This is a genomic window from Streptomyces hokutonensis (assembly GCF_000376565.1).
In the GTDB taxonomy this organism is placed as follows: domain Bacteria; phylum Actinomycetota; class Actinomycetes; order Streptomycetales; family Streptomycetaceae; genus Streptomyces; species Streptomyces hokutonensis.
In genome coordinates this window covers 56,338-112,968 of the sequence record NZ_BARG01000022.1, presented here as the reverse complement: position 1 = coordinate 112,968, position 56,631 = coordinate 56,338, and the positions used below count along the sequence as shown (strand labels likewise).

At 71.0% G+C, this 56,631-nt stretch carries 56 protein-coding genes and 1 riboswitch (2 of these 57 cut by a window edge); of the genes, 36 read left to right on the top strand and 20 right to left on the bottom strand.

Features of this window, described 5'->3' with window-relative positions; translation table 11 throughout:
* Positions 1-8 carry the 5' portion of an AMP-dependent synthetase/ligase gene (locus SSP08S_RS11820; RefSeq protein WP_019067804.1) on the bottom strand. The gene continues 1,789 nt to the left of window position 1, outside the view, so the window shows 8 of its 1,797 coding nt (coding positions 1-8); the start codon lies at positions 6-8; its stop codon lies off the left edge, out of view.
* Positions 9-346: 338 nt separating this feature from the next.
* Here SSP08S_RS11820 and SSP08S_RS11815 point away from each other — a divergent pair, with 338 nt between their 5' ends.
* The 6 genes from SSP08S_RS11815 to SSP08S_RS11790 all read left to right on the top strand — a co-directional run bounded on the left by SSP08S_RS11815 (position 347) and on the right by SSP08S_RS11790 (position 5,519).
* Positions 347-1,102, top strand: a complete 756-nt coding sequence (locus SSP08S_RS11815) for a metallophosphoesterase family protein (RefSeq protein WP_019067803.1) — start codon at positions 347-349, stop codon at positions 1,100-1,102.
* Positions 1,103-1,226: 124 nt separating this feature from the next.
* Complete coding sequence (locus tag SSP08S_RS11810; RefSeq protein ID WP_019067802.1) at positions 1,227-1,670, top strand: SRPBCC family protein; 444 nt, start codon at positions 1,227-1,229, stop codon at positions 1,668-1,670.
* A 166-nt stretch (positions 1,671-1,836) separates the two neighbouring features.
* The gene (locus SSP08S_RS11805; protein ID WP_019067801.1) at positions 1,837-3,006 is read left to right on the top strand and encodes an ArsA family ATPase; all 1,170 of its coding nucleotides are present in this window, start codon (positions 1,837-1,839) and stop codon (positions 3,004-3,006) included.
* Positions 3,007-3,087: 81 nt separating this feature from the next.
* Positions 3,088-3,573, top strand: coding sequence for a DUF5304 domain-containing protein (locus SSP08S_RS11800; protein ID WP_019067800.1), 486 nt, complete (start codon positions 3,088-3,090; stop codon positions 3,571-3,573).
* A gap of 138 nt (positions 3,574-3,711) precedes the next feature.
* Positions 3,712-4,665: an ROK family glucokinase gene (locus SSP08S_RS11795; RefSeq protein WP_019067799.1), complete on the top strand. Its 954-nt coding sequence runs from the start codon at positions 3,712-3,714 to the stop codon at positions 4,663-4,665.
* Between the two features lie 104 nt (positions 4,666-4,769).
* Positions 4,770-5,519: an endonuclease/exonuclease/phosphatase family protein gene (locus SSP08S_RS11790; protein ID WP_019067798.1), complete on the top strand. Its 750-nt coding sequence runs from the start codon at positions 4,770-4,772 to the stop codon at positions 5,517-5,519.
* Positions 5,520-5,521: 2 nt separating this feature from the next.
* On the opposite strand, the gene SSP08S_RS11785 is transcribed toward SSP08S_RS11790, so the two are convergent.
* Both SSP08S_RS11785 and SSP08S_RS11780 read right to left on the bottom strand, forming a co-directional pair.
* Positions 5,522-6,127, bottom strand: a complete 606-nt coding sequence (locus SSP08S_RS11785; RefSeq protein WP_019067797.1) for a hypothetical protein — start codon at positions 6,125-6,127, stop codon at positions 5,522-5,524.
* Positions 6,120-6,932, bottom strand: coding sequence for an alpha/beta hydrolase (locus SSP08S_RS11780; protein ID WP_019067796.1), 813 nt, complete (start codon positions 6,930-6,932; stop codon positions 6,120-6,122). The genes SSP08S_RS11785 and SSP08S_RS11780 overlap by 8 nt, the downstream gene beginning before the upstream one ends.
* 199 nt (positions 6,933-7,131) lie before the next feature.
* Here SSP08S_RS11780 and SSP08S_RS11775 point away from each other — a divergent pair, with 199 nt between their 5' ends.
* The 5 genes from SSP08S_RS11775 (at position 7,132) to SSP08S_RS11755 (ending at position 12,030) form a co-directional block, all read left to right on the top strand.
* Positions 7,132-7,878 carry a lysophospholipid acyltransferase family protein gene (locus SSP08S_RS11775; RefSeq protein ID WP_043259396.1) on the top strand — a complete coding sequence of 249 codons (747 nt, stop codon included), beginning with the start codon at positions 7,132-7,134 and terminating at the stop codon, positions 7,876-7,878.
* A gap of 28 nt (positions 7,879-7,906) precedes the next feature.
* On the top strand, positions 7,907-9,127 hold the full coding sequence (gene macS, locus SSP08S_RS11770) for a MacS family sensor histidine kinase (RefSeq protein ID WP_026178407.1): 1,221 nt from the start codon (positions 7,907-7,909) through the stop codon (positions 9,125-9,127).
* Complete coding sequence (locus SSP08S_RS11765; RefSeq protein ID WP_019067793.1) at positions 9,124-9,801, top strand: response regulator; 678 nt, start codon at positions 9,124-9,126, stop codon at positions 9,799-9,801. The genes macS and SSP08S_RS11765 overlap by 4 nt, the downstream gene beginning before the upstream one ends.
* A gap of 133 nt (positions 9,802-9,934) precedes the next feature.
* Positions 9,935-10,963, top strand: a complete 1,029-nt coding sequence (locus SSP08S_RS11760; RefSeq protein ID WP_019067792.1) for a 6-phosphofructokinase — start codon at positions 9,935-9,937, stop codon at positions 10,961-10,963.
* Between the two features lie 71 nt (positions 10,964-11,034).
* Positions 11,035-12,030 carry a 2-hydroxyacid dehydrogenase gene (locus SSP08S_RS11755; RefSeq protein ID WP_019067791.1) on the top strand — a complete coding sequence of 332 codons (996 nt, stop codon included), beginning with the start codon at positions 11,035-11,037 and terminating at the stop codon, positions 12,028-12,030.
* Here SSP08S_RS11755 and SSP08S_RS11750 read toward each other — a convergent pair.
* Complete coding sequence (locus SSP08S_RS11750) at positions 11,982-13,862, bottom strand: phenazine-specific anthranilate synthase component I (RefSeq protein WP_019067790.1); 1,881 nt, start codon at positions 13,860-13,862, stop codon at positions 11,982-11,984. The two genes, SSP08S_RS11755 and SSP08S_RS11750, sit on opposite strands and share 49 nt — an antisense overlap.
* Positions 13,863-13,955: 93 nt before the next feature.
* The gene (locus tag SSP08S_RS64490) at positions 13,956-14,024 is read right to left on the bottom strand and encodes a trp operon leader peptide (RefSeq protein WP_369407086.1); all 69 of its coding nucleotides are present in this window, start codon (positions 14,022-14,024) and stop codon (positions 13,956-13,958) included.
* Between the two features lie 96 nt (positions 14,025-14,120).
* Here SSP08S_RS64490 and SSP08S_RS11745 point away from each other — a divergent pair, with 96 nt between their 5' ends.
* Positions 14,121-15,473 (top strand): class II 3-deoxy-7-phosphoheptulonate synthase, encoded by a 1,353-nt coding sequence (locus tag SSP08S_RS11745; RefSeq protein WP_019067789.1) that lies wholly within the window; start codon positions 14,121-14,123, stop codon positions 15,471-15,473.
* A 152-nt stretch (positions 15,474-15,625) separates the two neighbouring features.
* On the top strand, positions 15,626-15,868 hold the full coding sequence (locus SSP08S_RS11740) for a (2Fe-2S)-binding protein (protein ID WP_043259391.1): 243 nt from the start codon (positions 15,626-15,628) through the stop codon (positions 15,866-15,868).
* A 13-nt stretch (positions 15,869-15,881) separates the two neighbouring features.
* Here SSP08S_RS11740 and bfr read toward each other — a convergent pair whose 3' ends face one another.
* Positions 15,882-16,358: a bacterioferritin gene (gene bfr, locus SSP08S_RS11735; RefSeq protein ID WP_019067787.1), complete on the bottom strand. Its 477-nt coding sequence runs from the start codon at positions 16,356-16,358 to the stop codon at positions 15,882-15,884.
* Between the two features lie 158 nt (positions 16,359-16,516).
* Here bfr and SSP08S_RS11730 point away from each other — a divergent pair, with 158 nt between their 5' ends.
* Entirely contained in the window at positions 16,517-17,131 is a 615-nt protein-coding gene (locus tag SSP08S_RS11730) for a sulfite oxidase-like oxidoreductase (protein ID WP_019067786.1), read from the top strand.
* A 12-nt stretch (positions 17,132-17,143) separates the two neighbouring features.
* Here SSP08S_RS11730 and SSP08S_RS11725 read toward each other — a convergent pair whose 3' ends face one another.
* The 5 genes from SSP08S_RS11725 to thiO all read right to left on the bottom strand — a co-directional run bounded on the left by SSP08S_RS11725 (position 17,144) and on the right by thiO (position 22,365).
* Positions 17,144-18,034, bottom strand: coding sequence for a deoxyribonuclease IV (locus tag SSP08S_RS11725; RefSeq protein WP_019067785.1), 891 nt, complete (start codon positions 18,032-18,034; stop codon positions 17,144-17,146).
* A gap of 34 nt (positions 18,035-18,068) precedes the next feature.
* The gene (gene pknB, locus SSP08S_RS11720; protein ID WP_026178406.1) at positions 18,069-20,003 is read right to left on the bottom strand and encodes a Stk1 family PASTA domain-containing Ser/Thr kinase; all 1,935 of its coding nucleotides are present in this window, start codon (positions 20,001-20,003) and stop codon (positions 18,069-18,071) included.
* 212 nt (positions 20,004-20,215) lie between these two features.
* Positions 20,216-21,010 (bottom strand): thiazole synthase, encoded by a 795-nt coding sequence (locus tag SSP08S_RS11715; RefSeq protein ID WP_019067783.1) that lies wholly within the window; start codon positions 21,008-21,010, stop codon positions 20,216-20,218.
* Between the two features lie 3 nt (positions 21,011-21,013).
* A complete protein-coding gene (gene thiS / locus SSP08S_RS11710) occupies positions 21,014-21,214 on the bottom strand; it encodes a sulfur carrier protein ThiS (protein WP_019067782.1) in 201 nt (66 codons plus the stop codon).
* Positions 21,211-22,365: a glycine oxidase ThiO gene (thiO, locus tag SSP08S_RS11705; RefSeq protein WP_019067781.1), complete on the bottom strand. Its 1,155-nt coding sequence runs from the start codon at positions 22,363-22,365 to the stop codon at positions 21,211-21,213. The genes thiS and thiO overlap by 4 nt, the downstream gene beginning before the upstream one ends.
* A riboswitch (TPP riboswitch) is annotated at positions 22,363-22,474 on the bottom strand. Its footprint overlaps the gene before it by 3 nt.
* A gap of 52 nt (positions 22,475-22,526) precedes the next feature.
* Here thiO and SSP08S_RS11700 point away from each other — a divergent pair.
* From SSP08S_RS11700 to SSP08S_RS11675, 6 genes are all read left to right on the top strand, one after another.
* Positions 22,527-22,877: an avidin-fold protein gene (locus SSP08S_RS11700; RefSeq protein WP_019067780.1), complete on the top strand. Its 351-nt coding sequence runs from the start codon at positions 22,527-22,529 to the stop codon at positions 22,875-22,877.
* Between the two features lie 32 nt (positions 22,878-22,909).
* Positions 22,910-24,139, top strand: a complete 1,230-nt coding sequence (locus SSP08S_RS11695) for an NAD(P)/FAD-dependent oxidoreductase (RefSeq protein WP_026178405.1) — start codon at positions 22,910-22,912, stop codon at positions 24,137-24,139.
* Between the two features lie 64 nt (positions 24,140-24,203).
* Positions 24,204-24,575 carry an Rv2175c family DNA-binding protein gene (locus tag SSP08S_RS11690; protein WP_019067778.1) on the top strand — a complete coding sequence of 124 codons (372 nt, stop codon included), beginning with the start codon at positions 24,204-24,206 and terminating at the stop codon, positions 24,573-24,575.
* A gap of 117 nt (positions 24,576-24,692) precedes the next feature.
* The gene (thiE, locus tag SSP08S_RS11685; protein WP_019067777.1) at positions 24,693-25,349 is read left to right on the top strand and encodes a thiamine phosphate synthase; all 657 of its coding nucleotides are present in this window, start codon (positions 24,693-24,695) and stop codon (positions 25,347-25,349) included.
* A 110-nt stretch (positions 25,350-25,459) separates the two neighbouring features.
* Positions 25,460-26,383 (top strand): methylenetetrahydrofolate reductase [NAD(P)H], encoded by a 924-nt coding sequence (gene metF / locus SSP08S_RS11680; RefSeq protein ID WP_026178404.1) that lies wholly within the window; start codon positions 25,460-25,462, stop codon positions 26,381-26,383.
* 56 nt (positions 26,384-26,439) lie between these two features.
* Entirely contained in the window at positions 26,440-27,444 is a 1,005-nt protein-coding gene (locus SSP08S_RS11675) for an SCO2102 family sporulation regulator (RefSeq protein ID WP_019067775.1), read from the top strand.
* A gap of 3 nt (positions 27,445-27,447) precedes the next feature.
* Here SSP08S_RS11675 and SSP08S_RS11670 read toward each other — a convergent pair whose 3' ends face one another.
* The 5 genes from SSP08S_RS11670 to SSP08S_RS11650 all read right to left on the bottom strand — a co-directional run bounded on the left by SSP08S_RS11670 (position 27,448) and on the right by SSP08S_RS11650 (position 33,438).
* Complete coding sequence (locus SSP08S_RS11670) at positions 27,448-28,959, bottom strand: phytoene desaturase family protein (RefSeq protein WP_174479380.1); 1,512 nt, start codon at positions 28,957-28,959, stop codon at positions 27,448-27,450.
* 45 nt (positions 28,960-29,004) lie between these two features.
* Positions 29,005-29,631 carry a DUF4126 domain-containing protein gene (locus SSP08S_RS11665; protein WP_019067773.1) on the bottom strand — a complete coding sequence of 209 codons (627 nt, stop codon included), beginning with the start codon at positions 29,629-29,631 and terminating at the stop codon, positions 29,005-29,007.
* 366 nt (positions 29,632-29,997) lie between these two features.
* Positions 29,998-30,627, bottom strand: a complete 630-nt coding sequence (locus tag SSP08S_RS11660; protein ID WP_019067772.1) for a TetR/AcrR family transcriptional regulator — start codon at positions 30,625-30,627, stop codon at positions 29,998-30,000.
* Positions 30,628-30,689: 62 nt separating this feature from the next.
* A complete protein-coding gene (locus SSP08S_RS11655) occupies positions 30,690-32,774 on the bottom strand; it encodes a YhgE/Pip family protein (protein ID WP_019067771.1) in 2,085 nt (694 codons plus the stop codon).
* A complete protein-coding gene (locus SSP08S_RS11650; RefSeq protein ID WP_019067770.1) occupies positions 32,746-33,438 on the bottom strand; it encodes an ATP-binding cassette domain-containing protein in 693 nt (230 codons plus the stop codon). Before SSP08S_RS11650 ends, SSP08S_RS11655 begins: the two co-directional genes overlap by 29 nt.
* Before the next feature lie 170 nt (positions 33,439-33,608).
* Here SSP08S_RS11650 and SSP08S_RS11645 point away from each other — a divergent pair, with 170 nt between their 5' ends.
* The 3 genes from SSP08S_RS11645 (at position 33,609) to SSP08S_RS11635 (ending at position 35,752) form a co-directional block, all read left to right on the top strand.
* Positions 33,609-34,148 (top strand): SAV_6107 family HEPN domain-containing protein, encoded by a 540-nt coding sequence (locus SSP08S_RS11645; RefSeq protein WP_019067769.1) that lies wholly within the window; start codon positions 33,609-33,611, stop codon positions 34,146-34,148.
* A 160-nt stretch (positions 34,149-34,308) separates the two neighbouring features.
* Positions 34,309-35,079: a methyltransferase gene (locus SSP08S_RS11640; protein ID WP_019067768.1), complete on the top strand. Its 771-nt coding sequence runs from the start codon at positions 34,309-34,311 to the stop codon at positions 35,077-35,079.
* Between the two features lie 277 nt (positions 35,080-35,356).
* Positions 35,357-35,752, top strand: a complete 396-nt coding sequence (locus tag SSP08S_RS11635) for an SCO2097 family morphological protein (protein ID WP_019067767.1) — start codon at positions 35,357-35,359, stop codon at positions 35,750-35,752.
* Positions 35,753-35,866: 114 nt separating this feature from the next.
* On the opposite strand, the gene SSP08S_RS11630 is transcribed toward SSP08S_RS11635, so the two are convergent.
* From SSP08S_RS11630 to SSP08S_RS11615, 4 genes are all read right to left on the bottom strand, one after another.
* Positions 35,867-38,248: a transglutaminase TgpA family protein gene (locus SSP08S_RS11630; protein WP_019067766.1), complete on the bottom strand. Its 2,382-nt coding sequence runs from the start codon at positions 38,246-38,248 to the stop codon at positions 35,867-35,869.
* Positions 38,245-39,609: a DUF58 domain-containing protein gene (locus SSP08S_RS11625; protein WP_019067765.1), complete on the bottom strand. Its 1,365-nt coding sequence runs from the start codon at positions 39,607-39,609 to the stop codon at positions 38,245-38,247. Before SSP08S_RS11625 ends, SSP08S_RS11630 begins: the two co-directional genes overlap by 4 nt.
* The gene (locus SSP08S_RS11620; RefSeq protein ID WP_026178403.1) at positions 39,609-40,646 is read right to left on the bottom strand and encodes an AAA family ATPase; all 1,038 of its coding nucleotides are present in this window, start codon (positions 40,644-40,646) and stop codon (positions 39,609-39,611) included. Before SSP08S_RS11620 ends, SSP08S_RS11625 begins: the two co-directional genes overlap by 1 nt.
* Before the next feature lie 236 nt (positions 40,647-40,882).
* Positions 40,883-41,431, bottom strand: a complete 549-nt coding sequence (locus tag SSP08S_RS11615; RefSeq protein ID WP_019067763.1) for a beta-class carbonic anhydrase — start codon at positions 41,429-41,431, stop codon at positions 40,883-40,885.
* A gap of 416 nt (positions 41,432-41,847) precedes the next feature.
* On the opposite strand from SSP08S_RS11615, the gene rsmH reads away from it, so the two are divergent.
* The 13 genes from rsmH to SSP08S_RS11550 form a co-directional block, all read left to right on the top strand.
* Positions 41,848-42,804 carry a 16S rRNA (cytosine(1402)-N(4))-methyltransferase RsmH gene (gene rsmH, locus SSP08S_RS11610; RefSeq protein WP_078532411.1) on the top strand — a complete coding sequence of 319 codons (957 nt, stop codon included), beginning with the start codon at positions 41,848-41,850 and terminating at the stop codon, positions 42,802-42,804.
* A gap of 30 nt (positions 42,805-42,834) precedes the next feature.
* Complete coding sequence (gene ftsL / locus SSP08S_RS11605; RefSeq protein WP_026178402.1) at positions 42,835-43,383, top strand: cell division protein FtsL; 549 nt, start codon at positions 42,835-42,837, stop codon at positions 43,381-43,383.
* 5 nt (positions 43,384-43,388) lie between these two features.
* Complete coding sequence (locus SSP08S_RS11600) at positions 43,389-45,359, top strand: peptidoglycan D,D-transpeptidase FtsI family protein (protein WP_281176142.1); 1,971 nt, start codon at positions 43,389-43,391, stop codon at positions 45,357-45,359.
* A gap of 161 nt (positions 45,360-45,520) precedes the next feature.
* Positions 45,521-47,041, top strand: a complete 1,521-nt coding sequence (locus SSP08S_RS11595) for a UDP-N-acetylmuramoyl-L-alanyl-D-glutamate--2,6-diaminopimelate ligase (protein WP_026178400.1) — start codon at positions 45,521-45,523, stop codon at positions 47,039-47,041.
* Between the two features lie 4 nt (positions 47,042-47,045).
* Positions 47,046-48,461 (top strand): UDP-N-acetylmuramoyl-tripeptide--D-alanyl-D-alanine ligase, encoded by a 1,416-nt coding sequence (locus SSP08S_RS11590; RefSeq protein ID WP_019067758.1) that lies wholly within the window; start codon positions 47,046-47,048, stop codon positions 48,459-48,461.
* Positions 48,458-49,531: a phospho-N-acetylmuramoyl-pentapeptide-transferase gene (gene mraY, locus SSP08S_RS11585; protein WP_019067757.1), complete on the top strand. Its 1,074-nt coding sequence runs from the start codon at positions 48,458-48,460 to the stop codon at positions 49,529-49,531. The genes SSP08S_RS11590 and mraY overlap by 4 nt, the downstream gene beginning before the upstream one ends.
* Positions 49,513-50,946 carry a UDP-N-acetylmuramoyl-L-alanine--D-glutamate ligase gene (gene murD, locus SSP08S_RS11580; protein WP_051105892.1) on the top strand — a complete coding sequence of 478 codons (1,434 nt, stop codon included), beginning with the start codon at positions 49,513-49,515 and terminating at the stop codon, positions 50,944-50,946. Before mraY ends, murD begins: the two co-directional genes overlap by 19 nt.
* Positions 50,947-50,967: 21 nt before the next feature.
* Positions 50,968-52,335 carry a putative lipid II flippase FtsW gene (gene ftsW, locus SSP08S_RS11575; protein ID WP_019067755.1) on the top strand — a complete coding sequence of 456 codons (1,368 nt, stop codon included), beginning with the start codon at positions 50,968-50,970 and terminating at the stop codon, positions 52,333-52,335.
* Positions 52,336-52,341: 6 nt separating this feature from the next.
* Positions 52,342-53,433: an undecaprenyldiphospho-muramoylpentapeptide beta-N-acetylglucosaminyltransferase gene (murG, locus tag SSP08S_RS11570; RefSeq protein ID WP_019067754.1), complete on the top strand. Its 1,092-nt coding sequence runs from the start codon at positions 52,342-52,344 to the stop codon at positions 53,431-53,433.
* A gap of 25 nt (positions 53,434-53,458) precedes the next feature.
* On the top strand, positions 53,459-54,253 hold the full coding sequence (locus SSP08S_RS11565; protein WP_019067753.1) for a cell division protein FtsQ/DivIB: 795 nt from the start codon (positions 53,459-53,461) through the stop codon (positions 54,251-54,253).
* A 277-nt stretch (positions 54,254-54,530) separates the two neighbouring features.
* Complete coding sequence (gene ftsZ / locus SSP08S_RS11560) at positions 54,531-55,721, top strand: cell division protein FtsZ (protein WP_019067752.1); 1,191 nt, start codon at positions 54,531-54,533, stop codon at positions 55,719-55,721.
* Positions 55,718-56,446, top strand: a complete 729-nt coding sequence (gene pgeF, locus SSP08S_RS11555; protein WP_019067751.1) for a peptidoglycan editing factor PgeF — start codon at positions 55,718-55,720, stop codon at positions 56,444-56,446. The genes ftsZ and pgeF overlap by 4 nt, the downstream gene beginning before the upstream one ends.
* Before the next feature lie 6 nt (positions 56,447-56,452).
* On the top strand, positions 56,453-56,631 hold the 5' portion of the coding sequence (locus SSP08S_RS11550) for a YggS family pyridoxal phosphate-dependent enzyme (RefSeq protein ID WP_026178398.1). The gene runs 541 nt beyond the window's last position; the window shows 179 of its 720 coding nt (coding positions 1-179); its start codon is at positions 56,453-56,455; the stop codon falls past the right edge of the window.

Here is a 56,631-nt window from a genome sequence, read left to right as displayed (position 1 = left end):
TCGCGCAAGACTGCTGCTCCTCATAGGGCGCCGGCGCCACGACGTTGTGTGATGCGACGGTCCGGTCCAAGGCTCGGGCAGGTGCGTCAGGACCGGATGATTGAAATCCTGAGCACGACTGGACTGCCCGGACGTTACCCGCCGGTATGGCTCCTACGACAGGGGGGTCCGGCGAGATGTTCGCTGCGTCACACAGATTGGTGTTTCCTCGCGCACAGTAGTCCACCCCTTTCTTGACTGGCCAGTAACGGCAAGCGAGGCCGCCACTGTTCACGTTTGCCGCACACGCCTACGCTTGATCGTCATGGCACCCACACCATCCGGTAACTCCCGCACGCGCGTCCATGTGGTCAGCGACGTGCACGGCAACGCCCGTGACCTGGCCGGAGCCGGCGAGGGTGCCGACGCCCTGATCTGCCTGGGCGACCTGGTCCTCTTCCTCGACTACGCCGACCATGCGCGCGGAATCTTCCCCGAACTGTTCGGCGAGGCGAACGCCGACCGCCTGGTCGAGCTGCGCACCGCCCGCCGCTTCGAGGAGGCCCGCGAACTCGGCGCCCGCCTCTGGAGCACCGTCGGCGGCGACCGCGCCGCCCTCATCGAGAAGGCGGTCCGCAAGCAGTACGCGGAGATGTTCGCCGCCTTCCCCACCCCGACGTACGCCACCTACGGCAATGTCGACATGCCGACCCTGTGGCCCGAGTACGCCGAACCCGGAACCACCGTGCTCGACGGCGAACGCGTCGAGATCGGCGGCTGGACCTTCGGCTTCGTCGGCGGCGGCCTGCGCACCCCCATGCGCACCCCGTACGAGATCAGCGACGAGGAGTACGCCGCCAAGATCGAGGCCGTGGGCGAGGTCGACGTCCTGTGCACCCACATCCCGCCCGAGGTCCCCGAGCTGGTCTACGACACCGTCGCGCGCCGTTTCGAGCGCGGCAGCCGGGCCCTCCTGGACGCGATCCGCCGCACCCGGCCCCGCTATTCACTGTTCGGCCACGTCCACCAGCCGCTCGTGCGCAGGATGCGGATCGGCGCGACGGAGTGCGTGAACGTCGGCCACTTCGCGGGCAGCGGGAAGCCGTGGGCACTGGAATGGTGACCGCTCGCCGATGCCGCAGGTAGGGGGTGCGGTAAGGGGGTTGGCGGGGAGGTAGCCTTCACGCTGCACGCACAAGCGCACGACGACGACGCCCTGCCGGTCCGCATCTGGAGGAGCCACAGCGATGGCGGAACACACCAGTTCGAGCATCACGATCGAGGCGGCACCGGCCGACGTCATGGAGGTGATCGCCGACTTCGCCCGCTACCCGGACTGGACCGGCGAGGTGAAGGAGGCGGACGTCCTCAAGACCGACGAGCGGGGCCGCGCCGAACAGGTCCGACTCGTCATGGACGCCGGCGCGATCAAGGACGACCAGGTCCTCGCGTACACCTGGACCGGCGACAATGAGGTCTCCTGGACCCTCGTCAAGTCCCAGATGCTGCGCTCCCTGGACGGCTCCTACCTCCTCAAGCCCACGGCCGCAGGCGCCACGGAGGTCACGTACCTCCTCACCGTGGACGTCAAGATCCCCATGCTGGGCATGATCAAGCGCAAGGCGGAGAAGGTCATCATCGACCGGGCGCTGGCGGGATTGAAGAAGCGGGTGGAGTCGGGGGAGAAGTAGGCGGGGTTTCTGCCAGCTCGCTCGGCGCCCACCTTTCAGCGCGGGCCGGCACAATCCAGCCCGTCCGGCGTTTGAGGACGAGGCCCCTTCAGGGCCGACGGGGGCCCGGGGGCGGAGCCCCCGGCAACGGCGCCCAACCCCCACCGACCGACTACCGTTCACAGACATGCGCACCCTCCTGATCACCGGCCCAGGCGGCAGCGGCCGCAGCACCATCGCCGCAGCCACCGCACAAGCCGCCGCAGGCACCGGCACCCGCACCCTGCTCCTAGGGGCAGACCGAGGCGACACCCTCGGCGCGGCCCTCGCCGTGCCGACAGGAGCGGCCCCCGTACACGTCACCGAACACCTCACCGCCTGGCGCCCCGACGCCACGGAGTCGTTCCGCACGGACCTCACCGCCTTCCAGACCCGGGCCTCCTCCGCCCTCGAACTCCTGGGCGCGGCACGCCTGGACGCGGAGGAACTCACCCCCCTCCCCGGCGCCGAGGAACTGAACCTGCTCCGCGCCCTGCGCGACGCGGCCCTGTCGGAGGCCTACGACCTGCTCGTGGTCGACCTCCCGCCCACCCCCCAGGCCCTGGCCCTCCTCGCCCTCCCCGAGGAACTCCGCCGCTACCTCCGCCGCCTCCTCCCCGCGGAGCGCCAGGCGGCCCGCGCCCTGCGCCCGGTCCTCGGCCGCCTCGCCGGCGTCCCGATGCCCTCGGAGTGGCTCTACGACACCGCGGGCCGGTGGGACGTAGAACTGGCCGCGGTCGAGGCGGTCCTCGCCGACCGCAACACGTCCGTACGCCTGGTCGCGGACCCCGGACCGGCAGGCGCCGACGCGGTCCGTGCCGCCGGTCTGGCCCTCGCCCTGCGCGGCCTGCGCCCGGATGCGCTGATCGCCAACCGAGTACTTCCGGAGTCCGTCGAGGACACCTGGCTCGCCGCCCTCAACGCCCAGCAGCGCAAGACCCTGGACGAGTGGCAGGGCGCGTACGACTGCCATCCCGTCCGCCACCTCGGCCACGACCCGCGCGGCACCGACGACCTCGCCGCGCTCGCCGTGCCCGGTGTCAACGCGACCGGCTCCACGGTCGAGTGGCCCGTGACCGACCAGCTCGCCGAGGACGGCGTCCTGGTCTGGCACATTCCGCTGCCCGGCGCGATACGGGACGAGCTGGACCTCGTCCGCCGCGGCGACGAACTCGTCGTCACCGTCGGCCGGTTCCGCCGTATCGTCCCCCTGCCGTCGGCCCTGCGCCGCTGCACCGTGGCCGGCGCCGCGCTGCGGGAGGGCGAGCTGCGCATCCGCTTCACGCCCGACCCGGGACTGTGGCCGCAGGGAAGGTGAGCATTGGTGCGTGCGGAGACGTGAAGCACGTACGCCCATTCGGGTAACGTCGTAGAGACGAACCGTAGTCAGGAGTCCGTCATGAGCGAAGAGCTCCCCCCGTACGAGGCCGGCAAGGAAGAGGCGCTCGACGAGGTGCGGGCGACCGACGCCGACGCCTGGGCGACGGCGGCCGCCGAAGACCTCGCGGCGGAGAAGGCCCGCCGCCGCACCCAGTACGGCCCGCCCCCGGGCTCGGCCGCCGAGGAACTGCGCAAGCTCGTCGACACCGTCACGGACAAGCTGTCCGGCCTCCAGTCCCCGCTGCTCGGCCAGGTCGCCGGACCGGCCGCCCAGCAGGTGGTCAAGCAGGTCGTCCAGCAGGCCAAGGCCGCCGTCGAGCCCGTCATCGAACGCAACCCGGACGTCTTCGACCACCTCGCGGCGGCCGGCAGCGAACTCCTCGCCGCGTACCGCTCCGCCGTCCAGGCCCAGGAACAGCGCTGGACCGCCCGCGACACCGAACTGAAGAAGCTGCGCGACCCCGGCGACGACTCCGGCCCGGGGGAGCGCATCGACCTCGACTAGCCAGTCCCGAGGGTCCGCCGCCGCCGTCCCGTCCGCACGGTGGTGACGGTCCCGTCCTACGGACCGACGTCGCTGATCCGACGTCGGCCCCTCGGGTACGGTGGGCCGTAGCGGGGCTCGACCGAAACTGAGGGATTCATGGGACTCACCATCGGCGTCGACATCGGCGGCACCAAGATCGCGGCCGGCGTGGTCGATGAGGAAGGCAACATCCTGTCGACCCACCAGGTGCCCACCCCGGGCACGCCCGAGGGCATCGTCGACGCCATCGCCGCCGCCGTCGAGGGTGCGCGCGCCGGGCACGAGATCGTGGGCGTGGGCATCGGCGCGGCAGGGTACGTCAACCGCCAGCGCTCCACGGTCTACTTCGCGCCGAACATCGACTGGCGCCAGGAGCCGCTGAAGGAGAAGGTCGAGGCTCGCGTGGGCCTCCCCGTCGTCGTGGAGAACGACGCGAACGCCGCGGCCTGGGGCGAGTACAAGTTCGGCGCCGGCAAGGGCCACCGCAACGTCATCTGCATCACCCTCGGCACCGGCCTCGGCGGCGGCATCATCATCGGCAACAAGCTGCGCCGCGGGCACTTCGGCGTGGCCGCCGAGTTCGGCCACATCCGCATGGTCCCGGACGGCCTGCTGTGCGGCTGCGGCAGCCAGGGCTGCTGGGAGCAGTACGCCTCCGGCCGCGCCCTCGTCCGTTACGCCAAGCAGCGCGCCAACGCGACCCCCGAGGCCGCGGACGTCCTGCTCTCCCTCGGCGACGGCACCCCCGAGGGCATCGAGGGCAAGCACATCTCCATGGCCGCCCGGCAGGGAGACCCGGTCGCCGTCGACTCCTACCGCGAACTGGCCCGCTGGGCCGGCGCGGGCCTCGCCGACCTCGCCTCCCTCTTCGACCCCTCCGCGTTCATCGTCGGCGGCGGCCTCTCGGACGAGGGCGAACTGGTCCTCGACCCGATCCGCAAGTCCTACAAACGCTGGCTGGTCGGCGGCAACTGGCGCCCGGTCGCCGACGTGATCGCGGCCCAGCTGGGCAACAAGGCGGGCATGGTCGGAGCGGCGGACCTGGCGAGGGAGCCGGACCCGATCATGTGAGTTGTTTTTCAGGGGCGCGGGGAACTGCGCGACCAGCCACGAACGACCGGCAGTCGCCCACGTACCCCGCGCCCCGAGCTGTCAGGCGGCGTAAATTGATCCACATGGCGCCGCTCCCCAACTCCCGCACCGAACCCGACGGTTCCGCGATCATCCGCGTCCTGAGCTACAACATCCGCTCGATGCGCGACGACACAGCCGCACTGGCCCGGGTGATCAGGGCCTGCGCCCCGGACCTCGTCCTCGTCCAGGAAGCCCCCCGCTTCTTCCGCTGGCGCAAGAAGCTCGCCCGCCTGGCCTCCGCGTCCGACCTGGTCGTCCTCTCCGGCGGAGGCACCGCAGCGGGGCCCGCCCTGCTCTGTTCCCTCCGCGCCACGGTCGAGCGCACCGAGGACGTGCTCCTCCCCCTCACCCCCGGCGAACACCGCCGCGGTTTCGCGACCGCGGTCGTCCGCTTCGGCGGCGCCCGGCTCGGCGTCCTCAGCTGCCATCTCAGCCTCCGCGACGACGAGCGCTACGACCAGGGCGGCATGCTGCTCGACCGGCTGGCCGGCATGGGCGTGGACCACGCGATCGCGGGCGGCGACCTCAACGACCGCCCCGGCGGCCGCACCTTCACCCGGCTGGCCAAGGACCTCCAGGACTGCTGGGCCACCTCACCCTGGGGCGACGAGTACACCTGGACCCCCGGCAACCCCTTCCAGCGCATCGACGCGATCTTCGCGACACCGGGCGTCGAGGTGCTGGGCTGCGGGGTGCCGTCGGAGCAGCCGGGAGTGACGGAGACGGACTTGAGGGCGGCCACGGACCACTTCCCGGTCCTGGCCGCCCTCAGAATTCCCGCCGTTCCATAACGTCAGACGACGGCCCCGCGCCCGGGGTCGTCCCCCTCCTCGTCGTCCGTCCGCATCCGCATCACCAGCGTGCCGAAGCCGCCGAGGAAGCCGCCGATGCCGACGGTCGCCAGCCACCAGGTCATGTCCCAGCCGAGCAGCACCGCCAGCAGCAGCAGGATCGGGCCGCCGATCACCCCGAGCCAGGCGAACTTGGCCGTCGTGTCGGCGGCCGGCAGCGGAGGCGGCTCCGGCGGCACGAAGTGGCCCTCGTCGTCCTCGTCGAAGTCGTCCTCGGAGGAGTCCGGCGCGGTGTAGTCACGGGGACCGCCGACGCCGGGCGCGAAGGAGACGGAGCTGCCCAGCGGCTTGGCGGGAGGCGGCTCCTCCGCGCCTTTGTCCTTGTCCTTGCCGTTGGAGGACTGCTCCTTGGCCTTGGGCTGCTCGTCGTTCTTCTCGGGGTCGAGCAGCGCCAGGTCCTCGATCGACTTGAACGGCTTGGCGCCCGGCGGATCCTTGGGCTCGTCGCCGTATCCGGCGACGATCGCGGCCCACGCGGCCTCCTCGTCGAACGGGACGCCCTGCTCGTCCGGTTCGAGGCCCTCGCGGTCGGAGTCGTGCTCAGCCACCTGTGGCCGTCCCTTCCTGCTCGCTCACCCGGCCCGTGTCGGACGCCTGCTTGCCGACACTGGGTGCGAGCCGGCCGATGAACGTGAAGCTCTCCTCGAAAATCCGGTCCGCGTCGTGGTCCAACGTCGCGACGTGGTAGCTCTGTTCCAGCAGGATTTCCGTCACGTCGGCCGAGGAAACGCGACTGAGCACACGGGCCGAGTCGGCCGGCGGCACCACATGGTCCTGGGTGCTGTGCAGCAGCAGGAGCGGCTGGGTGACCTGCGGGAGCTCGCGGTCGACCAGCCGGAAGAAATTGCGCAGCGAGTGGGCGGAGTGCAGCGGCACCTTGTCGTAGCCGACCTCGTCGCTGCCCTCCTTCGCGATGTCGCTGGCGATACCCGGCGCCGTACGCACCAGGTGGCGGGCGACCGGAAGGGCGTACGCGGCGATGCCGTGCACCTTGATGCCGGGGTTGACGACCACGACGCCGCTGATCTCGTCGCCGTGCCTGGCGGCCAGCCGCAGGGCCAGCGCGCCGCCCATGGACAGGCCCGCGACGAAGACCTGCGAGCAGCGCTCGCGCAGAGCGCGCAGCTCGCGGTCCACCTCCGCGTACCAGTCCTGCCAGCCGGTGAGCTGCATGTCCTCCCAGCGGGTGCCGTGCCCGGGCAGCAGCGGCAGCGACACGGTGAGGCCGCGCTCGGCCAGATACTCCGCCCAGGGGCGCAGCGACTGCGGGGAACCGGTGAAGCCGTGGCAGAGGAGAACTCCGACCTCCCCGCCCTCGTGGCGGTACGGCTCGGCTCCGGGGAGGACCGGCACCTTCGGTCTCCTGTTCATGAGAGGGGCGTGTTCATGTTCATGAAGAAGGGTGTGCGTCAGTGAGGCGTGAACGAGTCCAGGTGCGGTTAACCGTACGCGACCGCACTGACACCGACCAGGGCCGTCGGGTCCTTTGACGGTGCTCCGGGTTAAGGTCTGATCGACGAGCACAGGAGGCACTCGGTTGTTGTACGGCACGATGAAGGTCGCCATCGGTGGGCCGCTGAAGGTCGCCTTCCGGCCGTGGGTGGAGGGCCTCGAGAACATTCCGGCGGAGGGCGCCGCCATCCTGGCGAGCAATCACCTCTCCTTCTCGGACTCGTTCTTCCTGCCCGCGGTCCTCGACCGCAAGGTGACCTTCATCGCGAAGGCCGAGTACTTCACGACGCCCGGGGTGAAGGGCAAACTGACGGCCGCGTTCTTCAAGGGCGCCGGCCAGCTCCCGGTGGACCGCTCGGGTGCGCGCGGGGCGGGCGAGGCCGCGATCAAGGCCGGGCTCGACGTCCTGGAGCGCGGCGAACTGTTCGGTATCTATCCGGAGGGCACGCGCTCCCCGGACGGCCGCCTGTACCGCGGCAAGCCCGGCGGCCTCGCGCGCGTGGCGCTCGCCAGCGGCGCCCCGGTGATCCCGGTCGCCATGATCGACACGGAGAAGATCCAGCCGCCCGGCAAGGTCGTACCGAAGCTGATGCGCCCGGGCATCCGGATCGGCAAACCGCTCGACTTCAGCCGGTACAACGGCATGGAGCACGACCGTTTCGTGCTGCGCGCCGTGACCGACGAGGTCATGTACGAAATCATGAAGCTCTCCGGCCAGGAGTACGTGGACATCTACGCGACGGCCGCCAAGCGGCAGATCGCGGAGGCGGCGAAGGCCGAGAAGGAAGCGGACAAGGCCACCAAGGCCGCGCTCGCACAAGCGGAGAAGGAACAGACCAGCCCCTAGGCGGGGTGGTCTGTTGGGGGTGGGGGAGTTGGCCAGGCGCGAGCGTGTGATCCGGATGTCCGTCGAGCAGCCGTTGTGGCGTGCCCTGAGCGGCTACCGGGTGCTGACCATGTTCTACGCGGTCGGGCTGTTCGCCACCGCCTACGACGAGTTCGACCGTCCGGGCATCGCGATCGCCTTCTACGTCGTCCTGTTCGTCTGGACGTTCGCCACCCTGCCCCGCGTGCAGAGCGCGGTCGCCTGCACCAAGCGCTTCCTCGCCGTCGACCTCTCGATCGCGCTGACCGGCATCGTCCTCACGCCGCTGGCGGCCAACGACCACCACATAGACAGCGGCGGCCCCACCCTGCCGTCGATATGGACCGCCGGTTCGGTCCTCGCCTTCGCCATCAAGGGCGGCTGGCGCTGGGCCGCGTTCGCCTCCACCCCGGTCGCCGTCGCCAACCTGATCGAGCGCGGCTCCCCGGCCCGCGACACCGTCCACAACGTGGTCCTCGTCTGGGTCGCCTCCATCGCCATCGGCTACGTCGTGGAGGTCGCCCGCGCCTCCGAGCGCACCCTCGCCCGCGCCCTGGAGATCGAGGCCACCACCCGGGAACGGGAGCGGCTGGCCCGGGACATCCACGACGGTGTCCTCCAGGTGCTGGCCATGGTGCAGCGGCGCGGTGCCGTGCTCGGCGGCGAGGCGGGCGAGCTGGGCCGGATGGCGGGCGAACAGGAGATCGCCCTGCGCACCCTGGTCTCCGGCGGCCTCGTACCCGTCTCCCGGGTGTCGCTGGACGCGGCGGAGGGCGCGGTCGTGAGGGCCGTGGAGGAAGAATCCGAAGAAGACGACGACGGCCCGGTGGACCTGCGCACGCTGCTCGCTCCGTACGCCGCCGCGAAGGTGAGTTTCGCCGAGCCCGGTGCCCCGGTGCCGCTGCCCGCGCCCGCCGCCAAGGAGCTGGCCGCCGCTGTCGGTGCCGCCCTGGACAATGTGCGCAGGCATGCCGGTGCGGACGCCCGTGCCTGGATCCTGGTCGAGGACGAACCCGGGGAGGTCGTGGTGACCGTACGGGACGACGGGCCCGGTATCCCGGAGGGGCGGCTGGCGCAGGCCGAGGGGGAGGGGCGGCTCGGGGTCGCCCTGTCGATCCGGGGGCGGCTGCGGGACCTGGGCGGGAGTGCCGAGCTGGTCTCGATTCCCGGGCAGGGTACGGAAGTTGAGCTGAAGGTACCGAAGGCGCGGGGGAAGGCGGGGACACGATGAGTGAGCAGCGGGGCCCGATCAGGGTCATGGTGGTCGACGACCACCCGATGTGGCGCGACGCGGTCGCCCGCGACCTGGCCGAGTCCGGCTTCGAGGTGGTAGCCACCGCCGGGGACGGCGAGCAGGCGGTACGCCGGGCCCGGGCGGCCGCCCCGGACGTCCTGGTCCTCGACCTGAACCTGCCGGTACTGCCGGGCGTCCAGGTCTGCAAGGAACTGGTGGGCGCCAACCCGGCGTTGCGCGTCCTGGTCCTTTCCGCGAGCGGTGAGCACGCCGACGTACTGGAGGCGGTGAAGTCGGGCGCGACCGGCTATCTGCTCAAGTCGGCCTCCACGGAAGAGCTGTTGGACGCGGTGCGCCGGACGGCGGTCGGCGACCCGGTGTTCACCCCCGGGCTGGCCGGACTGGTCCTCGGCGAGTACCGCCGCCTGGCCTCGGACCCGGCACCGGCCGCCGACAGCGACGAGCCGAAGGCGCCCCAACTCACCGACCGCGAGACCGAAGTACTGCGCCTGGTCGCCAAGGGCCTGAGCTACAAGCAGATCGCCGAGCGCCTGGTCATCTCGCACCGCACGGTCCAGAACCACGTCCAGAACACCCTGGGCAAGCTCCAGTTGCACAACCGGGTGGAGCTGGTGCGGTACGCGATAGAGCGCGGACTCGACGACGCGTAGACCGACCCGGTAGATCAACTACCCGACAATTCAACGGAATTGATCTCGGAATTGACCTTCCCGCCCATCCCTCTGTGACCTGGATCACCATTAGCGTGGCTGTCACAGGAAACTGCGGCGAAGGGAATTTTCCATGCGCGTCGGAGTACTGACCGGAGGCGGCGACTGCCCCGGACTCAACGCCGTCATCCGGGGCATCGTCCGCAAGGGCGTCCAGGAGTTCGGCTACGACTTCGTCGGCTACCGGGACGGCTGGCGAGGTCCGCTCGAAGGCGACACCGTCCGTCTCGACATCCCCGCCGTGCGCGGCATCCTGCCCCGCGGCGGCACCATCCTCGGCTCCTCCCGCACCAACCCGCTGAAGCTGGAGAACGGCATCGGCCGCATCAAGGCCAACCTCGCCGCCCAGGAGGTCGACGCGCTCGTCGTGATCGGCGGCGAGGACACCCTCGGCGTGGCCGCGCGGCTCTCGGACGAGTACGGCGTGCCGTGTGTCGGCGTACCGAAGACCATCGACAACGACCTGTCCGCCACCGACTACACCTTCGGCTTCGACACCGCCGTGGGCATCGCCACCGAGGCCATCGACCGGCTGCACACCACCGCCGAGTCGCACATGCGGGTCCTGGTCTGCGAGGTCATGGGCCGCCACGCCGGCTGGATCGCCATCCACTCCGGCCTGGCCGGCGGCGCCAACGTCATCCTCATCCCCGAGCAGCGCTTCGACGTCGACCAGGTGTGCGGCTGGATCACCTCCCGCTTCAAGGCGTCGTACGCCCCGATCGTGGTCGTGGCGGAAGGGGCCATGCCCAAGGACGGCGACGTGGTCCTCAAGGACGGCACCCTCGACTCCTTCGGGCACGTACGGCTGTCCGGGGTCGGTGAATGGCTGGCCAAGGAGATCGAGAAGCGGACCGGCAAGGAGGCCCGCACCACCGTCCTCGGCCACATCCAGCGCGGCGGCACCCCCAGCGCCTTCGACCGCTGGCTCGCCACCCGCTTCGGCCTCCACGCCATCGAGGCCGTCCGCGACGGCGACTTCGGCAAGATGGTCGCCCTGCGCGGCACGGACATCGTCCGCGTCCCCATCGCGGAGGCCACAGCCCAACTGAAGACGGTCGACCCGAAGCTGTACGAGGAGGTCGGGGTGTTCTTCGGCTGAGGCGGCTGAACCGGCGCTGGTGGGTTGTCGGCCGTATATTCGGCCCATAACCCACCAGAACGGGAGCGGTCGTGGAGATCCTTGCCTTCGGTGTCCAGGCCGACGAGCGGCCGCTGATCGAGAGCGCGTTCGCCGGCCACCACGAGGTCCGCTGTCTGAGCGTCTTCCTCGACGAGGACACCGCGCCCATCGCCGCCGGCCACGAGATCATCTCCACGAGCGTCAACGCCGACCTGAACCCCCGCGTACTCCAGACCCTCGCGGCCGGCGGCACCCAACTCATCGCCCAACGCTCCACCGGCTTCAACAACATCGACCTGGACGTGGCGGAACGCCTCGGCCTCACGGTCGCCCGCGTCTCGTACTACTCGCCGTACTCCGTCGCCGAGTTCGCCTGGACCCTCGCGATGGCCGTGAACCGCCGGATCGTCCGCGCGGCGACCCGCACCCGTGACTTCGACTTCCGGCTCGACGGCCTGATGGGCCGCGACCTGCGCGGCCGTACCGTCGGAGTGCTCGGCACCGGAAAGATCGGCGAGGCGTTCACCCGGATCGCCCACGGTTTCGGGATGCGGCTGCTCGGCTGGGACGTCGCCGAGAACCCGGCCTGTGTCGAACTCGGCATGACGTACGTCCCCAAGGAACAGCTCCTCGCCGAGTCCGACCTGGTCACCCTGCACGTCCCGCTGCTGCCGGAGACCCGGCGGCTCATCGACGCCGACGCGCTGAAGGCGATGAAGGACGACGCGATCCTCGTCAACTCCAGCCGCGGCGGCCTGATCGACACCGCGGCCCTCGTCGCCGAACTGCGCGAGGGCCGCTTCACGGGCGTGGGCCTGGACGTCTACGAGGCGGAGGCGGGCCTGTTCTTCCTCGACAGGTCCCTGGAGGCCGTCGACGACGACACCCTGGCCCGCCTGGTCACCTTCCCGAACGTCCTGGTCACCTCCCACCAGGCGTACTACACCGAGGACGCCGTCGGCCAGATCATCGACGCGACCGTGCGCAACGTCCTCGACTACACGGCCGGCCGCCGCTCCGAGAACGTGCTCGTGCCCCGCAGCTGACCCACCAACTCCCGTACGACAGCAGCCCCGTTGAGCGTCAGCACCGACTCCGGGTGGAACTGGACGCCGGCGAACCCCGGCCCCCGTAGCGCATGCACCTCACCACTCGCGCTACGGCTGACCTCCACACCGTGGGCCTCCAGCTCGGCGGCCGCCTCGTCGTCGCAGCGCGCCACGAAGCTGTTGTAGAAGCCGACGGTCTCCTCCCGGCCGAACAGGTCGACCGTCGTCTGCGCCCCCTGGTACGGAACCTCCTTGCGGACGATCTCCAACCCCAGCTCCGCCGCGATCAGTTCGTGCCCGAGACACACGCCGAGGACACCGTGCCGGTTCGCCCGGAGGACCTCGGCGGTCAGCGCCCTCAGGAAGCGCATCTTCGGGTCGGCCGTGTCGGAGGGGTCACCGGGGCCCGGCCCCAGCACCACCGGCCCCTCGTGCGCGAGCACCGCCTCCCGCAGCCCCTCCTCGTCGTACCGGCGCACGGTCACCTCCAGGCCGCTCGACCGCAGCACGTGCGCGAGCATCGCCGTGAAGGTGTCCTCCCCGTCGACGACCAGCGCGTGCCCGGTCAACTCCTCGGAGCGCTCCTGCATCCGCAGCCAGAAGGGCGCCAGGGAGGTGCGGCGACCGTCGAGGGCGGCGCGCACCCGAGGGTCGTCGGCCAGCCGGGGCCGCGTGCTCTCCTCGCGCGGCCGGGACGGTCGTACGCCGAGAGCCGCCAGGACTCCCGCCGCCTTCGCGTGGGTCTCCGCGACCTCGCCCGCCGGGTCGGAGCCGCGGACGAGGGTGGCGCCGACCGGGACCCGCAGCCGGCCGGCCGGGTCGATGTCGGCGGTGCGGATGAGGATGGGGGAGTCGAGGGTCTGGGCGCCGCCGGAGTCGTGGCCGACGAGGGCGAGGGCGCCGGCGTAGTAACCCCTTCCGCCCACCTCGTGCCGTTCGATGACCCGGCAGGCGTTCTGCACCGGCGACCCGGTGACGGTCGCCGCGAACATGGTCTCCTTCAGGACCTCCCGCGCATCCAGCGAGGACCGGCCGCGCAACTCGTACTCGGTGTGCGCGAGATGGGCCATCTCCTTCAGCCGCGGCCCGACCACGACCCCGCCCATGTCGCCGACCGTGCACATCATCTTCAGTTCCTCGTCGACGACCATCGACAGCTCCTCGATCTCCTTGCCGTCGGCGAGGAAATCCAGCAGGTGCTCGGGCGTGGGCCCCTCCGCCGGATAGCGGTACGTCCCGCTGATCGGGTTCATGACGACCGTCCCGCCGGACATCCGCACGTGCACCTCGGGACTCGCGCCCACCAGTGTGCGCTCACCCGTGTGCACGACGAACGTCCAGTACGCGCCCCGCTCACCCACCAGCAGCCGCCGGAACAGCGCCAGCGCGTCGGCCCTGCCGTACCCCGGGATCTCGCCCTCGTACGTCCGCCGGATGACGAAGTTGGCGCCCTCGCCGCGCCCGATCTCCTCCCGCAGCACCCGCCCGACGATCTCCCCGTACGCCTCGTCACCGACGTCGAAGCCGCCGCCCTCGACCCGCACGTCGTGCGCGGGCAGCTGGTCCAGTGCGTCGGCGAGCGGGATCTCGTACGACTCCTCGGGGGTGAGGAAGGCCAGGGGAGTGCCGTCGTCGCGGACGTCGAAGCCGCGTTCGCGGATCTGGCGGTAGGGGATCAGGGCCAGGCCCTCGGCGGGGAGGTCGGCGATGCGGTCGTGGGTGGAGACCGGGCCGAGGAAGACCTCCACCGTGTTCTCGTCGTGGCCCGGTGTGCGGCGGCGCAGCAGGGCGAACGGTCGGTCGTCGTTCAGCAGCTGTGTCAGGTCCATGGTTCCTCTGCCATCGATGGAGGAGGAACGACCCCGGAAACGCCGAAGGCCGCCCCTCGGGCGGCCTTCGCGGAGTACTGGGAGTACGCGCAGTCAGTGGGCCGCCGGATGAGCGGTCCACCACCAGTTCTGGTTCGTGTGCTGGGTCGAGTGCGCGAACATGCGAGGCACCCTACCCCACGCGCACCTGAGCATGCGGGTGTCTCACCTGTCGAGCCGTGCGAAAACGACTCGACACGACCCCGTAATGTTGAGGGCGTGACCGTGAACGCTAAGACCAGCGCCAGCGCTGGCAACACCTGGCGAGACCTGCCCGCGGCGCAGCAGCCCGAGTACCCCGACACCGAGGCTCTGCGCGCAGTGATCGCGGACCTCGCGTCGTATCCGCCGCTCGTCTTCGCGGGCGAGTGCGACCAGCTGCGTGCCCGGTTGGCGGCCGTCGCCAAGGGAGAGGCGTTCCTCCTCCAGGGCGGCGACTGCGCCGAGGCCTTCGACGCGGTGTCCGCCGACCACATCCGCAACAAGCTGAAGACCCTGCTCCAGATGGGCGCCGTACTGACGTACGCCGCCTCGGTGCCGGTGGTCAAGGTCGGCCGGATCGCCGGCCAGTACTCCAAGCCGCGCTCCAAGTCGACCGAGACCCGCGACGGGGTGACCCTCCCCACCTACCGGGGCGACTCCGTCAACGGCTTCGCCTTCACCGAAGAGGCCCGCGTCCCGGACCCCGAGCGCCTGAAGCGGATGTACAACGCGTCCGCCTCCACGCTCAACCTGGTGCGCGCCTTCACCACCGGCGGCTACGCCGACCTGCGCCAGGTGCACGCCTGGAACCAGGACTTCGTGAAGTCGTCCCCCTCCGGCCAGCGCTACGAGCAGCTCGCGCGGGAGATCGACAACGCGCTGAACTTCATGCGGGCCTGCGGGACGGACCCGGAGGAGTTCAAGACCGTCGAGTTCTACTCCTCGCACGAGGCGCTCCTGCTGGACTACGAGTCGGCCCTGACCCGGGTCGACTCCCGCACCGGCAGGCTCTACGACGTCTCCGGGCACATGGTGTGGATCGGCGAGCGCACCCGCCAACTGGACGGCGCGCACATCGAGTTCGCCTCCCAGATCCGCAACCCGATCGGCATCAAGCTCGGCCCGACGACCACCGCCGAGGACGCCCTCCAGTACATCGAGCGCCTCGACCCGGACCGCGAGCCCGGCCGGCTCACCTTCATCGTGCGGATGGGTGCGGACAAGGTCCGCGACAAGCTGCCCGAGCTGGTCGAGAAGGTCACCGCGTCCGGCGCGACCGTCGCCTGGATCACCGACCCGATGCACGGCAACACGTACGAGGCGGCCTCCGGTCACAAGACCCGCCGCTTCGACGACGTGCTCGACGAGGTGAAGGGCTTCTTCGAGGTCCACAAGGGCCTCGGCACCCACCCGGGCGGCATCCACGTCGAGCTCACCGGTGACGATGTCACCGAGTGCGTGGGCGGCGGCGACGAGATCTTCGTCGACGACCTGCACCAGCGCTACGAGACGGCCTGCGACCCGCGCCTCAACCGCAGCCAGTCCCTCGACCTGGCCTTCCTCGTCGCCGAGATGTACAGGGACCAGTAAGGGTTTCACCTGTTACAGCAGAGTGCCGTGGGGCGGGGATCACATACGATCCCCGCCCCACAGCACTTTTACAGGACCTGCGCGGCGGGTAAGGTTAGGTTAGCCTCACCGATTGTCGGGACGGCACCACAGATTTCGATCCCGCCCGGGAGGTGACCCGCGTGTACGTCTGCAACTGCTTCGGTGTGACCGAGGCGCAGGTCGCGAAGCACGCGGAGGGCGGTGCCTGCACCCCCCGGCAGATAGCGTCGGCCTGCAAGGCGGGCACCGACTGCGGTTCGTGCGTACGCCGGATCCAGGCGCTGCTGGGCCGGGGCGCCTGTCCGCGCCGGGAGACGGCCGACCAGGGCGAGCCGGTCTTCGCCGAGCTGGCCGAACTGGAAGACGCCGCCTAGGACCGGACGGGTCTCAGCTGGGCTGCTCGATCTGCTGCGCGATGTACAGCGCCTCGCCGAGCTGCTCGATCAGCTGGAGCTGCGTGTCGAGGTAGTCGATGTGGTGCTCCTCGTCCTCGAGGATGTCCTCGAAGATGTTCGCCGAGGTGACGTCGCCCTTCGCGCGCATCACCTCGATACCCCGCTTGAGCCGGTCGATCGCCTCGACCTCCACCTGCCGGTCCGCCTGGAACATCTCGGTGACCGTCTGACCGACCCGGACGTGGAACAGCCGCTGGTAGTTCGGCAGACCGTCGAGCATCAGGATGCGCTCGGTGATCCTGTCCGCGTGCTTCATCTCGTCGATGGACTCTTCACGCGTGTACTTGGCGAGCTTGGTCCAGCCGTTGTTGTCCTGGATGCGGTAGTGCAGCCAGTACTGGTTGATCGCGGTCAGCTCACCGGTGAGCTGCTCGTTCAGGAACTCGAGGACCTCGGGGTCGCCCTGCATCGCAGAGGCTCCTTCCAAAACAAGGGGAACTGGCGGGTTGCGCCGCATGATTGCACCGGCGCGAAGAGGTCGTCCAGTAAGTGCATGCTTAGTAGGAGTTGCCCGAATCCGCCCAGAGCCGGTCATGTGCACCGGCCCCCGTCTGTCAGGATGGAGTCATGGGTCAGAGAGGGGTCGAACAGTCCGAGCTGCCGCCCGGCCAGCGACTTCAGCGCGGCTGGCCGGTCACCCACTACGGCCCGGTCCCCAAGTTCCGCCCCGAGCGCTGGGAGTTCCGGGTCTTCGGCGCCACCGCCGACGGCGAGAAGCACTGCTGGAACCACGACGAGTTCACCGCTCTGCCCTACGACTCGGTCGTGGCCGATCTGCACTGCGTCACGAAGTTCAGCATGCTGGGCGCCGAATGGGGCGGCATCCCCGCCCGCACGATCCTGGAGACCGCCCCGCCGTCAGCCGCCGTCACCCATGTCATGGTCTGGGCGGAGTACGGCTTCAGCGCCAACCTCCGCCTCGCCGACTTCGCGGCCGAGGGCACGATTTTCGCCACCCACAAGGACGGCGAACTCCTCACCGCGGAACACGGCTTCCCGCTCCGCCTGGTCGTCCCCCACCTGTACGCCTGGAAGGGCCCGAAGTGGGTCCGGGGCGTCGAGTACATGACCGCCGACCGGCGCGGCTTCTGGGAGGAACGCGGGTACCACAACGTCGGGGACCCGTGGAAGGAACAGCGGTACTCGTACCAGGAGGGCCCCGGCGAGGGCCCGGAGCTGTAAGCCCCTCCGGGGCTACGAGTCCCTGAGCTTCTTCAGCCGCTCCACGTCCGCCGCGTGCCCTTCCCTGCCGCCGGGCGTCTCGATGATCAGCGGTACGCCTTCGGTCGCCGGGTGGGTCATCAGCGCGCGGAACGGATCCTCGCCGATGTGCCCGGAGCCGATGTTCTCGTGGCGGTCCTTGTGGGCTCCGACGACATCTTTGGAGTCGTTGGCATGGATCAGTTTCAGCCGCCCCTCACCCACCGTGTCCACCAGCAGATCGAGGGTCTGGTGCATGCCGGACGGGCCGGTCAAGTCGTGGCCCGCGGCGAAGATGTGGCACGTGTCCAGGCACACGCCCAGCTTCGGATGGGCGTCCAGCGCCTCGAAGTACGGCCCGAAGTCCCAGGTCCGCGAACACAGCGAGGAACCCTGACCGGCCGTCGACTCCAGCAGCAGGAACGGGTCGTCGTCATGGGTGAGTTCGTCCAGCAGCGGCAGCAGATGCTCCCGCACCTGCGCCAGCGCCACGGCCCGCTCCCGCCCACCCGTCGCACTCCCCGTGTGCACGACCACGCCGAGCGCGCCGATCTCCCGGCCGCGCCGCAGCGAGTGCCGTAGCGACTCGACGGACTTCTCCACGGTGGCCTCGGTGTGCGAGCCGAAGTTGATCAGGTACGGCGCGTGCACGTACGCCGGGATGGACTCGGCCTCGCACACCGCGCGGAACTCCTCGTCCTGGCGCGGGTTCCCGGCCGGTGTCGCCCAGCCGCGCGGGTTGGCGACGAAGACCTGCACGGTCTCGGCGGCCAGCTCACGGGCGTAGGACAGCCCCACGGAGTGGAGACCGCCGGCCACCGGGACATGGCCGCCGACGGGGTTGCGGGAAGGGATGCGGGAGGAAGAGGGGGACGCGCTGCTCACCCGACCAGGGTGTCACGCGCGCGTGCCGCCTCCGTCACCGGATCTCGATCGTGATCGTCGACCCCTTGGGAGCCTGCTCGCCCGCGTCCACGGACTGGCTCTTCACGGTGTCGCCGAAGAGGCCGAGCAGTCCGCGGTCCTCCTTGACCTTGAAGCCGGACTCCTCAAGGAGCTTGGTCGCCGCGTCGACGCTCGCGCCGACCACGTTCGGGACCTCGACCATCTCCGGGCCCTTGGACACCGTCAGCGTCACCGTGTCGCCCGCGGCGGCCTGGCTGTCGCCGGCCGGGGTCTGCTGGGCGACCTGACCGGCGTCGTACTCCGAGGTGACCTCGGTGTCCGACACCTTCACCGTGAGACCGGCCTCCTGGAGGTCCGACTTCGCCTCGTCCAGGTCCTCACCGGTGACGTCCGGCACGTCGACCGCGCTGCCCTTGCTGACGGTCAGGGCTATCGCGGAACCCGCGTGGCGCTCGGTGCCCGCCTCGGGGTCCGTGCTGATCACGAAGCCCTTGGGGACGTCGTCGCTGAACTCCCTGGTGACCATGCCGGCCGCCAGCCCGTCCGTCTTGAGCAGGGCCCGCGCCTTGGCCAGGGCGAAGCCCTCCAGATCGGGCACCTTCACGGTCTCCGGCCCGTCCGAGACGGTCAGGGCCACCGAGTCGTTGTCCCGGATGCGGGCGCCGGCCACCGGGTCGGTGCTGATGACGGTGCCGCGCTTCACGGTGTCGCTGTAGGCGTGCTTGACCGACTTGACGTCGAGACCGGCCTCCTGGAGCCGCTCCTTCGCCTGCGCCTCGGTCTTCGCAAGAAGCGGCGGGACCTTGGTGAACTGGCCGGAGTTGATGTACCAGACGCCCGTCCCGACCCCGATGATCAGCAGGATCGCGGCGATGATCGCCAGCAGCCCCCGCCGGGGCCGCCGCGCGTCGCGCCGCCGGGGCGGCAACGGAGGCCCGCTCTCGAACCGGCTGGTCCGGTTGTACGGGTCACCGGGCTCGTCGTCCTCGTTGACCGGCAGCGGACGCGGCACGGTCAGCGAGCGCGGGATCACACTCGTACGGTTCTCGGAGTAGGGATGCTCCGAGGTCAGCGCCTGCGGCGGCACCGCGTCCAACTGCTCGTCGCTCAGCGCCGCCCGCGCCTCGCGGACCAGACCGAACAGCGAGACCGCGTCGTACGGCCGGATGTCCGGGGTGCGCGCGGTGGCCGTGGCGACCAGCTCGTCCAGCTCGTACGCCAGACCCGGCACGACGGCCGAGGGCGGCGGGACGTCCTCGTGCAGGTGCTTGTAGAGCACGATCGCGGGGGAGTCCCCGTCGTGCGGCTTCTGGCCGGTGAGCATCTCGTACAGGACGACCCCGCACGCGTACACGTCGACCCGGGGGGACGCCGTGCCGCCCTCGATCTGCTCCGGCGCGAGATACGAGACCGTGCCGAGCACGTTCTCCGTGGTGCTGGTGACCGTGTCCACGGACCGCACCAGCCCGAAGTCGGCGACCTTGACCCGGCCGTCGTCCCCTATGAGCACGTTCTCCGGCTTCATGTCCCGGTGCACGAACCCGGCCCGGTGCGCGGCACCCAGCGCGGCCAGCACCGGCTCCAGGATGTCCAGCGCGGCCCGCGGCTGCAGCGCCCCGCGCTCGCGCAGCACGTCCCGCAGGGTGCAGCCGGCGACGTACTCCATCGCCAGATAGACGTACGCCCCCTGGGCGCCCTGGTCGAAGACCTGCACCACGTTCGGATGCGCCAGCCGCGCCACCGACTTGGCCTCGCGGATGAACCGGTCCACGAAGGAGGCGTCGGCCGCCAGCGTCGGGTGCATCACCTTGAGCGCGAGAACCCGGTCCAGGCGGGTGTCCACGGCCCGGTAGACCGTGGCCATCCCGCCGACGGCGATCCGCGCGTCGACGCGATAGCGGCCGTCGAGCAACTGCCCGACGAGAGGGTCATGAAGGGTCGTATCCACGCAGGTGAGTGTACGAGCCGAGGCCGACAGCGCCCCCTTTTCGGCCAGGATCGGGGCTTTACTGCAGCGGACCTGTGACGGATCGCACGCACGGGCAGCCACCGACGGCGCCGCATCCCACGCACCCACGGTCGGCCGCCGACGGCGAGGAACCCCTACGGGAGACGTCCGCTTCTTGGCCGGCTGGAAACGGTTGGTGCGTGGGTGGGAGATCAGAAGGCCGGACGCTCCGGATCCAGCCGCGCCAGCCCCTCCGCAGGAGAAGACGCCTCGGCGAAGTGCCTACGGGGGATACGCCCCGCCCGGAACGCCAACCGCCCCGCCTCCACCGCGCTCCGCATCGCGGACGCCATCAGCACCGGCTCCTGCGCCCGCGTCACCGCCGAGGCGAGCATCACCCCCGCACACCCCAGCTCCATCGCGAACGCCGCGTCGGACGCCGTACCGGCCCCCGCGTCCAGAATCACCGGCACGCGCGCGTGCTCGGTGATCAGCTGGAAGTTGTGCGGATTGCGGATCCCGAGCCCGGACCCGATCGGCGACCCCAGCGGCATGATCGCCGCACACCCGACGTCCTCCAGCTTCCGCGCCAGCACGGGATCGTCGTTCGTGTAGGGCAGCACCGTGAAGCCGTCGTCGACCAGGGTCTCGGCGGCGTCGAGCAGTTCGATGGGATCAGGGAGCAACGTGCGCTCGTCCGCGATCACCTCAAGTTTGACCAGTGCCGTCCCGAGCGCCTCCCGCGCCAGCCGCGCCGTGAGCACCGCCTCGCCCGCCGTGAAGCAGCCCGCGGTGTTGGGCAGCACCCGGATGCCGAGCCGCTCCAGGACGGAGAGCACCGAACCGTGCACGGAAGCGTTGACGCGCCGCATCGCGACGGTCGTGAGCTCCGTCCCGGAGGCCACCAGCGCGTGCTCCAGGACGTCGAGGCTGGGCGCGCCCCCGGTGCCCATGATCAGCCGGGACGTGAAGGACGTACCACCGAGGACGAAGGGGTCGTCGGCCATGGGTCAGCCTCCTTGGACGGCGGTGAGGACCTCGACGCGGTCCCCCTCGGAGAGGGCGGTCGAGGGCCACTCCGCGCGCGGGACGACGGTTTCGTTGAGGGCGGCGGCCACCCCGGAGGGCGACGGGGCCAGCGTGCGCACGAGGGCGTCGAGAGCGGTGCCGGGAGCGATCACCCGGGGCTCCCCGTTGACGGAGACGTTCATACGGGCAACTCCGTGAGAGTGAACCGCTTGGGTGTGAACGGGCGTGCCTCGTCCGGGAGTTCACCGGTGGCCAGCGCGTGCGCGAGGGCGTCGCCGGTGACCGGCGTGAGCAGCACGCCGTTGCGGTAGTGCCCGGTGGCCAGCAGCAGTCCCGGCAGGTCGGTCGGGCCGAGCAGCGGCGCGTTGTCGGGGGAGCCGGGGCGCAGTCCGGCCCGGGTCTCGGTGAGCGGCAGTTCGGTGATCCCGGGGACCAACTCGTGGGCGTCGCGCAGCAGTTCGTAGACACCGCCGGCGGTCACCGTGGTGTCCCAGCCCAGTTCCTCACTGGTCGCGCCGACGACCAGTTCGCCGTTCTCGCGCGGCACCAGATAGACGTGGCTGCCGCGCACCACGGCCCGCACGGTCCGGCTCAGGAACGGCGCGTACCGCTCCGGCACGGTCAGCCGCAGCACCTGCCCCTTCACGGGCCGTACGGGCGGCAGCACGTCGTCGGGGACCCCGGCCAGCCGCCCGCTGAGGCTGCCGCCCGCGAGGACCACCTGGTCCGCGCCCAGCACGTCCCCCTCGCGCGTGACGACCCCCGTGGCGCGGTCCTGCCCGACCGTGAGCCGCTCGGCCCACGTCCGGTGGAAGGCGACCCCGGCGCGCTCGCACGCGGCCACCAGCGCCCGCGTCAGCCGCCTCGGGTCGACCTGGTGGTCCCCGTCGACGCGGAGCCCCCCGCGCACGCCCGGCGCGAGCATCGGCTCCAGGCGCCGGCACTCGCGCCCGGAAAGCCACTCGGAGTCCAGGCCCGACCGGTGCTGCAGGGCGTGCAGTTCGCGGAGGTGGGCGCGGTCGTCGGCGTCCAGGGCGACGGCGAGGGTGCCGCAGCGCCGGTAGCCGAGGTCGAGGCCGGTGAGATCGGTCAGCTCGGCCGCGAAGTCCGGATAGCGCTGCGCCGAGGCCAGGTTGAGGGCGAGCAGGGTCTGCTCCCCGTAGTGCAGCTCCGTGACGGCGGCCAGCATCCCGGCGGCCACCTGCGCGGCCCCGCCGCCCGGCTCGGGATCCACCACGGCGGTGGCGAACCCGCGTTGCGCGGCCCGCCAGGCCGTGACCAGGCCGATGATCCCGCCCCCGACGACGAGGACGTCTGACGTACGTGTAGGCATGGGCGTCCAGCCCCTCCCTTCGCCGGCATGACCCGGATCAGGTTCGTACGGTCGGAGGCCGCCAGCCTCCCTCTCAGCCCGGTGCGTCCGGACTCCCGCGAGTGCTTGTACGTTGGCCACCCTAGCCCGTACCCCATGTCCCAGTAAGGGAGCCTCCGTCCATGGCCCGCTCGCTCGACGGTCTCGTCCTCGCCCCGGTCGCGGACCAGGCACCGGGTCAGGTCGGCACCCGCACCCGGTTCGCGTACCACGAGAAGGACGGCGAGATCTGGGCCGAGTACACGGGCGGCGACGTCGTCCGCGGGCATCTCGTCGGCACGCGCGCGGGGGACCGGCTCGACTTCCGGTACGTACAGCTGAAGACGGACGGGACGACGTCCTCCGGGCACTGCGTGTCCGAAGTGGTCGAGTTGCCGGACGGCCGCATCCGCCTCGACGAGACCTGGGAGTGGGAGTCGCAGCAGGGCGGCGGGACGAGTGTTGTGGAACAGGTCACTGAACGCGCCCCCTGACTGACGATTTGTCAGGTGTCTATGGTGATCGGATGAGCGAGCAGACACCGGGACAGGGCGCGGGAGCGGGACGGCGCGTGGTCGTCGTCGGCGCGGGCATGGCCGGGGTGCAGACCGCGGTCGCCCTGCGCGAACAGGGCTTCACCGGCACCGTCACCCTTCTCGGCGCCGAACCCCATCAGCCCTACGACCGGCCCCCGCTGTCCAAGGCGGTCCTGCTCGGCAAGGCGGAGGGCTCCGCCTTCGACGTCGACTTCGAGGCGCTCGGCATCGAACTCCGGCTCGGCCGCGAGGTGTCGGGCCTGCGCCCCGGGGACCACGAACTGGACACCGCCGAGGGCCCGGTGCCGTACGACGTCCTCGTCCTCGCCACCGGGGCCGAACCGATCCAACTCCCGGGTGCCGAGGGCATCCCAGGGGTGCATCTGCTGCGCACCCTGGACGACGCCGAGCGGCTGCGGCCGGTGCTCGCGCGGCAGCACGACATCGTGGTCGTCGGCGCGGGCTGGATCGGCGCGGAGTTCGCCACGGCCGCGCGCGAGGCGGGCTGCGCGGTGACCGTCGTAGAAGCCGCCGACCGGCCGCTCGCGGGCGCACTGCCCGCCGAGGTGGCCGCGCCGATGGCCGCCTGGTACGCGGACGCCGGAGCCGTGCTGCGTACGCACACGCGCGTGGAGCGCGTCGAACCCGGCGCCGTGGTCCTCGACGACGGGACCCGGCTGCCCGCAGGAGCCGTCGTGGTCGGCATCGGCGCCCGCCCCGCCACCGGCTGGCTCGCGGACTCCGGCATCGAGCTGGGCGCCCACCGGGAGGTCGTGGCCGACGACCGGCTGCGCACCTCGGTGCCGGACGTGTACGCGGTCGGCGACTGCGCCTCCTTCCCTTCGGGAAGGTATGGCGAGCGACTTCTCGTCCACCACTGGGACAACGCCCTCCAGGGCCCGCGCACGGTCGCCGCGAACATCGTCGGCCAGACCCCGGCGGTCTACGACCCGGTGCCGTACTTCTGGTCCGAGCAGTTCGGCCGCTTCGTCCAGTACGTCGGCCACCACGCGTCCGCCGACACGACCTTGTGGCGCGGCGACCCGGCCACCCCGGCCTGGACCGTCTGCTGGCTGCGCGGGGACCGCCTGGTGGCCCTCCTGGCGGTCGGCCGGCCCCGTGACCTGGCCCAGGGCCGCCGGCTGATCGAGTCGGGCACGCCGATGAATCCCGGGCCGCTTGCTGACCCATCGCTCCCGATGAAGGCCGCTATCGCCTAGTTCGTGACCCCGAGTCGGACCGGCCCGGCTTCCGACTGTCAGTCCGGGATGGCACGCTGTTTACGTGACCGAGATTGACGCAAAGATCGATGCTCTCGTCCCCGCCTGGCTCACGCTGCCCGACATCGCAGAGATGCTCGATGTCGAGGTGACCCGCGTGCGGCAGCTGGTCAAGGAGGGCCAAGTCATCGCCGTACGGCGTGGTGAGAACCGCGCGCTGCACGTCCCCGCCGCCTTCATCGACGGGGCCGAGCAGAAGGTCGTCAAGGGCCTCACCGGGACCCTGACGCTCCTGCGGGACGACGGCTTCTCCGACGAAGAGATGCTGGAATGGCTCTTCACCCCCGACCCCAGCCTGCCCGGCACCCCCGCGCAGGCCCTGAGCGAGAATCGCGGCACGGAGGTGAAGCGCCGCGCCCAGGCGCTCGCCGTCTGACCCGGACGACCGGCTGACCCGGACGACCGACCGGTGTACGGGCCGCGGCGCGCCCGCCCGCGGCCCGTACACGGCACCACCGCGCAACGACGACGAACGACAACGGGGGAATCAGCCATGCCCGACACCGCAACCGCCGTACGCGCGGAACTCGCCGACGCCCGGGTCTACCTCTGCACGGACGCCCGCAGCCGCCAGGGCGACCTCGCCGAGTTCCTGGACGCGGTCCTGGCCGGCGGGGTCGACATCGTGCAGCTGCGCGACAAGGGCATGGAGGCCGCCGAGGAGCTGGAGCACCTCCAGGTGTTCGCCGACGCCTGCGCCCGGCACGGCAGACTCCTCGCGGTCAACGACCGCGCGGACGTCGCCCACGCCGCCGGCGCCGACGTGCTGCACCTGGGCCAGGGCGACCTCCCGGTCCCCGCGGCCCGCGCGATCCTCGGCGACGACGTCCTGATCGGCCGCTCCACGCACGCGGAGGCGGAGGCCGCCGCGGCCGCCGTCCAGGAGGGCGTGGACTACTTCTGCACGGGCCCGTGCTGGCCGACCCCCACCAAGCCCGGCCGCCACGCCCCCGGCCTGGAGCTGGTCCGGTACACGGCCGCCCTGGGCACCGACCGCCCCTGGTTCGCCATCGGCGGCATCGACCTCGGCAACCTCGACGAGGTGCTCGAAGCGGGCGCCCGCCGGGTCGTCGTCGTACGGGCGATCACCGAGGCCGACGACCCGGGCGCGGCGGCGGCCGAGTTCGCCAAGCGGCTCCGGCAGACCTGAGAGCGGTCAGGGTGTCGCGCTGTTGTCCGGTGGGTGGACAACAGGGCGACAAATCAGGCAAATTTCCGGTTCCGGTTGGGTGACCGCCGTCCCCTGACTAACCTGCGGGTATGGCCTTCGGAATCGCATCCACCAGGACCGATCGCGCACGGACGGTGCGCGACATGCTCGCGACCGGCAAGAACACGTACTCGTTCGAGTTCTCCGCGCCGAAGACCCCCAAGGGTGAGCGAAGCCTGTGGAGCGCGCTGCGGAGGGTCGAGGCGGTCGCCCCCGACTTCGTCTCCGTGACCTACGGAGCCGGCGGTTCGACCCGCGCGGGCACCGTCAAGGAGACCGAGCAGATCGTCGCCGACACCACGCTCACCCCGGTCGCCCACCTCACCGCGGTCGACCACTCCGTCGCCGAACTGCGCAACATCATCGGCCAGTACGCCGACGCCGGGATCCGCAACATCCTCGCCGTGCGCGGCGACCCGCCCGGCGACCCCATGGCCGACTGGGTGGCGCACCCCCGGGGCCTGACCTACGCGGCCGAACTGGTCCGGCTCATCAAGGAGTCGGGCGATTTCTGCGTCGGCGTCGCCGCCTTCCCGGAGCTGCACCCGCGCTCCCCGGACTGGGACACGGACGTGCGGCACTTCGTCGACAAGTGCCGGGCCGGCGCCGACTACGCCATCACCCAGATGTTCTTCCGCCCGGAGTCCTATCTTCGCCTGCGCGACCGGGTCGAGGCGGCAGGCTGTGCCACACCGGTCATCCCCGAGGTCATGCCGGTGACCAGCGTGCGGATGCTGGAGCGGTTGCCGCAGCTCAGCAACGCCGTCATCCCGGACGCTCTGAAAGAGCGAATCCTCACAGCCAAAGACGATCCGGCGGCTGTACGCTCGATCGGGATCGACTTCGCCACGGAGTTCTGCGCCCGGCTGCTGGCCGAGGGAGTGCCCGGACTGCACTTCATCACGCTCAACAACTCCACGGCGACGCTGGAAATCTACGAGAACCTGGGCCTGCACCACCCACCGAGGGTCTAGACCGGCCGCCCGGACATACGACACACTGCGTAGCGGCCACTGGGAGAGGGGCGTACATGGGCTGGACGGTCCTCTACATCGCGTTCGGCATCGTCGCACTGTGGTTGCTCGGTGAGGTGCTGCTGCAGTACAAGGCGCGACTGCGCTGGCGACTGCTCGCCTTCGTCGGCTTCCTGGGCGTCGTGCTCGGCGTCCTGATGCCCTCCGTAGTCGTGATCGGACTGGGCGCGGTGGCCTTCGCCATCGGTCAGACCTACGTCACCCTGTCGTTCCGCCGCGGCTTCGAAGCCGGCTGGGCGGTCTCCGGCCGACCCGGCGCCGGCGGCTTCATGCGCCGCGGCGGCGAACCGGACGAGCAGGACCCGGGCCTCGACGCCTCCGGCCTCGACTCGACCGGCGCCCAGCCCGCCTTCCAGGAGTACGGCCAGAACAAGTCCGACTTCGGCGCGGACGACGACTACGACCGCGACGACGTCTTCACCCCGAACCGGCCGCTCGACCCCACGGCCGCCGAGGCCGCCTCGGTCTACGAGCCGCAGCCCCTGCCGGACGACACCGGCTCCTACGGCGTCTACAGCGCCACCGCCTACGCCAACGCCGCCGACCCGAACTACGCGGGCGCGGACCAGGCCTACGCGGCAGCGGCGGCCGGCCAGACCCAGGACCAGGCCTACGCGGCGGCCGACCAGCAGCAGTACGGCTACGACACCTACGCGGGCTACGACCAGCAGCAGTACGGCTACGACACGACCGGCCAGCAGCAGTACGCGGCCTACTCCGACCCGTACATCGGCACCCAGACCTACGGCGGCGCCACGTACGACACGGGCTACGACGGCCAGCAGCAGTATCCCCAACAGGGCTACACGCAGGACCAGTACGGCAACAACGGCTATGTCGGCGAGACCCCGGCCGGCGGGGTGTGGGTCCCGCAGCAGCGCAACGACGAGACCTACGGCGGCGACCTCCCGGCGGACCAGCAGTACTACCAGGGCGACGGCCAGCAGCAACAGCAGCAGCCGCAGTCGGGCCCCGGCTACGACGAGCAGTACCGTTTCTGAAGCCTACTGAGACCCTCTGAACTGCGGTCCCTCCACGATCAGTCCGGCCACCAGCGCCCCCGACATGCCGGCGTGCGGAAGCCCGCCACCGGGGTGCGACCAGCCGCCGACGCGGTAGAGGCCGGGCAGGCGCGTGGTGTTGGCCGGGTGCAGGAAGCGGCCCCGGCCAGCTGCGAGCGACGGGGCGGGCACCGCACCGAAGTGGGCACCCGTCTCGTCCTCCGTGTGATCGGGGGTGCGCACCTCGTGCCAGAGCAGGCGCTCCCGCAGACCCGGTACGGCGGACTCGGCGGCCTTGAGGAGGAAGTCGGTGTAACGCGTGACCGTGCCCTCCTCCTCCCAGCCGGCCTCGCTCGACAGCACGGCGGACACCACCGCCGAATCGTGTTCGCCGTCCGGCCGCAGTGCGGGGTCGTCGGGCCGCAGCACCGTCACCGTGGGGCAGCGGGGCTCGTCGCCGCCCGGGGAGGCCAGGAAGTCCAACTCGGCCTCCCGGTCCGGGGCGTGGACGACCGTCCGGTGAACGGCCCCGGCCTCGCGCGGGCCGCGCAGGGCCAGCAGCAGCGTCAGGCGTGCCGGCCTGGGCGAGACCCGGTCGGCGCGCACGTCACCGTCCTCGTCCAGTGGATGTTCCGTCAGGGCCCATAGGCGCACCGGGTCCACGTCGGCGACGACATGATCCGCGTCGACCACAGTCCCGTCGGTCAGCTCGACTCCCGCCGCCCGCCCGTCCTTCTCCAGAACCCGGGTGACCTCGGCCCCGAAGACGAACTCGACCTTCCGTGCCAGACACCGCTCGTACACCGCGCGCGCCAACTCCCGTATGCCGCCGCGTACATACCAGGTACCGAAGGCGTGCTCCATGTACGGCAGCACGGCCGCGCTGGCCGGAGCGGACCGGGGATGGAGGCCGTAGGCGAGGGCGTGGCTCTCCAGGAGGGCCGTCAGGCGGTCGTCGCGCAGCTCCCAGGCGCCGATCTCGGCGAGGGTGCTCGCCCGCCGGGTGCGCAGCAGCTTCTTGTGCGGGACCGCCGGATAGGGCTCCTGGTCCGCCAGCACCGACCAGTTGGGCCACAGGGGCTCCTCCAGGAGGGGCCTGCGGGTGCGGTCCCAGGCCTCGCGGGCCCGGATCAGGAAGTCGCCCCAGCGCTGCCCCGCGCCGCCGCCCAGGGCCTCGTCCAGGGCCGTGACGACGCCCGCGCGGGAGGCGTTCGGCAGTGACACCTCCGTGCCGTCCGCGAAGACGTGCCGTGAGGACGGGTCGACCTGGACCAGCTCGACCAGGTCCTCCAGCGGCTCCTTGCCGGTCTTGATGAACAGGTCGCGGTAGACCGCGGGCACGGGCAGCAGCCCGGGGCCGGTGTCGAAGGAGAAGCCGTCCCGCTCGAAACGGCGCACCGCACCGCCGTACGTCTCCGTACGCTCGTACACCGCCACCCGGTGGCCCGCGACGGCCAGCCGGGCAGCGGCCGCCATCGCGCCCATGCCGGCGCCGATCACCGCAATCCGTGCCATGCCTGCGACTTTATCGGCCGCCACTGACAGTCCGGTCACGGGCCGTCACCAGGGCGGCCGGTCCGGTGGCCCTCCCACCTGCGAGGCCAGCCGTCTCTCCTCCCGGAGCTGGGCCCGGCGGCGCAGGAACCGGCGGATCCGCGAGACCAGGAAGAACAGGACCGTCAGCCCGGCCACGAGCAGCACGGCCGCGATGATCGCCGCCGCCTGGGGATGGAACATCGCGAACGAGACGATCCCGCCGACCCCGAGATCCTCCGCGAGGCTCATCACGATGTTGCTGAACGGCTCCGGCGAGGTGTTGATCGCCATCCGCGTCCCGGCCTTGACCGTGTGGCTGGCCAGCGCGGTCGAACCGCCGATCAGCCCCGCGACCACATCGTTCAACGATCCGCTGTGCCCGGCGAGCACCGCGCCGACCCACGCCCCGGCGGCCGGCCGGATCAGGGTGTGCACGGAGTCCCACACGGAGTCGACGTAGGGGATCTTGTCGGCGACCGCCTCGCACAGGAACAGCACGGCCGCTGTGACGAGGACCTCAGGGCGTTGCAGCGACTCGGGGACGGCGTCGCTCACCCCGGTCGCGCCGAAGACACCGAGCAGCAGCACCACCGCGTAGGCGTTGATGCCGCTGGCCCAGCCGCTGGTGAAGACCAGGGGGAGTACGGACACGGGGGCGATAGTAACCACTCGGCAACAGGGCGTCCTGGGCCTGAGTGCGTACGGCTGAGTATGCGTACCTAGGGAGTGAGTTGAGTACGCGCGCGGATGGGGTGCGACCTGCGCGAACGAGAGAGTGGAGACACGGAAAGGGGCGCGGCTCCGGTACCGCCGACACGGGGCGGCGGAACGGGGCCCGCGCCCTTGGCCGCTCCTTCCGCCGGAACATCGGCGGAAGCGAGGCACGGGGGAACCCAGGGGGACTGACCGACGGGGGTTCCGACAGGGGGAACGTACGGGGGAAGCACAAGGGAGCGCCGGTTCGGGGCGGCCCGCGGGGGACGCGGCCACAACGGACCGGCGCTTCTGCGCGTGCGCTCAGCGGTCTCCGCTCACCCGCCCCTGGAGCAGCCGGGACAGCGCCGAGTGGACGTCGTCCAGGGAGCGCTCCGGCTGGAACGACTGCCAGTCCAGCGCGGCCACCAGGACCATCCCGACGAGCGCCGCCGCGGTCAGCCGGACATCGATCTCGGGGCTGAACTCGCCGTTCGCCACGCCCGCGTGCAGCACGTCCTCGATGGCGGCGTTCACCTGCTGGCGCACCACCATGAGCGTGGACTGCCAGGCGCGGTTGGTGCGGTAGAGCTCGGCCACGTAGAGCTGCGTGAAGGACGGGTAGCGGGCGATGAAGCCGAGGCCCGCGCGGATCATCGCGTCCAGGGCGTCCACCTTGCTGCCGCCGTCCCGCGCGGTCTGCTCGGCGGCTTCCCTCAGGGATGCGGTGAGGAGGCCCACGCCGTGTCGCAGCAGCTCCTCGAAGAGGACGGACTTGCTCGCGAAGTTGTAGTAGACGGTGCCCTTCGCGACCCCGGCACGCTCGGCGATCTCGTCCACCGTGGTGGCCGAGAAGCCCTGTTCGGCGATGAGCGTGACGGCCGCCTCGTAGAGCTTCTGCCGGGTGGCCTCGCGGCGCGTGCTGCCGCCCGACGGGGTGCTGCTGCTTTCCATGGGCCTGATTCTCACAGGCCCGGCTCCTGCGGTGGGCACGGGTGCCGAGGTCCTGGGCGAGGTCACAGGCTCAGCTCCGGATGCAGCCGGTCCAGCGTCCACACCTGGCGGCGGCGCGCCGACAGCGCGGTCAGCGCGAGAGCGCCCGCGGTGAAGGCGACGAGCACCACGCACGCGTGCCACACGGGTTCCAGACCGCCGCCCGTGATGAGCCTCCGTAGTGCCTCGACGACGTAACTCATCGGCAGGAAGGGGTGGATCGCGTTGAAGAAGCCCGGGCTGGTCTGCACCGGATAGGTGCCGCCCGCCGACGTCAACTGGAGCATCAGCAGGGCGAGTACGAGGATCCGGCCCGCCGCCCCGAAGCGCGCGTTCAGCCACTGCACGATCGCCGCGAAGCACGCCGACACCAGGAACAGGAAGCCGACCGTGCCGGCCGCGTGCGCCATCTCCAGACCGATCGCCCAGTGCAGTACGGCCATCAGGGCCACCGTCTGGAGCACCCCGACCGCCACCACCGGCAGCCAGCCCGCGAGCGCGATCCGCCGGGCCGGGGCACCGGCGGCGAGCGCGCGCCGGTTCATCGGCGTGATCAGCATGTAGGCCACCATCGCGCCCACCCACAGGGACAGCGGGATGAAGTACGGGGCGAATCCGGTGCCGTAGTTGGGCGCCTTGTGCAGGTCCTGGGAGGCCAGTTGGACCGGGTCGGCCATGACCCCGGTGCGCTGCTCGCGGTCCTGCTTGTCGTAGTCGGGGATCTGCGCGGCGCCGTCGTGCAGTCCGCCGGCGAGCTTCCCGGAGCCGTCGACGAGCTTGTACAGGCCGCCGCTGAGGTCCACGGCGCCCGTCTTCAGCCTGCCGACCCCGGTGTCCAGGGCGGTCGCGCCGGTCTTGGCCGTGCCGAGCCCGGTGTGCAGGGTCTTGGCGCCCGCGGCGACCTTCCCGGCGCCGTCGTTCAGCTTGTTGATCCTGGCCACCGCGTCGTCGAGGTCCTCGGAGAGGTGCGGTGCGCGGTCGGCGAGCGCCTGGGCCTGCGTCTGGAGGGTGCGCAGGTTCGTGTCGAGCTTCTTCAGGTCGCCGTTCTGGTCGGCCACCAGGCTGTTGACGTCGTCGGCGACCTTCGCCACGTCCGAGGCGGCCTGGGCGGCCTTCTTCAGGTCGGGGCAGGCGGCGTCATCCAGGACGGCGGTTTCGCAGCGCGCCCTGTAGACGTCGTCCAGGGTGTCCGAGGCCGCGTGCGCTCCCCGGGCGGCGACCGGGGCCGCCTTCACCAGGGTGCCGAGGTTGGCGCGGATCGTCTTCGCCGAGTCGGCGACCAACTGGGCCGTGTCCCCGATGGTCTTCTCGTTGTCCTTCAGGAAGGGCCCCACCTTGCCGGCGACCCCGTTGACCGTGTCCGCGAGGGTCTGCGTCCCGGCCGCCACCTGTTTCGAACCGTCCTCCAGGCCGCCCGCGCCCGTGTCGAGCCTCTCCAGGCCCTTGGAGAGCTTCCCGCTGCCCTTCTTGGCGTCCTTCAGCCCGTCGGCGAGGTCCTTGGAGCCCGCCTCGGCCGTCCCGATCCCGCCCTTGAGCTTGTCGGCGCCGTCGGCCGCCTTCACGGTCTGGCCGTGGATGTCGGAGAACGACACGAAGATCCGGTCCAGGAAGGTCCGCGAGGCGTTGGTGGACGCGGCCGACCGCACCTCGCTGAACACCGTCCGGGAGATCTGGCCGACGATGTAGTTGTTCGCGTCGTTCGTGCGCACCTGGAGCGCGCCCGTCTCCGGGGAGTCGCCCGCACTGGAGGCGATGCGCCGGCTGAAGTCGGCCGGCATGGTCAACGACAAGTAGTACGTGCCGTCCTCGACGCCCTTCCGCGCGGTGGCCGCACTCACCTCGTGCCACTCGAACGTCCTGCTCTCGCGCAGTCCCCGGGTGATGTCGTCGCCCGCCGTGAGCTTCTTCCCGCCGGCGGTCGTTCCCCGGTCGTCGTTGACGAGCGCCACGGGGATGCGGTCCAGGCGGCCGTACGGGTCCCAGAAGGACCACAGGTACAGGGCGCCGTACAGCAGCGGCAGCAGCAGGAGGGCGACGAGCGCGGCGCGCGGCAGCTTGCCCCTGCCGAAGCGCCGCAGCTCAAGCGCGGCCAGTCGTGGCGCGTGCATCGGCCTTCTCCGTCCCCTCGGTGGACACTGCCACGACAGTCGTTCCGGAATCCGCGAGGGACCTCAACAGGTCCCAGATCTCCGCCCGTTCGGCGTCCGAGAGCTTGAGATCGACGTCGTCCACACCGAGCAGCGCCGGCCGCCCGATCAGCGCCAGCGCGATGGACAGCCGCAGCTCCTGCGGCCGTTCCAGGTCCCGTACGGCGGTCCGGGCGCCCTTGGGCAGGGAGTCGAGGTCGAGACCGGCCGCGGTCAGCGCCCGCTCGATCCGCAGCCGCGCCTCGGCCACCCGCTCGGACCGTGGCCGCAGCAGCGCGCGGACGGAGTCCCCGAACCGCTGTTGCAGCGCGGCCCGTTCGCGCAGGTGCTCGCCGACGGTCAGTGCCGGATCGAGGTCGGTGACCCCGGCGACATTGGCCAGCGCGCCGACCTGTCGTACGGCCGCCGACTGCTTCGGCAGCGCCAACTCGCCCACGCGGGCGGTCCCTTCGGACGCCTTCATCCGCCCGGTGAGCGCGAGCAGCAGGCTCGTACGCCCGGACCCCGACGGCCCCTCGACGGCGATCAGCGACCCGGGCCCGGCGTCCAGGGAGATCCCCCGGAACGCCCAGCCGCGCGGCCCCTTGACCCCGAAGTCCTCGGCCGTGACACCGACCCCACCCACGGTTCCCCATCCCCTGTTGCTGACGTCTTTTGAACTGACTGGTCAGTGCAAAAACTAACGCGAACCTTCGATCGAAGCAAAAGCGCAGGTCAGAACGGATTGTCAGTGCCATACCTCACGATGGGCACATACGGCACCAGTGCCGTCACACAGACGACAGGAGGTTCGTCATGGCCAACTCGTCCGCAGCCGCCGCCCGTCGGCGCCGCGCCCCCGGCCCTGCCCCCTCACTGACCGGCCCGGCGAGCGACGTACACCCCGTGCTCCGCCGGGCCACGGCCCCGCCCGCCGCCCTCGACCTGCTCGCCCAGGCCCGCGCCGGACTGGACGAGGCGGCCGTCCTCGAAACGCCGAACGAGCGTTACGCGACGGCCCACCTCGCCGCCCTGCGCACCGCCGCCGCGGTACTCGCCGCGCGCGCCCAGCCGGAGCCGAGCGCCCGGCGCCGCGCCCGCATCCGAAGCGCCTGGGAAGTACTCCCCGAGATAGCACCCGAACTCACCGAGTGGAGCGCCCTGTTCGCCTCCGGTGCCCGGCGCCGCGCCCGGGCCGAGGCGGGCATCCAGGGCGCGGCGACCCGCCGGGACGCCGACGACCTCATACGCGACGTGGCGATGTTCCTGCGCCTGGTGGAGCGGATGCTCGTCCTCCAGCCGGTCCTGCCCCAGCCACGCCAGGACCCGGAGCGGCCCGGGGACCGCGCCGGGTGAGCCGGCGCGGTCCGCCGCGCGAGACACATCACCGGGTACGGCACCGGAGGCAATAGGGTGGAGGGCGCCTGAAGCCCTCCCGCCGCCCGCCTCCGGGCCAGGGAGGCAGCCCGTTCGCTCCGCCGTGCACAGGCGGTGCCGCGCCGAGGAGTCAACTGCCGTGTCGGACCCGAGCCGCCCCCGCGCCTCCCTCCGTACCGCCGTGGTCTGGGACGTCCTGCAGGACGCCCTCGACCGCCGGGTCAAGGCCACGGGTCGGGACGCGCTGGACGTCCTCGACACCGGAGGCGGCAGCGGCAACTTCGCGGTGCCCGTCGCCCGCCTCGGCCACCGCGTCACCGTCGTCGACCCCAGCCCGAACGCGCTGTTCGCGCTGGAGCGCCGAGCCGCCGAGGCCGGTGTCGCCGACCGCGTGAAGGGCGTCCAGGGCGACGCGCACGGCCTCTTCGACGTGGTCGAGCGCGGCGGCTACGACGCGGTGCTGTGCCACGGAGTCCTGGAGTACGTCGAGGACCCCGCCGAGGGTGTCCGCACGGTGGTGGCCGCGCTGCGCCCCGAGGGCGTCCTCAGCCTGCTCGCCGCCGGACTCGGCGGTGCCGTCCTCGCGCGCGCCCTCGCCGGCCACTTCACGGAGGCCCGCCAGGCCCTCGCCGACCCGAACGGCCGCTGGGGCGCCGCCGACCCCGTCCCGCACCGCTTCACCGCCGAGCAGCTCACCGCGTTCGTCGAGGGCGCGGGCCTCGACGTCGGCGCCGTGCACGGGGTGCGGGTCTTCGCCGACCTGGTTCCCGGTGTGCTCGTGGACACCGAGCCCGGCGCCCTGGACGCGCTGCTCAAGCTGGAGGCCGCGGCGGCCGAGCTCCCGGCGTACCACTCCGTGGCCACGCAGCTTCATGTGCTCGGCGAGACGCGGGGTGCCGGCGAGGCGTGAGTGGCCTCCCGCGACGGAGCCCTGATCAGGGGCTCGGCCGCACATGGAGTACGCCACAGGCCCCCCGATCCCGGGCCCGGCGCCGTATGATCGAGGGAGACCGCCCGGCATGACGGGACGGCCGCTGGGGAATGGAAGCTTCAGCGAGCCGGAACGGCCATGGCGGATTCCGGTTGGTCAATTGGCGTAGAGGGGCGGGTTTCACGGGGGCGATTCCCTGCCTATCCTGAAGGGACCCCCCGGGTCGCCCCGGCGACTGCACGATGAGGAGGACTCCGTGCCGCTCTCGGAGCACGAGCAGCGAATGCTCGAGCAGATGGAGCGAGCGCTGTACGCCGAAGATCCCAAGTTCGCGACAGCGCTTGAGGGAAGCGGGCTGCGCACGTACACCCGGCGACGGGTCTACCAGGCGGTGGCCGGCTTCCTCGTAGGTATTGCGCTCCTCATGGCAGGAATGGTCGCAAAGCAGATTTGGGTCAGCGTGGTGGGATTCCTCGTCATGCTGGGCTGTGCGGTACTCGCCGTGACCGGCTGGCGCAAGGCTCCGAAGCCTGGCGAACAGCCCGCCGCGGGCGCTCCGCACGCCCGCCGCCAGGGACGGCAGCGGCGCTCGGTCATGGATCGTATCGAGCAGCGCTGGCAGCGCCGCCGCGACGAGCAACAGGGCCAGTAGCAGCACCCGGCCCCGCAGCACACGCGGCGCTCCTCAAGACACGAGTGAGGGGGTGACCACCGAAACCGGTGGTCACCCCCTCCCGTATGCCCTGCTTCTCCCTGGCCGTGCCCCTCAGCCCTGCTGTCCCGACGGCTTGCGCAGGGGCGGTCGGATCGCCGCCGCCCGCGCCGTCACGGACGCCCACCAGGCCGACAGCTCCCACACCACCCGGACGGTCGAGCGCGGGGCGATCATCGCGCGCAGTCGAGTGGAGCGGCTCGCCGTGTCCTGGAAACCGACGACCACCCGGCGCACGTCCTGAGCGAGCCCCGCCGCCAGTTGCGGCCTGGGGGCGTAGAGGACCTGCTCCACGGCGTCCGCCACCCGGTGCACCGAGGCGGCGGTCGGCGGATCGAGATGCCCGAGCCGTACGATCCGGGCGGCGGCCTTGCGCGGGGTCAGCGAACCGTCCGGCGAGATCCCGAAGTCCCAGGCCGTATCGGTCAGTTCCTCCCACACGGCCAGCGTGTGCAGGGCCGCGTCGGCCGCCGTACGTCCGTGCGCGCCCAGCCGTACCGAGCGCGTCCGGGTCCGCCAGAGCATCGGCGAGAACGGGATCGTCAGCAGCAGCAGCGCGCCCAGGCTCAGCAGCGACGTCCGCACATACCACCACGGGCCCCTGCCGTCGTCGCCCGCCGCGAGTGCCGGAGCCTCGCTCGCGCAGCCCTCGATCTTCTTCAGCTGGGCCGTGCAGCTCTCGCTCGCCGAGGGGGCGGCCGAGGGCGCCGCGCTCGTCGCGGCCGAGGAGCCGGCCGGGTCCGGGATGTCGCTGCCGGGGGTGGTCGACTGGGTGTACGACGGCACCGAGCCCCGGTTGGGGGTCGGCTCGAAGCGGGTCCAGCCGATGCCCTCGAAGTACAGCTCGGGCCAGGCGTGCGCGTCCTTCAGGCCCACCGACACCGTCTGGTTGGCCTCCGGGGTGCCGGGCGCGAAGCCCACCGCGACCCGGGCCGGGATGCCCAGGGTGCGGGCCATCGCCGCCATCGCGAAGGAGAAGTGGACGCAGAAACCCTGCTTGTCCTTGAGGAACTTCGCTATCGCGTTGCGGCCGGTACCGACGTCCACCTGGGTGTCGTACTGGAAGCCGCCGGTCACCGCGAAGTAGTCCTGGAGCTTGACCGCCTGCTCGTACGCGTTGGCCGAGCCCGCGGTGACCCGGCGGGCGGTCTGGGCCACCACCGCCGGCAGCGAGTCCGGCACCTTGGTGTACTGGGTCTCCAGAGCCTTCGACGGGGCCGGAGCGGTGGCCAGCTGCTCTGCGGTCGGCTCCACGTCCAGACTGGTGACCGTGTAGGTCACCCCCCGCGTGTTCTGGCCGTGGTCACCCACGACCGTCATGCCCACGGGCTCGTAGCGCCAGCTGCCGTCGATGTTCACCCCGCTGGGCGGGTACGGCATCGGCAGCCAGTCCTGGGCGTACCAGTCGGCGGCGGAGATTCTGGTCGTGATCTTCGCGCGCTTGACGTCGGCGCCGAGACCGGTCGGCGTGGGGAACTTGTCCGGCACACCTTCGATATGCCGCTGCGACGGCTTCCAGGTGATGCCGTCGAAGTCGTCCAGGGACACGATCCGCAGATACATGTCCGAGAGGTCGTTCGAGTCGGTGCGCAGGGACAGGACCTGGCGGTTCTCGTCCACGTTCAGGCTGTCGCGCAGCGAGACCAGCGGGTTGACCGCGGAGATGGTGCCGCCGCCTCCGGTGCCCGCGCCCACACCGGTCCCGGCGGCGTCCAGCAGGCCGCCCGAGATCGTGGGCAGCGGCAGCAGCGCGACGGCCAGCGCGACCGCGCCGATCCGCCGTCCGGTGCGGACCGGGGCGAGTGGTCCGGAGGAGTCCGAGCCCGGCGCGGTGCGTGGCGCCCCGCCGAAGACGCGGCCCCACTGGGCGAGCCGGTCCCGGCCCTCGGACAGCAGCAGCATCAGATAGCCCGCCGCCGCGAACAGGAACCACAGCCAGTCGTAGCCGCTGTTCGACAGCCCGGCGGCCACCGAGTACAGGGCGAGCAGCGGCAGTCCGGCCGGGGCCGCGCTGCGGAAGGTGACCGCGAGCGTGTCCACCGCGAGGCCGATCACCAGCACACCGCCGATGATCATCAGCCGGATGCCGTCGTGCAGCGGTGCCGGGATCGCGTACCGGGAGACGTCGTCCGAGCCCTGCTGCAGCAGGTCGGCGAAGTGCTGGAAGGCCTCGGGGCCCGGGACGATCCCGGCGAAGGCCTGCGCCCGCGCGAAGACCAGGGTCAGCATCAGCAGTGTGACCAGGGCCTGCGCCGCGACGGTCAGCGGCCGGGCCAGCGGGACCCGCCGGGTCGCCGCGCCCACCCCGGCCTGGATCGCCAGCATGAAGCCGGCCTGGAAGATCCAGATCGCCGGGGAGACCAGGGGGATCAGCGCGGTGGACGCCAGCATCGTCGCCGCCCAGGCGCAGAGCGCCAGTCGTGCCCGCCCGCTCATCCCCATCCCTCCCCGAGACCGGCCGCGGTGATGCCGTTGCGCTCCTGGTCGGCCTGGCGCCACAGCTCGTTCAGGGACGCGCCGCGCGGCACGCCCAGGGCGGTCCAGCCTGCGTCGCGCAGCATCCGCAGCCGCTCCTCCTGCTCGTTCTCCGGTCCGGGTACGTCGGTCGGCTCGCGCACCCAGCCGCCGCTGTCCAGCACGAAGGCGAGGGCGCCCCCGCTGCGCTGCCGCATCCGGGCGACGATGGCCGCCTGTTCCTCGTCGAGGTCGCCGAAGAAGGCCACCAGCAACCCTTCGTTTCCGCCGCGCAGCAGGTCGTAGGCCCGGGACAGGCCGGCGCCGTCCGAGTGGTCGATCACCGCGAGGGTGTCCATCATCAGCCCGGCCGCGTCCGCCGACTCCTGGCTCGCGCCCGCGAACCCGTCGGCGCCCTCACCGGGCACCGAGTTGCCGGTGTCGGTCAACAGCCGTACGGAGAAGCCCCGTTCCAGCATGTGCACCAGGACGGAGGCGGCGCCCGACACGGCCCACTCGAAGGCCGAGTCCGGGCCCTGGCCCGCGAAGGCGATGCCCCGGGTGTCCAGGAGCACCGTGCAGCGGGCGCGCTGCGGCTGCTCCTCGCGGCGCACCATCAGCTCGCCGTAGCGGGCGGTGGAGCGCCAGTGCACGCGGCGCAGGTCGTCGCCGTAGCGGTAGCCGCGCGGGATCACGTCGTCCTCGCCGGCCAGGGCCAGCGAGCGGTTGCGTCCGTCGCCGTACCCCTTGGCCTCGCCGCTGAGGCGGACCGGGGGCAGGGCCTCCACGCGCGGGATCACGGTCAGGGTGTCGAACGTCGAGAAGGAGCGCGTCAGTTCGCACATCCCGAACGGGTCCGTCAGCCGCAGCTGCAGCGGGCCCAGGGGATAGCGGCCCCGCAGATCGGAGCGGACCCGGTAGGACACCTCGCGCCGGCCGCCCGCCTCCACCCGGTCCAGGACGAACCGGGGGCGCGGGCCGAGCACGTACGGCACCCGGTCCTGGAGCATCAGCAGGCCCGTGGGCAGCCGCGAGACATTGTCCATCCGCAGATGGACCCGGGCCTCGGAGCCCGCGGGCACGCGCGCGGGGGAGAGCCGGCGGCTGCCGGCGACCCGGTAGCGGGTGCGGTAGAGCACGGTCGCGCAGACCAGGGGCAGCACGGCCAGCAGCAGTCCGACCCGGAGCAGATCGCCCTGCCCCAGGACGTAGGCGCAGACGGCCGCCGCGATACCGGCGGCCAGGAACGAGCGACCGCGGGTGGTCAGCCCCGCCAGGGCCGTACGGACACCGCCCTTCTCGTCCCGCTCGGCCTCCGGGACCCCCGGCCCCCCGGCGGCCATCACAGCCTCCGGGGCGGCTGCTCGCCGTAGGACGCCGGGCCGCGGCCCATGCCGAAGCTGCTCTGCTGCGGGGGCGCCGCGGGCACGGGGGTGCGCTGCAGGATCTCCTGGACGACCTGCTCCGCCGTGCGGCGGTTCAGCTGCGCCTGGGCGGTGGGCAGCAGGCGGTGGGCCAGGACCGCGACCGCGAGCGCCTGGATGTCGTCCGGCAGCGCGTACTCACGGCCGCTCAGGGCGGCGGACGCCTTCGCCGCGCGCAGCAGATGCAGCGTCGCGCGCGGGGAGGCGCCGAGTCTGAGGTCGGGGTGGGTGCGGGTGGCGGAGACCAGGTCCACCGCGTATCTGCGCACCGGGTCGGCGACGTGGACGCCGCGGACCGCCTCGATCAGCTTGACGATGTCGTGCGCGTGGGCCACGGGCTGGAGGTCGTCCAGCGGGCTCACCCCGCCGTGGATGTCCAGCATCTGCAGCTCGGCCTCCGCGCTGGGATAGCCGATGGAGACCCGGGCCATGAAACGGTCGCGCTGGGCCTCGGGCAGCGGATAGGTGCCCTCCATCTCGACCGGGTTCTGCGTGGCCACCACCATGAAGGGGCTCGGCAGCTCGTAGGTCTGGCCGTCGCTGGTGACCTGCCGCTCCTCCATCGACTCCAGGAGCGCGGACTGCGTCTTCGGCGAGGCGCGGTTGATCTCGTCGCCGATCACGATCTGCGCGAAGATGGCGCCCGGCTTGAACTCGAAGTCCTGCCGCTGCTGGTCCCAGATGGACACACCGGTGATGTCCGAGGGCAGCAGGTCCGGCGTGAACTGGATTCGCCGCACCGAACAGTCGATCGACCGCGCCAGCGCCTTGGCCAGCATTGTCTTGCCCACGCCCGGAACGTCCTCGATCAGAAGATGTCCCTCGGCGAGCAGCACGGTCAGCGAAAGCCGTACGACCTCGGGCTTGCCCTCGATCACTCCTTCCACCGAACTGCGGACTCGCTCCACAGTGGCGGTCAGATCTGTAAGGCTCGCTCGATCGTCATAGGTCGTCACCCGGCCCTCCTCGGCCCGTTCTTTCCATGGGCCGACGCGCGTACCGCGGACCGGCCCACCCCGAAACACGGACGGCACGCGGGAAAAGTTCCGCGTGACGCCACACCCGCATTCTTGTTGCCGTTACCGGTTCGTGTCACTCGCCTGTGGACAACTGCCTTCGCTTTGTCGGGTCTTACGACCTTTTGGGCGGTCCGAGGGGCGAACTTTTCGAAGTTTCGGGGCGGGCGGGTGCGTCAGGCGGGGTCGATCTCGCGCAGCAGTCCCGACTTCACGTCGAACACGAAGCCGCGCACATCATCAGTGTGCAGCAGGAACGGCGAGGTGCGCACACGCTGCATGGACTGCCGTACGTCCTGCTCCACGTCCCGGAAGGCCTCCACCGCCCAGGCGGGGCGCTGGCCGACCTCCATCTCCAGGTCGTGCCGGAACTCCTCGGTGAGGGACTCCAGGCCGCAGCCGGTGTGGTGGATGAGCACGACGCTGCGGGTGCCGAGCGCCCGCTGGCTGATGGTGAGGGAGCGGATGACGTCGTCGGTGACCACACCGCCCGCGTTGCGGATGGTGTGGCAGTCGCCGAGCTGGAGGCCGAGCGCCTTGTGCAGGTCGAGACGGGCGTCCATGCAGGCCACGACGGCCACCTGGAGGACGGGGTGGGCGTCCATCCCGGGATCGGTGAACGCGGCGGCGTACTGGGCGTTGGCGTCGACAAGGCGGTCCGTCACGGTCCCGCCGTGGGCTATGGCGCCTTCGGACTCTGTGGGTACGGATGCGGAGGTCGTCATACCTATGACGGTACTGGTCACCGGCGGTGCGGTCTTGGTGTGAGATGGGAAAAAGAGCGTCATCGTGTCCTCTTGTGAGGTAACCCACACGGGTGGCGGGGGTGCACCCGCGTGGGTGATTCTTCCCGTTTTGAGGCTTCGCACGCGCCCCGGCCCGCGACGCGCAGGCCGGTTGATTGACCGTGAGACAGCGTGGACTAAAGTTGCGCGAAGCGGGAGGCGAGGCCTCCCTGCTGGACTTTTCCCGGAGACCCCGGCGACCTTCCGGATTCTCCCCACGTGCGCGGCGCGTACGTACGGCTCGGCCTCCTCCCGCTCCCGGTCGGCTGACGCTTCCGGCGCCGGCAGGCCTTCCCCTTCCTGAGCGGGCGGGGACCCGGCGGTGCGTACGGGCCCGCCGGACCTGAGAGGGCCCCTTGAGCAACAGTCGACACGTCCCGGTGATGCTCCAGCGGTGCCTGGACCTGTTGGCACCCGCCCTGGAGCGGCCGGGAGCTGTCGTCGTCGACTGCACCCTCGGCCTCGGCGGGCACAGCGAGGCACTGCTCGCCCGCTTCCCCGAGGCCCGCCTCGTCGCCCTCGACCGCGACAAGGAGGCCCTGCGCCTCTCCGGCGAACGCCTCGCCCCCTTCGGGGAGCGCGCCACCCTCGTGCACGCCGTCTACGACGAGCTGCCCGAGGTCCTGGAGCGGCTCGGCCTCGCGCGCGTGGAGGGCGTTCTCTTCGACCTCGGTGTCTCCTCCATGCAGCTGGACGAGGCCGACCGCGGCTTCGCCTACGCCCAGGACGCGCCCCTGGACATGCGCATGGACCAGACGACCGGCATCAGCGCCGCCGAGGTCCTCAACACCTACCCGGCGGGCGAACTCGTCCGCATCCTGCGGGCGTACGGCGAGGAGAAGCAGGCCAAGCGGATCGTGTCCGCGGTCGTCCGCGAGCGCGACAAGGAGCCGTTCAGCAACAGCGCGCGGCTCGTCGAGCTGATCCGCGACTCGCTGCCGCAGGCCGCCAAGCGCACCGGCGGCAACCCCGCCAAGCGCACCTTCCAGGCGCTGCGCATCGAGGTCAACGGCGAACTGTCCGTCCTGGAGAGGGCGATTCCCGCGGCCGTGAAGTCCCTTGCCGTGGGCGGCCGGATCGCCGTCCTGTCGTACCACTCGCTCGAAGACCGCCTGGTGAAGCAGGTGTTCGCGGCCGGCGCCGCCAATACCGCGCCTCCTGGACTGCCGGTGGTGCCCGAGCAGTACCAGCCCCGGCTCAAGCTCCTGACGCGCGGTGCCGAACTTCCCACCGAGGAAGAGGTCGCCGAGAACCGGCGGGCGGCACCCGCGCGGCTGCGGGGGGCCGAGCGCATCAGGGAGGACATCGGGTGAGTACGTACCAAGTGAGTGCGGGGTGCGTGAGTGAGTAGGAAACCCGAACTGAGGGGCAGGGCCGCCCGGCTCGCGCGGCTCTTCCCGACCGGCCCAGGACAGGCGGCCCGTACCCCGTTCGTCCTCCTTGTCGTGCTCCTCCTCGGCGGCGGCCTGATCGGACTGCTGGTGCTGAACTCCGCACTCAGCGAAGGGCAGTTCAAGCTGGACGACCTCCAGAAGCAGACCAAGAGCCTCACCGACGAGGAACAGGCCCTCCAGCGGGACGTCGACGCCTACTCCGCCCCCGACGCCCTCCAGCGCCGCGCACACGAACTCGGCATGGTGCCCGGGGGAGACCCCGCCTTCCTCGACCCGAACGGCACCGTGAAGGGTGTCCCGGAGCAGGCCGCCGAGAAGACCTCGGCGGACGCACCGGTGGTCCTCGCCCCGGAGGCGCTCATCAGCAGGCCGAGCCCGAGCCCGACCCCCGCGCCCGGCGCGGCGGCACCCGTGGCCACCCCCACCCCGGCCCGGTCCGTACCGCCCGTGCGGTCCACGGCAGTTCAGTCCTCCACCCCGACTACACCCGGCAGGTGACGGAAGTGTCCGACAGGGAACCGCCGCGCCGCCGAGTGCCCGGACCGGCCAGGCCCGAACGGCCCGATGCCCGGCGCCGCCCCGGCCCCGGCGCCCGCCCGGCCCGCCGCCCGGCGCCGGCCCCGCCCGCCGCCCGCCCGGGAGGCCCGCGCTCCCTCCGGCTCGGCAGCCCCCGCCCCCGGCTGCGGATGATCAGCCTCGCGCTGACCCTCGTCCTGATCGCCTTCGTCGTACGGCTGCTCCAGGTGCAGGCAGTCGACGCGAGCGCGTACGCCGCCAAGGCCGCGCAGAACCGGTACGTCGACTACGTCCTGGCCGCCGAGCGCGGCGAGATCACCGACCGCTCCGGGGTGGCCCTCGCGACCAGCGTGGACGCGTACACGATCACCGCCGACCCGACGCTCTTCACCCGCAAGCAGCTGAAGATCGACGACGGGCCGGAGCAGGCGGCCGCCCTGCTCGCCCCGATCCTCGGCGTGGACCAGGACTCGATCGTCAAGAAGCTCAGGCCCGCGAACAAGAACCTGCGCTACGTGGTGCTCGCCAACCGGCAGACCCCGCAGGTCTGGAAGCAGATCAAGGACCTGAAGAGCGCGCTCACCACCAAGTCCGGAACCGACCCGACCACGGTCAACGTCCTTGCCGGTGTCCTCGCCGTCCCCACCACCAAGCGCGTGTACCCGAACGGTGATCTCGCCGCCGGGATACTGGGCTGGGTCAACGCCGACGGCAAGGGCGGCGGCGGGGTCGAGCAGCAGCTGAACAAGGACCTGACCGGCAAGGACGGCAAGGTCCGCTACGCCCAGTCCGGCGGCCTCCAGGTGCCCACCGCGGGCTCCACCGAGACGCCGGCGGTGCCCGGTTCCGACGTCGAGCTGACGATCGACCGCGACATCCAGTGGGCCGCCCAGAACGCCATCACGGAGCAGGTGAAGAAGTCCAAGGCGGACCGCGGGTACGTGATAGTGCAGGACACCCGCACCGGAGAGATCCTCGCCATGGCCAACGCGCCCGGCTTCGACCCGAACGACCTCGCCCAGGCCAACGCGGCCTCCCTGGGCAACGCGGCCCTCCAGGACGCCTACGAGCCCGGTTCCACCGCCAAGGTCATGACGATGGCCGCCGTACTCCAGGAGAACGTGGCCACCCCGCTGACGCACGTCGTCGTGCCGAACCGGCTGCACCGGGGCGACCGCCTCTTCCAGGACGACGTCGACCACGCGACCTGGAACCTCACGCTCAACGGCGTCCTCGCCAAGTCCAGCAACATCGGCACCATCGAGGCGGCCGGCCAGCTCGGCAAGACGCAGGCGCAGGCCAACGAGGTCCTCTTCTCGTATCTGCACAAGTTCGGCATCGGCACCTACAGCGGGCTCGACTTCCCCGGCGAGACCAAGGGCATCCTCGCGACCCCGGACAAGTGGTCGACCTCGCAGCAGTACACGATTCCTTTCGGCCAGGGCATGTCCCTCAACGCGCTCCAGGCGGCCTCCGTCTACTCGACGGTCGCCAACGGCGGAGTCCGCGTCGAGCCCACCCTGGTGCGCGGCACGAAGGGCCCCGACGGCCGCTTCACACCGGCCGCCACGCCCAAGAAGACCCGGGTCATCAGTGCGAAGACGGCGAAGACCCTCGCCCAGATGCTGGAGTCCGTGGTGGACGACGAGCAGGGCACGGGCGGTAAGGCCGCGATTCCGGGGTACCGGGTCGCGGGCAAGACCGGCACCGCCAACCGCGTGGATCCGGCCACCGGCAAGTACAAGGGCTACACCTCGTCGTTCGCCGGGTTCGCGCCCGCCGACAACCCCCGCATCACCGTCTACTGCGCGATCCAGAACGCCACCAGCGGAAGCTACTTCGGCGGTCAGATCTGCGGACCGATCTACAAGCAGGTGATGGAGTTCGCCCTCAAGACCCTCCAGGTCCCGCCCACCGGGGCGAAGGCCGCGAACCTGCCCGTGACCTTCACTCCCTGATCAGCGCAACAGCCAGGAACCGATCCGTGACCATGATCACCTCCCACTCCGGGAACCAGGACGAGCCCCGCCCCTCGCTTCGCTCCGAGGCGGGTGCGCCCGGTACGCTCACCGCCGTGCCACCCGCCGATCAGTCCCAAACCCCCCAGAAGGGCGCATCCGTGACATACCCGGGGCCGCCCAGGCCGGCGCAGCTCTCCGCCACACCCCTCGCGGAACTCGCCGACCAACTGGGCACCGCCGAGCCGGTGTCGACCGCCGAGGTCACGGGCATCACCCATGACTCGCGCGCCGTCCGCCCCGGCGACCTGTACGCCGCCCTGCCCGGCGCCCGCCTGCACGGCGCCGACTTCGTCACCCAGGCCGCAGGCCTCGGCGCCGTAGCCGTCCTCACGGACCCGGCAGGCGCCGACCGCGCGACCGCGACCGGCCTGCCGGTGCTGGTCGTGGCCGATCCGCGCGGGCAGATGGGCGAGCTGGCGGCCACCATCTACGGCCACCCCGGCCGCGACCTGCTCCAGATCGGCATCACCGGAACCTCCGGGAAGACGACCACCGCCTACCTCGTAGAGGGCGGGCTGAAAACGGTCCGGTCCACCGGTCTGATCGGCACGGTCGAGACCCGCATCGGCGACGAGCGCATGAAGTCGGAGCGCACGACCCCCGAAGCCACCGATCTCCAGGCCCTGTTCGCGGTCATGCGCGAGCGCGGGGTCGACGCGGTCGCCATGGAGGTCTCCAGCCACGCGCTGGTCCTCGGCCGGGTCGACGCCTGCGTCTTCGACATCGCGGTCTTCACCAACCTCAGCCCGGAGCACATGGAGTTCCACTCCGGCATGGAGGACTACTTCCAGGCCAAGGCGCAGTTGTTCACGCCGCTGCGCAGCAGGCAGGGAGTAGTCAACCTTGACGACGAGTACGGCCGCAGGCTCGCGGCCGAGGCCACGGTCCCCGTGATCACCTACTCCGCGGAGGGCCACCCGGACGCCGACTGGCGCGCCCAGGACGTCGAAATCGGCCCCATGGACTCGACGTTCACCGCGGTCGGCCCCAAGGGCGAGCTGATCACCGCTCGTTCGCCGCTGGCCGGCTCCTTCAACGTGGCCAACACCCTCGCCGCGATCGCCGCCCTGGCCACCGCGGGCCTCGACCCGCAGCTCGCCGCCGACGGCATCGCCGCCGTGCCGGGCGTGCCGGGGCGTCTGGAGCGCGTGGACGCCGGGCAGCCGTATCTCGCGGTCGTCGACTACGCCCACAAGACGGACGCCGTCGAATCGGTCCTGCGCGCGCTGCGCAAGGTCACCGAGGGCAAGGTGCACGTCGTGCTCGGCTGCGGCGGGGACCGGGACAGGACGAAACGTGAGCCCATGGGTGCCGCCGTGGCCCGGCTCGCCGACACCGCCGTACTGACGTCGGACAACCCCCGCTCCGAGGACCCCCTCGCGATCCTCGCGACCATGCTCCAGGGCGCGGCGTCCGTGCCGGCGCACGAGCGCGGCGAGGTCCAGGTCTTCGAGGACCGGGCCGCCGCCATCGCCGCCGCCGTCGCCCGCGCGCGGCCGGGGGACACCGTGCTGGTCGCGGGCAAGGGCCACGAGCAGGGCCAGGACATCGCCGGAGTGGTCCGTCCCTTCGACGACCGCCAGGTGCTTCGCGAAGCTATCCAGAAGACCCAGGGATGAACTTGTGATCGCCCTCTCCCTCGCCGAGATCGCAGCAGTCGTCGGCGGGCAGACGCACGACATACCGGATCCGTCCGTCCAGGTCACCGGCCCGGTGGTCCGCGACTCCAGGGAAGTGCAACCAGGCAGCCTCTTCGTCGCCTTCGTCGGCGAGCGCGTCGACGGCCACGACTTCGCACAGGCGGTCGTCGAGGCGGGCGCGGTGGCCCTCCTGGCCTCCCGCCCGGTCGGCGTGCCCGCGATCGTCGTGGACGACGTCCAGAGCGCCCTGGGCGCCCTCGCCCGCCATGTCGTACGACGGCTCGGCGCGACCCTCGTCGCCCTCACCGGCTCGGCGGGCAAGACCAGCACCAAGGACCTCATCGCCCAGGTGCTCGCCCGCAAGGCGCCCACGGTGTTCACACCGGGATCGTTGAACAATGAGATCGGGCTGCCGCTGACCGCGCTGAGCGCCACCGACGAGACGAGGTTCCTCGTCCTGGAGATGGGCGCCCGCGGGATCGGTCACATCCGCTACCTCACGGATCTGACGCCCCCGCAGATCGGCCTCGTCCTCAACGTCGGCACCGCCCACATCGGGGAGTTCGGCGGCCGGGAGCAGATCGCGCAGGCAAAGGGTGAACTCGTGGAGGCGCTCCCTTCAGTTGAAGACGGCGGTGTCGCGGTCCTCAACGCCGACGATCCGCTCGTACGGGCCATGGCATCCCGTACGAAGGCGAAGGTGATCCTTTTCGGAGAGTCCGGCGAAGCGGACGTACGGGCCGAGAACGTGAGACTCACGGACAGCGGACAGCCCGCCTTCAGCCTTCACACACCCTCCGGGTGCAGCGAAGTGACCATGCGCCTGTACGGTGAGCACCACGTGTCGAACGCGCTCGCCGCGGCCGCCGTCGCCCATGAGCTGGGCATGTCCGCAGACGAGATCGCCACCGCGCTCTCCGAGGCGGGCTCCCTCTCCCGCTGGCGGATGGAGGTCACCGAGCGACCGGACGGCGTGACCATCGTCAACGACGCCTACAACGCGAACCCCGAGTCCATGCGAGCCGCCTTGCGCGCGCTCGCGGCCATGGGCAAGGGGCGGCGGACCTGGGCGGTGCTCGGCAAGATGGCCGAGCTCGGGGACGAGGCGCTCGCCGAGCACGACGCGGTCGGACGGCTCGCCGTCCGGCTCAATGTCGGCAAGCTCGTCGCGGTCGGGGGCAGGGAAGCGTCCTGGCTGCAACTGGGCGCATATAACGAGGGTTCGTGGGGTGAGGAGTCGGTGCACGTGTCCGACGCACAGGCGGCGGTCGACCTGTTGCGCAGCGAGTTGCGCCCGGGAGACGTCGTTCTCGTGAAGGCGTCCCGGTCGGTCGGTCTGGAGAGCGTGGCGCAGGCGCTCGTCGAGGCCGGTACCGAGGGTGAGGTTGCCGCCCGATGATGAAGCAGATCCTGTTCTCAGGAGTCATCGGCCTGTTCCTGACCCTGGTGGGCACCCCGCTGCTGATCAAGCTGCTGGCCCGCAAGGGCTACGGCCAGTACATCCGCGACGACGGCCCGCGCGAGCACGCCAGCAAGCGCGGTACGCCGACGATGGGCGGTATCGCCTTCATCTTCGCGACGGTCGCCGCGTACTTCCTGTCCAAGGTCATCACCGGTTACGCGCCGACCTATTCGGGTCTGCTGGTGCTCGGTCTGATGGTCGGGATGGGCCTGGTCGGCTTCCTCGACGACTACATCAAGATCGTCAAGCGGCGTTCGCTGGGCCTGCGGGCCAAGGCGAAGATGGCCGGCCAGCTGATCGTCGGCATCAGCTTCGCGGTGCTCGCCCTGCAGTTCCAGGACGCCCGCGGCAACACCCCGGCCTCCACGAAGCTGTCGTTCATCACGGACTTCGGCTGGAAGATCGGCCCGATCCTGTTCGTGATCTGGGCGCTGTTCATGATCCTCGCGATGTCGAACGGCGTGAACCTGACGGACGGTCTGGACGGCCTCGCCACCGGCGCCTCGGTGCTGGTCTTCGGCGCCTACACCTTCATCGGTGTCTGGCAGTTCCAGGAGTCCTGCGCCAACGCGCAGACCCTGACCAACCCGAACGCCTGCTACGAGGTGCGCGATCCGCTCGACCTCGCTGTCATCGCCTCCGCGCTGATGGGCGCCTGCCTGGGCTTCCTGTGGTGGAACACCTCGCCGGCCAAGATCTTCATGGGGGACACCGGTTCGCTGGCCCTCGGCGGTGTCCTCACGGGTCTGGCGATCCTCTCCCGCACCGAGCTGCTCGTCGCCATCATGGGTGGCCTCTTCGTCCTCATCACCATGTCGGTGGTCATCCAGGTCGGCTCCTTCAAGCTCACCGGCAAGCGGGTCTTCCGAATGGCCCCGCTCCAGCACCACTTCGAACTCAAGGGCTGGTCCGAAGTGCTCGTGGTGGTCCGTTTCTGGATCATCCAGGGCATCTGCGTGATCGTCGGCCTGGGCCTCTTCTACGCGGGATGGGCAGCGGAAAAGTGACCGAAGGGCAGGGGCTCTCCTGGGAGGGCAAGCACGTCACCGTCGCCGGACTCGGAGTCTCCGGGATCCCGGCCGCCAAGGTCCTGCACGGCCTCGGCGCGCTCGTCACGGTCGTCAACGACGGCGACGACGAGCGCTCCCGGGCCCAGGCGGCCGACCTGGAGGCGCTCGGCATCACCGTCCGCCTCGGCGACGGAGCGACCCTGCCCGAGGGCACCGAACTGATCGTCACCACCCCCGGCTGGCAGCCCGACAAGCCGCTGTTCACGGCGGCGCGTGCAGCGGGCGTCCCGATCTGGGGCGACGTGGAGCTGGCCTGGCGCCTGCGCGGCCCCGACGCGGCCCCCTGGCTCGCCGTCACCGGCACCAACGGCAAGACCACCACCGTCCAGATGCTCGCCTCCATCCTGAAGGCGGGCGGCCTGCGCACGGCCGCCGTCGGCAACATCGGCGTCTCGGTCCTGGACGCCGTACTCGGGGACGAGGAATACGACGTCCTCGCCGTCGAACTGTCGAGCTATCAGCTCCACTGGGCGCCTTCGGTGCGCGCCCACTCCGCCGCCGTTCTCAATCTGGCGCCCGATCACCTCGACTGGCACGGCTCGATGGAGGCGTACGCCGCCGACAAGGGCCGTATCTACGAAGGCAATCGGGTCGCCTGCGTCTACAACGTCGCCGACAAGGCCACCGAGGACCTGGTCCGCGAGGCCGACGTCGAGGAGGGCTGCCGGGCGATCGGGTTCACGCTGGGCAGCCCCGGACCGTCCCAACTCGGCGTCGTGGACGGCATCCTGGTCGACCGCGCCTTCGTCGAGGACCGGCAGCGCAACGCGCAGGAACTCGCCGAGGTCTCGGACGTCAACCCGCCCGCCCCGCACAACATCGCCAACGCCCTTGCCGCCGCCGCCCTCGCGCGCGCCTTCGGGGTGCCCGCCAAGGCCGTACGGGACGGGCTGCGGGCCTTCACGCCCGACGCGCACCGCATCGCGCACGTCGCCGATGTGGACGGTGTCGCGTACATCGACGACTCCAAGGCCACCAACACCCATGCGGCGGAAGCCTCGTTGGCGGCCTACGAGTCCATCGTGTGGATCGCGGGCGGACTCGCCAAGGGCGCCACCTTCGACGAACTCGTCGCCAAGTCGGCAAAGCGACTTCGGGGCGTGGTGCTGATCGGCGCCGATCGTGCGCTCATCCGGGAAGCCCTGGCGCGACACGCCCCGGAAGTACCCGTCGTCGACCTCGCCCGGACCGACACTGGGGCGATGCTCGCGGCTGTCCAGGAGGCACAGCGGCTCGCCGCCGCCGGCGACACGGTGCTGCTCGCCCCGGCCTGCGCCTCCATGGACATGTTCGCCAACTACAACAAGCGCGGTGACGCGTTCGCCCAGGCGGTTCGCGAACTCGGCGCCTGACCGACGTGAGCGGAGGCGCTGATGCCCAGTAGCCGTACCGGCCGGCCGCCCGTGCAGCAGCGGACCCCCAGACGTCCCGCAGCCGCACGGACCGTACGGGACAACCCCGTACGCCGGCTGTACGCCAACGCGCGACGGGCCTGGGACCGGCCGCTGACCGCCTACTACCTGATCGCCGGCGGCAGTGTGCTGATCACCGTGCTCGGTCTGGTGATGGTCTACTCGGCCTCCCAGATCACGGCGCTCCAACTGTCGCTGCCCGGCTCGTATTTCTTCCGCAAACAGTTTCTCGCCGCCTGCATCGGCGGGGTGCTGGCGCTGGCCGCCTCGCGGATGCCGGTCAAACTGCACCGGGCGCTGGCCTATCCGATCCTCGCGGGCGCCGTCTTCATGATGGCGCTGGTGCAGTTGCCGGGGATAGGGATGTCGGTCAACGGCAACCGCAACTGGATCTCGCTCGGCGGCTCCTTCCAGATCCAGCCCAGCGAGTTCGGCAAACTCGCCCTCGTCCTGTGGGGCGCCGATCTGCTCGCCCGCAAGCAGGACAAGGCGATGCTGTCCCAGTGGAAGCACATGCTGGTGCCGCTGGTGCCGGTCGCCTTCATGCTGCTCGGACTGATCATGCTCGGCGGCGACATGGGTACGGCGATCATCCTCACCGCGATCCTGTTCGGCCTGCTCTGGCTGGCCGGAGCGCCGACCCGGCTGTTCGCCGGCGTGCTGTCGATCGCGGGCGTGATCGGTGTGATCCTCATCAAGACCAGCCCCAACCGGATGGCCCGGCTCGCCTGCATCGGCGCCACCGAGCCCAAGACCGGGGTCGCCGACTGCTGGCAGGCCGTGCACGGGATCTACGCGCTGGCGTCGGGCGGGATCTTCGGCTCCGGACTCGGCGCGAGTGTGGAGAAATGGGGTCAACTCCCCGAAGCCCACACCGACTTCATCTTCGCCGTCACCGGTGAGGAACTGGGCCTGGCGGGCACGCTGTCGGTCCTCGCCCTCTTCGCGGCTCTAGGCTATGCGGGTATCCGCGTGGCCGGACGCACGGAGGACCCCTTCGTGAGGTATGCCGCGGGAGGCGTGACCACCTGGATCACCGCTCAGGCGGTGATCAACATCGGTGCGGTGCTCGGCCTGCTGCCGATCGCCGGCGTCCCGCTCCCGCTGTTCTCCTACGGGGGTTCCGCCCTGCTGCCGACCATGTTCGCCATCGGGTTGCTGATCGCCTTCGCGCGCGACGACCCCGCTGCGCGGGCGGCGCTTGCGATGCGGCAACCCCGCTTTGGTAGAAAACGGGGGGCCAGGGGACCCGGTTCCGGCCGGAGTCCCCGCAGATGGAACACGATGCGACGGCGTGCCTCGGCGGCGCGTTCGTCCGGAGAGCGGTGAATTTCGGTGCATGTCGTACTCGCCGGTGGGGGGACCGCCGGCCACATCGAGCCCGCGCTCGCCCTCGCGGACGCCCTGCGCAGGCAGGACCCCACCGTGGGGATCACGGCGCTGGGCACGGAACGCGGCCTTGAGACCCGCCTCGTACCCGAGCGGGGCTACGAACTCGCGCTGATCCCCGCCGTACCGCTGCCCCGCAAGCCCACCCCGGAACTGATCACCGTGCCGGGCCGGCTGCGCGGCACGATCAAGGCCGCCGAGCAGATCCTGGAGCGCACCAAGGCGGACGCGGTCGTCGGCTTCGGCGGCTATGTGGCGCTGCCCGGCTACCTCGCCGCCAAGCGCCTCGGGGTGCCGATCGTGATCCACGAGGCCAACGCCAGGCCCGGGTTGGCCAACAAGATCGGCTCGCGCTACGCGGCCCAGGTCGCCGTCTCCACCCCGGACAGCAAGCTGCGGGGCGCCCGTTACATCGGCATCCCGCTGCGCCGCTCCATCGCCCTCCTGGACCGCGCGGCCGTACGGCCCCAGGCCCGGGCCGCGTTCGGCCTCGACCCGAACCTGCCGACGCTGCTGGTCTCCGGCGGCTCGCAGGGCGCCCGGCACCTCAACGAGGTGGTCGAGCGGGTCGCGCCCTACCTCCAACAGGCCGGAATTCAGATCCTGCACGCGGTCGGCCCGAAGAACGAACTGCCGCAGGTGCACCAGATGCCGGGGATGCCCCCCTACATCCCGGTACCGTACGTGGACCGGATGGACCTCGCGTACGCCGCGGCCGACATGATGCTCTGCCGCGCGGGCGCGATGACCGTCGCCGAACTCTCCGCCGTCGGACTCCCGGCCGCCTACGTCCCGCTGCCCATCGGCAACGGCGAACAGCGGCTGAACGCCCAGCCGGTGGTCAAAGCCGGCGGCGGACTCCTGGTCGACGACGCGGAACTGACGCCCGAGTGGGTCCAGGGCAACGTCCTGCCCGTGCTCGCCGATCCGCACCGGCTGTACGAGATGTCGCGCGCGGCAAGCGAGTTCGGCCGCCGGGACGCCGACGACCTGCTCGTCGGCATGGTGTACGAGGCGATCGCCTCGCGGCACCGCTAGCCCTATGTGAGAGAGGCAGGGGATCGTGGCCGGACCGACGACCGCCGAGCGCGGTGAACGCCAACAGGAGTCGTCCGGCCCGCCCCTTGTCCGGCGCCTGGGGCCGCGACGCCTTCGTCTGATTGTCGTACTCGCCCTCGCCGCAGTCCTGTTGGGCGCCGCCACGGTCTGGCTGCTCTACGGCTCCCAGTGGCTGCGGGTGGAGAAGGTGTCGGTCTCCGGGACCGAGGTTCTGACGCCGGAGCAGGTGCGCGAAGCCGCCGGAGTTCCGGTCGGCGGACCGCTCATTTCCGTCGACACCGATGCGATCGAGGCCCGACTCCGCAGGAAATTGCCCCGAATTGACACTGTTGAGGTAGTCCGTTCCTGGCCTCATGGAATCGGGCTGAAAGTGACCGAACGCAGCCCGGTCCTGGTCGTGAAAAAGGGCGGAAACTTCGTCGAAGTGGACGGCGAGGGCGTCCGATTCGCCACCGTTTCCACGCCGCCGAAGTCCGTCCCCACCCTCGAATTGGCGCTCTCTCCCACGGCTTCCTCCGCCGTCGGCCTGCGCCGTTTCGGCGAGGACCGACTCGTCCGCGAGGCGGTGCGCGTAGCGGGTGACATTCCGGCCGCCGTCGCGCGCGACACACAGGTCGTCAAGGTCCGTTCCTACGACGACATCTCACTGGAGTTGAGCGGCGGCCGGACCGTCTCCTGGGGAAGCGGCGACAAGGGCGCGGCGAAGGCGCGTACGCTCACCGCTCTCATGAAAGCAGCTTCCGGAGCCCGGCACTTCGACGTAAGTGTTCCCACCGCCCCTGCGTCAGCCGGGAGTTGACGCACATTCGCGCAGGCCAGCACCCTGGTTGGGCAGCGCTACGGCTGATCACATAGGGTGAAAAGAAAAACGGGAGGTTCGGCGTGTTCGTTGAACGTGCGCCACTTGTCGACTTAGTGTCCTGTTCAGAAGACTTCAAGGAACGGACACACTGGTAACCCTAAACTTCAACGTTAGGGTTCGGGTCGGCGCTACGGACCGTCCCATTCGGCATCCGTCGTCGGATCGTGGAACACCGCGATCGACGACACGTAACTCGAGGCGAGAGGCCTTCGACGTGGCAGCACCGCAGAACTACCTCGCAGTCATCAAAGTCATCGGTGTCGGCGGCGGTGGTGTCAATGCCATCAACCGGATGATCGAGGTCGGTCTCAAGGGCGTCGAGTTCATCGCCATCAACACCGACGCGCAGGCGCTGTTGATGAGCGACGCCGACGTCAAACTCGACGTCGGCCGCGAACTCACCCGCGGACTCGGCGCCGGCGCCAACCCGGCCGTCGGCCGCAAGGCCGCCGAGGATCACCGCGAGGAGATCGAGGAGGTCCTCAAGGGGGCCGACATGGTCTTCGTGACGGCCGGCGAGGGCGGCGGCACCGGCACCGGCGGCGCCCCCGTCGTGGCCAACATCGCCCGCTCCCTCGGCGCCCTCACCATCGGCGTGGTCACCCGCCCCTTCACCTTCGAAGGACGGCGCCGGGCCAACCAGGCGGAGGACGGCATCGCCGAACTCCGTGAAGAGGTCGACACCCTCATCGTCATCCCGAACGACCGGCTGCTGTCCATCTCGGACCGCCAGGTCTCGGTCCTCGACGCCTTCAAGTCGGCGGACCAGGTCCTGCTCTCCGGCGTCCAGGGCATCACCGACCTGATCACCACGCCCGGCCTGATCAACCTCGACTTCGCCGACGTCAAGTCCGTGATGTCCGAGGCCGGTTCGGCCCTTATGGGCATCGGCTCGGCCCGCGGCGACGACCGCGCGGTGGCGGCGGCCGAGATGGCGATCTCCTCGCCGCTCCTCGAGGCCTCCATCGACGGCGCCCGCGGCGTCCTGCTCTCCATCTCCGGCGGCTCCGACCTCGGCCTGTTCGAGATCAACGAAGCGGCCCAACTGGTCAGCGAGGCCGCCCACCCCGAGGCCAACATCATCTTCGGCGCGGTCATCGACGACGCCCTCGGCGACGAGGTCCGGGTCACCGTGATCGCGGCCGGCTTCGACGGCGGCCAGCCGCCGACCCGCCGCGAGTCCACGATGGGTTCGTCCTCGGCCCGCCGCGACGAGCCGACTCCGGTACGGCAGAACGAGAGCCGTCCGTCCTTCGGCTCGCTCGGCAGCGTCAAGCCGAAGGAGGAGCCGGAGCCCGCCCAGGAGCCGGTCGCCGACCTCCCGGTCGCCCCGCCGGTCCCGCCGTCGCGGACCTACTCGGACAGTGCCGCCGAGGAGCTGGACGTACCGGACTTCCTGAAGTGATAGGACAGTTCGACACCGTGAGCGGCGCGCACTTCGCCTTCACCGACAGGTGGGGCGGGGTGAGCGCCGTTCCGTACGAGGAGCTCAACCTCGGCGGCGCGGTCGGCGACGACCCCGACACGGTACGTACCAATCGCGAACTGGCCGCCAAGTCACTGGGGTTGGACCCGGAGCTGGTGGTCTGGATGAACCAGGTGCACGGCGCGGACGTGGCGGTCGTCGACGGGCCCTGGGGTGCCGCCGACATCCCCTCCGTGGACGCGCTCGTCACCGCCCGGCGCGGCCTCGCCCTCGCGGTCCTGACCGCCGACTGCACGCCGGTCCTGCTCGCCGACCCGGTCGCCGGGATCGCGGGCGCGGCCCACGCCGGACGCCCGGGCATGGTGGCAGGGGTCGTACCCGCCGTCGTACGGGCCATGACGGAACTCGGCGCCGATCCCGCCCGGATCCTCGCCCGCACCGGACCCGCCGTCTGCGGCCGGTGCTACGAAGTGCCCGCGGACATGCGCGCCGATGTCGCCGCCGTGGAACCCGCGGCGTACGCCGAGACGAGCTGGGGCACTCCCGCGGTCGACGTGACCGCCGGGGCGCACGCGCAGCTCGACCGGCTCGGGGTGCGCGACCGGGAGCAGTCTCCGGTGTGCACCCGTGAATCGGGCGACCACTTCTCGTACCGCCGCGACCGCACGACCGGGCGGCTCGCGAGCTATGTGTGGCTGGACTGATCGGGCATGACGGACCGTAAGCAAGAAATCGCCGTGAATCTGGCGAGAGTCGAGGAGCGCATCGCCGCCGCCTGTGCCGCGGCCGGGCGGAAGCGCGACGAGGTGACCCTGATCGTGGTCACCAAGACCTATCCGGCGAGCGACGTACGGACGTTGGCCGGACTCGGTGTGCGTCATGTCGCCGA

Bases quoted from the DNA above. Each gene is read 5' to 3' on its own strand.
- SSP08S_RS11730 (WP_019067786.1), top strand. From the start codon at position 16,517: ATGGGTCAGAGAGGGGTCGAACAGTCCGAGCTGCCGCCCGGCCAGCGA.
- SSP08S_RS11675 (WP_019067775.1), top strand. From the start codon at position 26,440: ATGGGCTGGACGGTCCTCTACATCGCGTTCGGCATCGTCGCACTGTGG.
- SSP08S_RS11715 (WP_019067783.1), bottom strand. From the start codon at position 21,010: ATGGCCGACGACCCCTTCGTCCTCGGTGGTACGTCCTTCACGTCCCGG.
- SSP08S_RS11790 (WP_019067798.1), top strand. From the start codon at position 4,770: ATGGCGCCGCTCCCCAACTCCCGCACCGAACCCGACGGTTCCGCGATC.
- SSP08S_RS11615 (WP_019067763.1), bottom strand. From the start codon at position 41,431: ATGACGACCTCCGCATCCGTACCCACAGAGTCCGAAGGCGCCATAGCC.
- SSP08S_RS11700 (WP_019067780.1), top strand. From the start codon at position 22,527: ATGGCCCGCTCGCTCGACGGTCTCGTCCTCGCCCCGGTCGCGGACCAG.
- SSP08S_RS11670 (WP_174479380.1), bottom strand. From the start codon at position 28,959: ATGGCACGGATTGCGGTGATCGGCGCCGGCATGGGCGCGATGGCGGCC.
- SSP08S_RS11800 (WP_019067800.1), top strand. From the start codon at position 3,088: ATGAGCGAAGAGCTCCCCCCGTACGAGGCCGGCAAGGAAGAGGCGCTC.
- SSP08S_RS11775 (WP_043259396.1), top strand. From the start codon at position 7,132: ATGAAGGTCGCCATCGGTGGGCCGCTGAAGGTCGCCTTCCGGCCGTGG.
- SSP08S_RS11630 (WP_019067766.1), bottom strand. From the start codon at position 38,248: ATGAGCGGGCGGGCACGACTGGCGCTCTGCGCCTGGGCGGCGACGATG.
- SSP08S_RS11660 (WP_019067772.1), bottom strand. From the start codon at position 30,627: ATGGAAAGCAGCAGCACCCCGTCGGGCGGCAGCACGCGCCGCGAGGCC.
- murD (WP_051105892.1), top strand. From the start codon at position 49,513: ATGGGCAGCGGAAAAGTGACCGAAGGGCAGGGGCTCTCCTGGGAGGGC.
- SSP08S_RS11625 (WP_019067765.1), bottom strand. From the start codon at position 39,609: ATGGCCGCCGGGGGGCCGGGGGTCCCGGAGGCCGAGCGGGACGAGAAG.
- SSP08S_RS11695 (WP_026178405.1), top strand. From the start codon at position 22,910: ATGAGCGAGCAGACACCGGGACAGGGCGCGGGAGCGGGACGGCGCGTG.
- SSP08S_RS11810 (WP_019067802.1), top strand. From the start codon at position 1,227: ATGGCGGAACACACCAGTTCGAGCATCACGATCGAGGCGGCACCGGCC.
- SSP08S_RS11805 (WP_019067801.1), top strand. From the start codon at position 1,837: ATGCGCACCCTCCTGATCACCGGCCCAGGCGGCAGCGGCCGCAGCACC.
- SSP08S_RS11795 (WP_019067799.1), top strand. From the start codon at position 3,712: ATGGGACTCACCATCGGCGTCGACATCGGCGGCACCAAGATCGCGGCC.
- thiS (WP_019067782.1), bottom strand. From the start codon at position 21,214: ATGAACGTCTCCGTCAACGGGGAGCCCCGGGTGATCGCTCCCGGCACC.
- mraY (WP_019067757.1), top strand. From the start codon at position 48,458: ATGATGAAGCAGATCCTGTTCTCAGGAGTCATCGGCCTGTTCCTGACC.
- metF (WP_026178404.1), top strand. From the start codon at position 25,460: ATGGCCTTCGGAATCGCATCCACCAGGACCGATCGCGCACGGACGGTG.
- SSP08S_RS11760 (WP_019067792.1), top strand. From the start codon at position 9,935: ATGCGCGTCGGAGTACTGACCGGAGGCGGCGACTGCCCCGGACTCAAC.
- thiO (WP_019067781.1), bottom strand. From the start codon at position 22,365: ATGCCTACACGTACGTCAGACGTCCTCGTCGTCGGGGGCGGGATCATC.
- SSP08S_RS11750 (WP_019067790.1), bottom strand. From the start codon at position 13,862: ATGGACCTGACACAGCTGCTGAACGACGACCGACCGTTCGCCCTGCTG.
- ftsW (WP_019067755.1), top strand. From the start codon at position 50,968: ATGCCCAGTAGCCGTACCGGCCGGCCGCCCGTGCAGCAGCGGACCCCC.
- SSP08S_RS11765 (WP_019067793.1), top strand. From the start codon at position 9,124: ATGAGTGAGCAGCGGGGCCCGATCAGGGTCATGGTGGTCGACGACCAC.
- bfr (WP_019067787.1), bottom strand. From the start codon at position 16,358: ATGCAGGGCGACCCCGAGGTCCTCGAGTTCCTGAACGAGCAGCTCACC.
- SSP08S_RS11645 (WP_019067769.1), top strand. From the start codon at position 33,609: ATGGCCAACTCGTCCGCAGCCGCCGCCCGTCGGCGCCGCGCCCCCGGC.
- SSP08S_RS11655 (WP_019067771.1), bottom strand. From the start codon at position 32,774: ATGCACGCGCCACGACTGGCCGCGCTTGAGCTGCGGCGCTTCGGCAGG.
- thiE (WP_019067777.1), top strand. From the start codon at position 24,693: ATGCCCGACACCGCAACCGCCGTACGCGCGGAACTCGCCGACGCCCGG.